The 56,506-nt window shown below is 63.8% G+C and carries 51 protein-coding genes, 2 pseudogenes and 1 riboswitch (1 of these 54 cut by a window edge); of the genes and pseudogenes, 27 read left to right on the top strand and 26 right to left on the bottom strand.

What is annotated here, in order from left to right:
• From LB553_RS26935 to oiaX, 3 genes and pseudogenes are all read right to left on the bottom strand, one after another.
• Positions 1-96: pseudogene (locus tag LB553_RS26935) on the bottom strand (triose-phosphate isomerase); the annotation flags it as partial.
• 55 nt (positions 97-151) lie between these two features.
• The gene (locus LB553_RS26940) at positions 152-1,480 is read right to left on the bottom strand and encodes a four-carbon acid sugar kinase family protein (RefSeq protein ID WP_224517813.1); all 1,329 of its coding nucleotides are present in this window, start codon (positions 1,478-1,480) and stop codon (positions 152-154) included.
• A gap of 2 nt (positions 1,481-1,482) precedes the next feature.
• Complete coding sequence (gene oiaX, locus LB553_RS26945) at positions 1,483-2,733, bottom strand: 3-oxo-isoapionate-4-phosphate decarboxylase OiaX (protein ID WP_224517815.1); 1,251 nt, start codon at positions 2,731-2,733, stop codon at positions 1,483-1,485.
• 177 nt (positions 2,734-2,910) lie between these two features.
• Here oiaX and LB553_RS26950 point away from each other — a divergent pair, with 177 nt between their 5' ends.
• On the top strand, positions 2,911-3,624 hold the full coding sequence (locus LB553_RS26950; protein WP_224517817.1) for a transcriptional regulator NanR: 714 nt from the start codon (positions 2,911-2,913) through the stop codon (positions 3,622-3,624).
• Between the two features lie 6 nt (positions 3,625-3,630).
• On the opposite strand, the gene LB553_RS26955 is transcribed toward LB553_RS26950, so the two are convergent.
• The 10 genes from LB553_RS26955 to LB553_RS27000 all read right to left on the bottom strand — a co-directional run bounded on the left by LB553_RS26955 (position 3,631) and on the right by LB553_RS27000 (position 16,663).
• A complete protein-coding gene (locus tag LB553_RS26955; protein ID WP_224517820.1) occupies positions 3,631-5,538 on the bottom strand; it encodes a hypothetical protein in 1,908 nt (635 codons plus the stop codon).
• Positions 5,535-6,569: a Gfo/Idh/MocA family protein gene (locus LB553_RS26960; protein ID WP_224517906.1), complete on the bottom strand. Its 1,035-nt coding sequence runs from the start codon at positions 6,567-6,569 to the stop codon at positions 5,535-5,537. Before LB553_RS26960 ends, LB553_RS26955 begins: the two co-directional genes overlap by 4 nt.
• The gene (locus tag LB553_RS26965) at positions 6,569-7,633 is read right to left on the bottom strand and encodes an ABC transporter permease (protein ID WP_224517822.1); all 1,065 of its coding nucleotides are present in this window, start codon (positions 7,631-7,633) and stop codon (positions 6,569-6,571) included. The genes LB553_RS26960 and LB553_RS26965 overlap by 1 nt, the downstream gene beginning before the upstream one ends.
• Entirely contained in the window at positions 7,626-9,182 is a 1,557-nt protein-coding gene (locus LB553_RS26970) for a sugar ABC transporter ATP-binding protein (RefSeq protein ID WP_224517824.1), read from the bottom strand. The genes LB553_RS26965 and LB553_RS26970 overlap by 8 nt, the downstream gene beginning before the upstream one ends.
• Positions 9,179-9,826, bottom strand: a complete 648-nt coding sequence (locus LB553_RS26975; RefSeq protein ID WP_224517826.1) for a DUF2291 family protein — start codon at positions 9,824-9,826, stop codon at positions 9,179-9,181. Before LB553_RS26975 ends, LB553_RS26970 begins: the two co-directional genes overlap by 4 nt.
• 80 nt (positions 9,827-9,906) lie before the next feature.
• Positions 9,907-10,848 (bottom strand): D-ribose ABC transporter substrate-binding protein, encoded by a 942-nt coding sequence (locus LB553_RS26980; protein ID WP_224517828.1) that lies wholly within the window; start codon positions 10,846-10,848, stop codon positions 9,907-9,909.
• 267 nt (positions 10,849-11,115) lie between these two features.
• On the bottom strand, positions 11,116-11,943 hold the full coding sequence (locus LB553_RS26985; protein ID WP_224517830.1) for a phosphogluconate dehydrogenase C-terminal domain-containing protein: 828 nt from the start codon (positions 11,941-11,943) through the stop codon (positions 11,116-11,118).
• Between the two features lie 108 nt (positions 11,944-12,051).
• Positions 12,052-13,089: an ABC transporter permease gene (locus LB553_RS26990; RefSeq protein WP_224517832.1), complete on the bottom strand. Its 1,038-nt coding sequence runs from the start codon at positions 13,087-13,089 to the stop codon at positions 12,052-12,054.
• A complete protein-coding gene (locus tag LB553_RS26995) occupies positions 13,086-15,566 on the bottom strand; it encodes an ATP-binding cassette domain-containing protein (protein WP_224517834.1) in 2,481 nt (826 codons plus the stop codon). The genes LB553_RS26990 and LB553_RS26995 overlap by 4 nt, the downstream gene beginning before the upstream one ends.
• Positions 15,567-15,640: 74 nt before the next feature.
• On the bottom strand, positions 15,641-16,663 hold the full coding sequence (locus LB553_RS27000) for an ABC transporter substrate-binding protein (RefSeq protein WP_224517837.1): 1,023 nt from the start codon (positions 16,661-16,663) through the stop codon (positions 15,641-15,643).
• Between the two features lie 750 nt (positions 16,664-17,413).
• Here LB553_RS27000 and LB553_RS27005 point away from each other — a divergent pair.
• The 9 genes from LB553_RS27005 (at position 17,414) to LB553_RS27045 (ending at position 24,921) form a co-directional block, all read left to right on the top strand.
• Entirely contained in the window at positions 17,414-17,779 is a 366-nt protein-coding gene (locus tag LB553_RS27005) for a VOC family protein (RefSeq protein WP_224517838.1), read from the top strand.
• 343 nt (positions 17,780-18,122) lie between these two features.
• Positions 18,123-18,389 (top strand): hypothetical protein, encoded by a 267-nt coding sequence (locus LB553_RS27010; RefSeq protein ID WP_224517840.1) that lies wholly within the window; start codon positions 18,123-18,125, stop codon positions 18,387-18,389.
• A gap of 294 nt (positions 18,390-18,683) precedes the next feature.
• Positions 18,684-19,886 (top strand): ABC transporter substrate-binding protein, encoded by a 1,203-nt coding sequence (locus LB553_RS27015; RefSeq protein ID WP_224517842.1) that lies wholly within the window; start codon positions 18,684-18,686, stop codon positions 19,884-19,886.
• Between the two features lie 78 nt (positions 19,887-19,964).
• A complete protein-coding gene (locus LB553_RS27020; RefSeq protein ID WP_224517843.1) occupies positions 19,965-20,831 on the top strand; it encodes a branched-chain amino acid ABC transporter permease in 867 nt (288 codons plus the stop codon).
• 7 nt (positions 20,832-20,838) lie between these two features.
• On the top strand, positions 20,839-21,819 hold the full coding sequence (locus LB553_RS27025) for a branched-chain amino acid ABC transporter permease (RefSeq protein ID WP_224517845.1): 981 nt from the start codon (positions 20,839-20,841) through the stop codon (positions 21,817-21,819).
• 3 nt (positions 21,820-21,822) lie between these two features.
• Positions 21,823-22,602, top strand: coding sequence for an ABC transporter ATP-binding protein (locus LB553_RS27030; RefSeq protein ID WP_224517847.1), 780 nt, complete (start codon positions 21,823-21,825; stop codon positions 22,600-22,602).
• Positions 22,599-23,321, top strand: a complete 723-nt coding sequence (locus tag LB553_RS27035; RefSeq protein ID WP_224517849.1) for an ABC transporter ATP-binding protein — start codon at positions 22,599-22,601, stop codon at positions 23,319-23,321. The genes LB553_RS27030 and LB553_RS27035 overlap by 4 nt, the downstream gene beginning before the upstream one ends.
• Positions 23,322-23,333: 12 nt before the next feature.
• The gene (locus tag LB553_RS27040) at positions 23,334-24,077 is read left to right on the top strand and encodes an aspartate/glutamate racemase family protein (protein ID WP_224517851.1); all 744 of its coding nucleotides are present in this window, start codon (positions 23,334-23,336) and stop codon (positions 24,075-24,077) included.
• A gap of 136 nt (positions 24,078-24,213) precedes the next feature.
• Positions 24,214-24,921: a GntR family transcriptional regulator gene (locus LB553_RS27045; RefSeq protein ID WP_224517853.1), complete on the top strand. Its 708-nt coding sequence runs from the start codon at positions 24,214-24,216 to the stop codon at positions 24,919-24,921.
• 46 nt (positions 24,922-24,967) lie between these two features.
• Here the strand turns inward: LB553_RS27045 and LB553_RS27050 are convergent, their stop codons facing one another.
• Positions 24,968-25,870 (bottom strand): SDR family oxidoreductase, encoded by a 903-nt coding sequence (locus tag LB553_RS27050; protein WP_224517855.1) that lies wholly within the window; start codon positions 25,868-25,870, stop codon positions 24,968-24,970.
• 99 nt (positions 25,871-25,969) lie between these two features.
• On the opposite strand from LB553_RS27050, the gene LB553_RS27055 reads away from it, so the two are divergent.
• Both LB553_RS27055 and LB553_RS27060 read left to right on the top strand, forming a co-directional pair.
• Positions 25,970-26,806, top strand: a complete 837-nt coding sequence (locus LB553_RS27055) for a helix-turn-helix transcriptional regulator (RefSeq protein WP_224517857.1) — start codon at positions 25,970-25,972, stop codon at positions 26,804-26,806.
• Between the two features lie 112 nt (positions 26,807-26,918).
• Positions 26,919-27,257, top strand: a complete 339-nt coding sequence (locus tag LB553_RS27060) for a hypothetical protein (RefSeq protein ID WP_224517859.1) — start codon at positions 26,919-26,921, stop codon at positions 27,255-27,257.
• A 76-nt stretch (positions 27,258-27,333) separates the two neighbouring features.
• Here the strand turns inward: LB553_RS27060 and LB553_RS27065 are convergent, their stop codons facing one another.
• Positions 27,334-28,314, bottom strand: coding sequence for a LysR family transcriptional regulator (locus tag LB553_RS27065; protein ID WP_224517861.1), 981 nt, complete (start codon positions 28,312-28,314; stop codon positions 27,334-27,336).
• Positions 28,315-28,398: 84 nt separating this feature from the next.
• Between LB553_RS27065 and LB553_RS27070 the strand changes: the two genes are divergently transcribed.
• Positions 28,399-29,226, top strand: coding sequence for a class I SAM-dependent methyltransferase (locus tag LB553_RS27070; RefSeq protein WP_224517862.1), 828 nt, complete (start codon positions 28,399-28,401; stop codon positions 29,224-29,226).
• 95 nt (positions 29,227-29,321) lie between these two features.
• Positions 29,322-29,825: a hypothetical protein gene (locus LB553_RS27075; RefSeq protein WP_224517864.1), complete on the top strand. Its 504-nt coding sequence runs from the start codon at positions 29,322-29,324 to the stop codon at positions 29,823-29,825.
• Here LB553_RS27075 and LB553_RS27080 read toward each other — a convergent pair.
• Positions 29,822-30,361: an Lrp/AsnC family transcriptional regulator gene (locus LB553_RS27080; RefSeq protein ID WP_224517865.1), complete on the bottom strand. Its 540-nt coding sequence runs from the start codon at positions 30,359-30,361 to the stop codon at positions 29,822-29,824. The genes LB553_RS27075 and LB553_RS27080 overlap by 4 nt on opposite strands.
• A gap of 48 nt (positions 30,362-30,409) precedes the next feature.
• Between LB553_RS27080 and LB553_RS27085 the strand changes: the two genes are divergently transcribed.
• Together LB553_RS27085 and LB553_RS27090 are read left to right on the top strand one after the other, a co-directional pair.
• Complete coding sequence (locus LB553_RS27085) at positions 30,410-31,594, top strand: MFS transporter (protein WP_224517868.1); 1,185 nt, start codon at positions 30,410-30,412, stop codon at positions 31,592-31,594.
• A gap of 94 nt (positions 31,595-31,688) precedes the next feature.
• On the top strand, positions 31,689-32,111 hold the full coding sequence (locus LB553_RS27090) for a GNAT family N-acetyltransferase (protein ID WP_224517870.1): 423 nt from the start codon (positions 31,689-31,691) through the stop codon (positions 32,109-32,111).
• Here LB553_RS27090 and LB553_RS27095 read toward each other — a convergent pair.
• On the bottom strand, positions 32,108-33,223 hold the full coding sequence (locus LB553_RS27095) for an anhydro-N-acetylmuramic acid kinase (protein WP_224517872.1): 1,116 nt from the start codon (positions 33,221-33,223) through the stop codon (positions 32,108-32,110). The two genes, LB553_RS27090 and LB553_RS27095, sit on opposite strands and share 4 nt — an antisense overlap.
• 189 nt (positions 33,224-33,412) lie before the next feature.
• Between LB553_RS27095 and LB553_RS27100 the strand changes: the two genes are divergently transcribed.
• The gene (locus tag LB553_RS27100; RefSeq protein ID WP_224517874.1) at positions 33,413-34,102 is read left to right on the top strand and encodes an SDR family NAD(P)-dependent oxidoreductase; all 690 of its coding nucleotides are present in this window, start codon (positions 33,413-33,415) and stop codon (positions 34,100-34,102) included.
• 109 nt (positions 34,103-34,211) lie between these two features.
• Here LB553_RS27100 and LB553_RS27105 read toward each other — a convergent pair whose 3' ends face one another.
• The gene (locus tag LB553_RS27105; protein WP_224517877.1) at positions 34,212-34,409 is read right to left on the bottom strand and encodes a hypothetical protein; all 198 of its coding nucleotides are present in this window, start codon (positions 34,407-34,409) and stop codon (positions 34,212-34,214) included.
• Positions 34,410-34,479: 70 nt separating this feature from the next.
• Between LB553_RS27105 and LB553_RS27110 the strand changes: the two genes are divergently transcribed.
• From LB553_RS27110 to LB553_RS27130, 5 genes are all read left to right on the top strand, one after another.
• Positions 34,480-35,322 carry a MetQ/NlpA family ABC transporter substrate-binding protein gene (locus LB553_RS27110; protein WP_224517878.1) on the top strand — a complete coding sequence of 281 codons (843 nt, stop codon included), beginning with the start codon at positions 34,480-34,482 and terminating at the stop codon, positions 35,320-35,322.
• Between the two features lie 83 nt (positions 35,323-35,405).
• The gene (locus tag LB553_RS27115) at positions 35,406-36,497 is read left to right on the top strand and encodes a methionine ABC transporter ATP-binding protein (RefSeq protein ID WP_224517879.1); all 1,092 of its coding nucleotides are present in this window, start codon (positions 35,406-35,408) and stop codon (positions 36,495-36,497) included.
• Positions 36,478-37,134 carry a methionine ABC transporter permease gene (locus LB553_RS27120; RefSeq protein ID WP_224517880.1) on the top strand — a complete coding sequence of 219 codons (657 nt, stop codon included), beginning with the start codon at positions 36,478-36,480 and terminating at the stop codon, positions 37,132-37,134. The genes LB553_RS27115 and LB553_RS27120 overlap by 20 nt, the downstream gene beginning before the upstream one ends.
• 286 nt (positions 37,135-37,420) lie before the next feature.
• Positions 37,421-38,440 carry an isopenicillin N synthase family dioxygenase gene (locus LB553_RS27125; RefSeq protein WP_224517881.1) on the top strand — a complete coding sequence of 340 codons (1,020 nt, stop codon included), beginning with the start codon at positions 37,421-37,423 and terminating at the stop codon, positions 38,438-38,440.
• Between the two features lie 446 nt (positions 38,441-38,886).
• Positions 38,887-39,240, top strand: a complete 354-nt coding sequence (locus LB553_RS27130) for a hypothetical protein (protein ID WP_224517882.1) — start codon at positions 38,887-38,889, stop codon at positions 39,238-39,240.
• A gap of 141 nt (positions 39,241-39,381) precedes the next feature.
• Here LB553_RS27130 and LB553_RS27135 read toward each other — a convergent pair whose 3' ends face one another.
• Positions 39,382-40,284: a LysR family transcriptional regulator gene (locus LB553_RS27135; protein WP_224517883.1), complete on the bottom strand. Its 903-nt coding sequence runs from the start codon at positions 40,282-40,284 to the stop codon at positions 39,382-39,384.
• A 102-nt stretch (positions 40,285-40,386) separates the two neighbouring features.
• Between LB553_RS27135 and LB553_RS27140 the strand changes: the two genes are divergently transcribed.
• A complete protein-coding gene (locus LB553_RS27140; protein ID WP_224517884.1) occupies positions 40,387-41,373 on the top strand; it encodes a zinc-dependent alcohol dehydrogenase family protein in 987 nt (328 codons plus the stop codon).
• A gap of 99 nt (positions 41,374-41,472) precedes the next feature.
• Positions 41,473-42,432, top strand: a complete 960-nt coding sequence (locus LB553_RS27145; protein WP_224517885.1) for a dihydrodipicolinate synthase family protein — start codon at positions 41,473-41,475, stop codon at positions 42,430-42,432.
• Between the two features lie 63 nt (positions 42,433-42,495).
• Here LB553_RS27145 and LB553_RS27150 read toward each other — a convergent pair whose 3' ends face one another.
• Positions 42,496-43,392 (bottom strand): AraC family transcriptional regulator, encoded by an 897-nt coding sequence (locus tag LB553_RS27150; protein WP_224517886.1) that lies wholly within the window; start codon positions 43,390-43,392, stop codon positions 42,496-42,498.
• A gap of 149 nt (positions 43,393-43,541) precedes the next feature.
• Here LB553_RS27150 and LB553_RS27155 point away from each other — a divergent pair.
• Positions 43,542-44,260: pseudogene (locus LB553_RS27155) on the top strand (SDR family oxidoreductase).
• A 213-nt stretch (positions 44,261-44,473) separates the two neighbouring features.
• Here the strand turns inward: LB553_RS27155 and LB553_RS27160 are convergent.
• The 6 genes from LB553_RS27160 to mtnK all read right to left on the bottom strand — a co-directional run bounded on the left by LB553_RS27160 (position 44,474) and on the right by mtnK (position 53,984).
• Positions 44,474-47,878 (bottom strand): acyl-[ACP]--phospholipid O-acyltransferase, encoded by a 3,405-nt coding sequence (locus tag LB553_RS27160; protein WP_224517887.1) that lies wholly within the window; start codon positions 47,876-47,878, stop codon positions 44,474-44,476.
• A gap of 632 nt (positions 47,879-48,510) precedes the next feature.
• A complete protein-coding gene (locus LB553_RS27165) occupies positions 48,511-49,212 on the bottom strand; it encodes an MgtC/SapB family protein (RefSeq protein ID WP_224517888.1) in 702 nt (233 codons plus the stop codon).
• A gap of 419 nt (positions 49,213-49,631) precedes the next feature.
• The gene (gene fba / locus LB553_RS27170; protein ID WP_224517889.1) at positions 49,632-50,696 is read right to left on the bottom strand and encodes a class II fructose-bisphosphate aldolase; all 1,065 of its coding nucleotides are present in this window, start codon (positions 50,694-50,696) and stop codon (positions 49,632-49,634) included.
• A 160-nt stretch (positions 50,697-50,856) separates the two neighbouring features.
• Positions 50,857-51,324 (bottom strand): 6,7-dimethyl-8-ribityllumazine synthase, encoded by a 468-nt coding sequence (locus tag LB553_RS27175; protein WP_224517890.1) that lies wholly within the window; start codon positions 51,322-51,324, stop codon positions 50,857-50,859.
• Between the two features lie 80 nt (positions 51,325-51,404).
• A riboswitch (FMN riboswitch) is annotated at positions 51,405-51,551 on the bottom strand.
• Positions 51,552-51,624: 73 nt separating this feature from the next.
• Complete coding sequence (mtnA, locus tag LB553_RS27180; protein ID WP_224517891.1) at positions 51,625-52,719, bottom strand: S-methyl-5-thioribose-1-phosphate isomerase; 1,095 nt, start codon at positions 52,717-52,719, stop codon at positions 51,625-51,627.
• Complete coding sequence (gene mtnK / locus LB553_RS27185; RefSeq protein ID WP_224517892.1) at positions 52,716-53,984, bottom strand: S-methyl-5-thioribose kinase; 1,269 nt, start codon at positions 53,982-53,984, stop codon at positions 52,716-52,718. The genes mtnA and mtnK overlap by 4 nt, the downstream gene beginning before the upstream one ends.
• A gap of 136 nt (positions 53,985-54,120) precedes the next feature.
• Here mtnK and LB553_RS27190 point away from each other — a divergent pair, with 136 nt between their 5' ends.
• Both LB553_RS27190 and LB553_RS27195 read left to right on the top strand, forming a co-directional pair.
• On the top strand, positions 54,121-55,632 hold the full coding sequence (locus LB553_RS27190) for a sugar ABC transporter ATP-binding protein (RefSeq protein WP_224517893.1): 1,512 nt from the start codon (positions 54,121-54,123) through the stop codon (positions 55,630-55,632).
• Positions 55,633-55,709: 77 nt separating this feature from the next.
• Positions 55,710-56,506, top strand: partial view of an ABC transporter permease gene (locus tag LB553_RS27195; RefSeq protein WP_224517907.1) — the 5' portion only. 199 nt of this gene lie beyond the right edge of the window; the window shows 797 of its 996 coding nt (coding positions 1-797); it begins with the start codon at positions 55,710-55,712; its stop codon lies beyond the right edge, outside the window.

Consider the following 56,506-nt stretch of genomic DNA (forward strand, 5'->3'; position numbering starts at 1 on the left):
ATCGGCAAGCAGCCCGCCGGCGAAGGCGCGCGCCTCCGCCAGCGTCTTGTTCATTTTCCAGCTGGTCCCGATCCAGAGCTGAGGCATCTGTGTCATTGGTCAGTTCCCTGGCGACAGCGAGCCGGAGGGGCGAGAGTGCGGCACGGTGCTGTCAATCGCCGAGGCCATCACGAATGGCTGAAAAATAACGATCGGCCCCGACCTGCCCGCCCTTCAGCGCGACCTCCAGCCCGTCGATCGCGGGTATGCTCGAATGGGCGACGCAAAGCGGCGAGCCGGGAGAGGACGGCAGCGGCATTCTCATTGTCAGCGCGTCAACGCCCATCTGTCCAAGCGCGTGGCTGGAGGTATCGCCTCCGGCGATGATCACGCGCTGCAACTTCTGCTCCACGGTCAACGCGCGCAGCAGTTCGCCCAGGCCGCGTCCAAGCTTGTGGCGGGCGCCTTCCTGGCGATCGATCTCGGCGCCGCGGTCAGCGGCGGGGCCAAGTGCGGTGTAGAGAATGACGCTGCGTCCGGCCTCAAGGCTGGCCTTGCCGGCTGCAGCCGCGCGCGCCATCGCCTTCTCGGAATGCTCCGAGACCAGCTCGACCGGGTCGACCTCAATGCCGTCGAACCCGTCGTTCATCGCATGGCGGATCTGTCGCTCCGTCGTCGGCGAGCAACTCCCCGACACCACCGCGATGCGGTCGGCCGCACCCGGGGGCGGGAATATTCCATCGCCCGGAACGGTATCGCCAGCCCATTGGCAAAGAAGCGCATATTCAATGCCGGAGGAACCGACGACGAAGTGTCTGCCTGGCGTACGGGTGCGCCATATTTCCCGGCCAGCAAGCGCTTGCGTTTCTAGGCTGTCGACATCGATAAGCACGATGTTGGTGTCCCGGAGGAGGCGGTCGAGAGCCTCCGATCGAGATGGCGATTGCAGCGTCGCCAGGTCGAGCAGCCCCGACGCAAGCTTTGTCTGCCGCGACAGATGCACCAGAAGGTCGGATTCGTCCATCGGCGTTGCCGGATGGCGGCTCATCACTGGGTGGCGGTCGATGCGGTAGTATTTGTCACGATAGGCCGCGAAGAGATGACCGAAGGCTGTGTAGCGCTTGAGCTGCGGCGCGCCGACCACCAGCGGCACGCAACCCTGTTCGAATACCGCGCGGCCGATCTCGATCGCGCGGCCGATGCTGCCGATCGTCGGGCTGGAATCGAAGGTGGAGCAGACCTTGTAGTGGCAGAGCTCGGCTTCAAGCGTTTTCAGCCAGGTGAAAGCCTCTTCCAGACGCGCATCCATCCAGGCCGGTGACTCGCTGCGGCTGGTGCCGGCGAGCCCGACGGCACGGCAATGCGCGAAGCGCGCCAGCAGTCCGGCAGCCGGCTTGCGCATGAACAGAACGGTCGGTACGCCGCCGAGCTCCAGCGCCTCCATGACGTCGGTCGAGCCGGTCAGGTCGTCGCCATAGTAGCTGAGAAGCAGCTTCCGCATGCTCACGCCGCCTTGCCGTCGGCGAATTTCTCGATCGAGTGCGCCAGTTCCGCATGGTCTTTGGCAAACTCTGTCAGCGGAATGCCCTCGACCGCTGCCTGCCATGCCTGGAGCACGGCGCGCACGCCGCCTGCTGGCCCGTCTGGATGGCTGACAATGCCGCCGCCGCATAGATAAAGCAGGTCGATCGTGCGCCCTGTACGTCGATAGGTCTCCGGTGCCTGGCCACCCCATTGGCCGGAGCAGGCCACGGGCAGCGCGCAATCCTCGGGCGAAAACATCGGCGTCGTCACCGCCTGGAATGAGCGGATGAACGAGTCGTCAGGTTCCCAGTATTTCGAGGCGATTCCATTGATCTGGAACTGGTCCACCCCGAGCAGGCGCCAGAATTGCTGCCAGACCTGGAAATCCATGCCGAGGCCCGGATGGCGGGTGAGGATGTCCCAGCCATTGCGGTGTGCGTGCAGCACCAGTCCGGAGCGTTTGCGCAGGAAAGCCATGCCGCCGAAGCCGATGGAGTTGATGTTGATGACGGCGCAATTACCGCCGGCTTCAAGCACCAGATCGTGGTTGCGCATCATTTCGTCCGGGTCGGCGTGCGATATGCCGAAAGCGTACATCACCTTCTTGCCGGTCTTCTGCTCATGATCCAGGATCAGCGGCATGATTGCCTTCACCCGCTCCGACAGCGGCGAATATGCCGGGCTCATCAGCTTCTCGTCGTCCTTGATGAAATCGACGCCGGCCTCGATCAGTTCGCCCACCGTCGCGGCCGTCTCGTGTGGTCTGAAGCCAAGCGCCGGCTTGACAATCGTGCCGATGATCGGGCGGCCTTCGACGCCGGTCAGCCTGCGGCTGCCGGAGACACCGAATCGCGGGCCGGGATGGGCGCCCCTGAATTCCTCCGGCAACTTCATGTCGACGACGCGGATGCCGGACAGTCCCCTGATCGAAAAGGTGCCGCCGATCGCAATTGTCATGAGCGCCGCCAGATCGGTGCCGATGGCGTCCAAAGGGAAGGCGATGTCGATATCGGCGCGCTTGAAGGGACCCCCGCCAGCCTCTGGTATTGAAGGTTGCGCCGCGTCCGGCAAATGCCGGATCGCAAGCACGCGCGCCGCAACCCGCGTCTTTAGCTCCTCGGTTTCGCCGGGCACAGCGACGAACGTGCCGGTCGACTGGTCGCTCGCGATCTTGGCCGCCAGCGCCTCGATGCTTCCCGAGGTTTCGATCCGGTAAGTGAGAGTGATCATGGCCGGCTACTCAGTCGAAAGGCAGGAAATGAATTCCCTGCGCGTCAAATCTGGTATAATGAGTACATAAGCATTGCAAGTATTATCATGCCCGCGCAGCGTGTGGGACCGACAGGCATTCCGGTTCTTGCGCGTGCAGTGCTAAACGGAACTGGGTCTAGGGAGTGATTCGCGCAGATGAACCGTTCGGAGCCGATCGTCCGGCGCAAGCTGTCCGATGAAGTCTTTGTCAGGTTGAAGCGCCTCATCACCAGCGGCGAGTTGCAACCGGGCGACGATATGCCGTCCGAGCGCGAGCTGATGGAGCGCTTCGAGGTCGGTCGTCCAGCAATCCGTGAGGCGATGCAGGCGCTGAGCAACATGGGCCTGGTCGCCATCTCGCATGGCGAGCGTGCCAAGGTACTGCAGCTCACCGCCAAATCGATCATCAAGCAGGTGGACGGCGCCGCGAAGATCATCCTGTCTTCGTCGAAGGACACGCTGGAGCATTTGAAGAGCGCACGCATCTTCTTCGAGCGCGGCATGGTCAAGGAAGCGGCGGAGAAGGCTACCGCCGAGGACGTGCAACAGCTCAAGGCAACGGTCGCCGAGCAACGTAGCGCGCGCGGCGATGCCGAGGCATTCATCTCCGCCGACATGAAGTTTCACACCCAAATCGCGGCGATCTCGGGCAATCCGATCTATGTCGCGGTCAGCGAGGCGATGCTCGGCTGGCTGAAGGAATACCACACGGAAATGCTGATCTGGACCGGCAAGGAAAAGTTCACGCTGACCGAGCACGAAGAGATCGTCAGCCGCATCGAGAAGGGCGACGCCGAAGGCGCCGAAAAGGCGATGATCAAGCACCTCGAACGCTCGCGCGCCCTCTACGCGATGAGCTCTGAGAAGTAACTTCGCTCAGCCCATTCTGGCTATGGCGTAAGCCGGCATGGTGATGCGCCCTGAACCCGCGCCGGGTTCAAGCGTGTGCTCACCTGCTGCGTCCCAGACGCTGACCGGGCCTGCCGCTTCGGCGAGGACGGACGAGGCGTCGACCGCGACATTGTGCGGCGTGAAATTTGCCAGCCAGGTTGTGATGGCACCAGTCGGCGAACGTCCTGCAAGCACTGCCACGCGATTCTCATCAGTTGAGCGCATCGCAATATGCGTGTGGCCAGCCAGCGCAGCGAGGCCCTGGATCGCGTGGAACATCGGACGCGGCGTTCCTTCCTGCGCGGGTTCGCCGGCGGCGGCCACCAGCCCGAACGACCCTGTGAAGCTGGAGAGCGTCAGCATCTCCAGCCCGGCCGACGCCACGCGCGCGGCATAGCCGATCGTCCAGGCGGCAGCGAACAGGCCGGCATGGCGCGGATCGCGGTTGGCCATGGCGATGCGCTGGCCGTCAAAATTGTCCTTGGTCGCGCCGCCATAGGGGTTCTGCCGCATGGCGATGGTCGAGGGCCCGATCCGATAGGGCTTCGCGCCGTAGATCGCCCGTGCCGACTGGGTGATGAATGGCAGCGCTTCCAGCGATTGCATGACGCTGAGATCGTCGGCCGCATGCACGATCGGGCAAGTGCAATGGCTGACGAAATCCAGCGCGCCGGCCGGAACCCGCTTGCGGTTGAGCTCGGTGAAATAGCTGAACATGCCGCCGCCGAGCCGGATGCCGGGGAAGGCGCGGCGGGCCGCGGCATAAACATCCTCGAGCGGCGGGCAGGCCGGCCAGGTGCTGCCGGGTGGCGTCGACTGCCGGTCGACCGAAGGCGAGACCGCGATGGCATCGAGCCGCAGGCCTGCCTTACGCACCATCTCGGCGACGCCGGAGAGTTCGACGTCGAGATCGCCGGCGCAGGCGACGACGCATTCGAGGGTCGTCTCGGCGGGGAATGCGGCTGCAAGGCCGGCATGAGCGTGCAAGGCCTCCAGGCCATGGCCACGCGTCGGATCGTAATGGAGGAGAAGCTGTTGGGGGCCTAGCTTGCTAAGCAGCGGCAGTTTGCCCAAAGCCGCCTCGACATCTTCCGGATAGATGACCACGCCGATATCGGGCAGCTTCGCTCCGGCCTCGCCAAGTTCGATGCATACCGGCTCGGCTGCGGTTGCCGCGCCAGCCATCTTGGAGCCGCCCGTTATGTGCAGGGTGATGGTCTGTCGATTTGTTTGTCCCGCCGGCAGCATATAAGGCCATGGCAGCGCCAGTGGCCGCACATAAGTCTTGTATGAGGCGTCCGACCAGTTGCGTTGGTCCTCCATCTCGAAAACGTCGCCTTCCATGCGGCATTCGGCACTGACCCCCGGCCGCACCTGATGGGTGATGGCGCGCATATCCTTGAACGGCTGCCATGGGTCGATCAGCAGCGGCAGCTCAGTGTGCACCGCGCTGCCGTCGGAGTGCTCGATCTTCACCGGGCTGCCGGCGAGGCCGGCAATCGGATGCAGGATGCAGAAGCCGCAGCGATTGGTCTCGAAATCCGTTTCGGAAAACGCGCTCACATCGAAAACGAGACGGCCATCGGCGTGTCCCTCGATTGTGGCGCGGAAATCGAGCCGGCTGCCGTCCGGTCCCTCGCAACCGGCCGAATAGCTTACCGAGAAACTGTCGTCGGCCTGCTCGACGAGCAGATCCGGCAGTGTCGGCTCATAGGTGCCCCAGTCGCGATCGCGCACAATATAGGCAATGGCGCGCAGCACCTCGATGCCGTCGTGACGGATCGTGCGTAGATTGCCGTTGACGAGATCGGCGCTGAGCGGGCCGGCGCTGAGCCGGACCGGTTCGGCTTCGACGGCGCGGGTGCCGTAGAGTAGGAATGGATCGTTGGTCATCTGAGCAGGTCGTTGATACGCACTGGTTCGCGGCTGGCGGCACCGGCATAAGCGGCCTCGACCAGAGCGAATGTCTTGAGATTGTCGGCGCCGGAGGTTGCCGGCTCCTTGCCGCTGGCCAGGCACGCGACCCAGTGCTTCTGGATGGCCAGGACGCTTTCCTGGATGTTGTGCCAGGGCCGGGACGCCCAGGGGAGCAGTTGCGGTGAGACATCGGTGACATGGGTGCCGCTCTTGCCGGTCACGGTGAGCTGATAGCCCAGCGATAGCCGGATCGTGCCTTCGCTGCCGTCAAGTTCGACCAGCGTCTCGGGGAACGGTTCGGTGGCAAGCTTCGTCGCATAGCTGCAATCAACCACGGAGGTTGCGCCGCTTTCATGGTCCATGAGTATCGTCGCGACGTCTTCGCCGGCGATGCTCGGATTGATCCGGGCGGTGCGGGCGGTGAGGCTCGACACGTCGCCCAGCAGGAAGCGGGCGATGTCGAGGATGTGGATGCCGAGATCCTCGATGATGAATCGTTTTCCTGCCGCAAGGTAGGGCTGGCCGGAAAAGACGTCATAGCCGGAGCGGAAGGAGATGCGGCCGAAGAACGGTTTGCCGATCTCGCCGCTGTCGAGTACGGCCCGCACGGCCTGGATCGGCGACTGCCAGCGGAAGTTCTCGTGCACCATCAGCGGCACGCCGGCGTCGGCGCAAACTCTGACCATAGCGATTGCATCGGCAAGCGTCGGTGCGAATGGCTTCTGGCAGATCACCGGGACGCGGTTGGCGGCCGCCAGTTCCACCAGCGGCCGGTGGCTGCCGACGGTGGTCGCGACGTCGACGAAGTCGAGCTTCTCGCCGGCAAACAGCGCGGCTGCATCAGTGTAGCGCCGTGCTACACCGAACTGATCGCCGACGATCCTGAGCCGCTCGGGATCGCGGTCGCAGATCGCGACGATCGAGGCGCCGGCGATGTCGCGCCAGCCATGCATCTGGTTGATAGCGAAAAAGCCACAGCCGATCAGCGCTCCGCGCAATGCCATGATTAGCCCGCCTTCGCCATCTGTATCAGCGTCACGCGGCTCTGCAGCCGGCGCTGCGCCTGATCGACGACGACTGCGACGATGATCACAAGACCCTTGATCACCATTTGCCAGAATGAGCTCACGCCCATCATCACCAGTCCGTCTGAGAGAATGCCGATAACGAAGGCGCCCACGATGGTGCCGCCGATCGTGCCGCGTCCGCCCGACATCGAGGTGCCTCCGAGCACGGCCGCCGCGATGGCGTTGAGCTCGAAGCTCTCGCCAGTGGCGGGGTGCGATGCCATCAGTTCCGACGAGATGATGAGGCCGACGATCGCTGCGCAAAAACCGGAGAACATGTAGACGAACATCTTCACCATATTGACGCGAACGCCTGAAATCCGCGCCGCGCGCTCGTTGCCGCCAACCGCGAAGATGTGGCGGCCGAGCGGCGTAAACCTTGCGAGATAGGCCGCACCCAGCGCGACCACGACCAGGATCCAGATCGAGACAGGGAGGCCGAGCAGCCTGCCGGCACCGAGATAGCCGAAGCCGGTGGTGCCGAGTTCCGGCTTGCCGACGAGGTTGGGGAAGGTGCGGCCATCCGATGCCAGCAACGCCAGGCCGCGCGCGACATAGAGCGTGCCGAGCGTGGCGATGAAGGGCGCGACGTTCAGCCTGGTGATCAGCAGGCCGTTGACGGCGCCGATCGCGATGCCGACCGCAAGTGTGATGAGCGCGATTTCCACGACGTTGAAATAGACCGTGTAGCCGATCTCAAGGTCTATGCCGTTGAGCACCAGATAGCCGGCGACCATGCCGCACAGGCCGACGATCGAGCCGACCGACAGGTCGATGCCACCGGTGATGATGACGAAAGTCATCCCCATGGCGAGGAAGGCGTTGAGTGCAACGTGCTTCGCCATCAGGATCAGATTGGCGGCCGAGAGAAAATTCGGCGCCGCGATCGAGAAGACCACCAGCACAGCGATCAGCGCGATGAAGGTCCGCAGCTTCATCAGCGTAAGCAGCAGCGAGCCGCTGGATGCGGAGGAGGCGGGCGCCTTGGCCGAAACGTCAGTCATGGGCGTTGTTCTCCATATTCGGGCTGGGTCCATGGCCAAGCGCCGATGCGGCGATGATCGCCGCTTCGGTCGCCTCGGCGCGATCGAACATGCCCGTCAGCTTTCCGTTACTCATCACCGCGATCCGATCCGACAGCGCCATCACCTCGTCGAGATCCGAGGTGGCGAAAAGGATGCCCAGCCCATCACGCGAAAGCTTGCGCATGGTGCGGAACACATCGGCCTTGGCGCCGACATCGATGCCGCGGCTGGGCTCGTCCATCAAAAGCACTTTCGGCCCGGTGAGCAGCGCCTTGCCAATCACCACCTTCTGCTGGTTGCCGCCCGACAGAGAGGACACTTCCTGCGCCGGATCGGCGACCTTGATCGCCAGCTCGCGCACCATCTGCGCCACCGCCTGTCGCTCGGCGCCGCCGCGGATGTGGAACAGGCTGACGAAGCGCGACAGGCTGGCCAAAGTCAGATTGCTGGCCACCGACAGGATTGACACCAGACCCTCGCGCTGCCGGTCTTCCGGGATCAGAGCCAGGCCGCGCTGGATGCGCCGTGTCGTATCGCGCTCCCGGACCTGCTTTCCGTTGATAAAGATTTTGCCGCTCGCCTGCCCGTGGCGTCCCATGATGCAGTCGAACAGCTCACTGCGTCCGGCGCCCATCAGCCCGTAGATGCCGAGGATCTCGCCGGCGCGCAAGGAGAGCGAGACGTGGTCGACGGCCAGTCCGCCGCTGACGCGCGGCAGGCAGATCTCCTCGGCGCGGAACACCTCCGCGCCGGGTTGATGGCCGCCGGCCTTTGCGAAATCCTTCGCGTCCGAGCCGATCATCTGCCGCACGATCCACTGTGTGTCGACGTTTCGCATCTCCTCCTGGCCGGTGATGCGTCCGTCGCGCAGCACGGTGATGAAGTCGCCGATGCGGATCAGCTCCTCCAGCCGGTGAGAGATATAGACGATGGCGACGCCGCGCGCCTTGAGATCGGCGATCACCTTGAACAGTATCTCCACTTCCGCCGCGCTCAGCGCCGAGGTCGGCTCGTCCATGATCAGGATGCGGGCATCGAGCGAAACCGCCTTGGCGATCTCGACCAGCTGCTGCTGACCGATACGCAAATCCTCAACCAGCATGTCCGGCCGGATCCCAGCTTCCAGCTGTTCGAGGAATTCGGCGGCGCGCCGTTCCTGCTCCTTATGGTCGATCTTGCGGAATGCGTTGGTGAGCTCGCGCGTGGCAAAAATATTTTCGGCGACCGTGAGGTTGCCGAAAAGGTTCAGTTCCTGGAACACCATGCCGATGCCGCGGCTCACGGCGTCTGCGGATGACGAGAAGGAAACCTCGTTTCCGTCGAACACGATGCGGCCTGCGGTTGGCCGCTCGACGCCGGCGATGATCTTCATCAGCGTCGACTTGCCCGCGCCGTTCTCGCCGACCAGCACGTTGACTGCGCCCTTGCGCACCCCGAAATTGGCATGCGTGACCGCCACGGTACCGGCATAGACCTTGGAGATATCCTCCAGCTTGAGGATGACGTCCTGACCCGGCGAGGAACTCACGGCTTGGGCCCGATCTCGGCCTCCGCCGGCGTCACCAGCGGCAGGTCCTGCCCGCCTTCGATCGTGTAAGCGCCGAGCACCTTGGCGGTGCGGCCCTCCAGCCCGTCGCGCGGCAACTTGGACAACACCGTCTTGTCCACATAGGCATTGAAAGCTTTGCCGAACTGGGCGAAGTCGATCTGGTTGGTGAAATCGTTGAACTGTACGAAGTCGAGGCTGTCGCGCAGGGCGGTGCCGCGCATGGCCGGCCCGATCTGCACCCGCGCATCTGCCTTGCCGTCGCCATCGACGTCGACGTCGATGGTTGCCGCGCGCGACTGTGTGTTGGCGGCGACGACCTTGCCTTCGAGGCGCACAGCGAAGGTCCACGGCGAATTCGCCTGTTTCTTCGGATTGCCGTAATTGGAACCGGCTGCGGCGGGATCGATTTTGGCGAGTGCATGGACCTGTGCGAATGGGCCTGCCTTCTGCTGCAGGTAGGGGATGACTTTCGAGGCCCAGTTATCTTCGACCATCTTGTCGGGATTGAAGGCAGAGCTGCTGGCGTTATCGCCGCCTTGCGCGGACGGCGTCGGCAGAATCTTACAGGCGCTGAGGCCGACGGCGGCTGTGAGCGCAATTAACAGCCAACTCTGCTTGGTCATGGCAATCAACAATACCCGACAGTGAAATGGAGGCGAGGGACGAACGTGCGTTCGTCCCTCGCAGCTTGCATCGCGCCAGCTCAGTTCTTGAGCGCGAAGGTCTCCAGCTTGGGAGCATTGTCGCCGTTGATCAGGACGCAGTCCATGAGCTGCTTTTCCTTCTCGGGAGACTTCTTGTTCTTGATGTAGTCATTGGCCTGCTCGACGGCCATCTGCGCCTGGGCGAAGGCCGGCTGGAGCACCGTCGCCTTGATGCCGCCTGAGGTAATGGAGTCGCGAACGTCGTTCGAACCGTCGAAGCCGACGACGATGACATCCTTGCGCCCGGCGGCTGCCAACGCCGCGTAGGCGCCCATTGCCATGGTGTCGTTGCCGGAGATCACCCCCTTGACGTTCGGGTTGGCCTGCAGGATCGATTCCATCTTGGAATAGGCCTCAGTCTGGCTCCAGTTGGCCGACTGCTGCGCCACCATCTTCAGATCTGGATAGTCGTCGATGACGTCGTGATAGCCCTTGGAGCGGATGCCGGCATTGGTGTCGGATTCCTTGCCGACCAGCTCGACATAATTACCCTTCTCGCCCATCAGCTTGACGAACTCCTGCGCCCCGAGCTGGGCGCCCTGATAGTTGTTGGAGACGATCTGTGCGACGGCAACGCCGGTGGCGTTGATCTCGCGGTCGATCAGGAAAGAGGGGACCCCCGCGTCCTTGGCCTTCTGCACGGCGGCAACGGTGGCGTCGGCGCCGGCATTGTCGAGGATGATCGCCTTGGCGCCGCGGCCGATCGCCGTGTCGATCAACTGCGATTGCTTGTTGGCGTCGTCGTCATGGACCAGCACCAGCGTCTCGTAGCCGAGTTCCTTGGCCTTCGCCTCGGCGCCGACGGCCTCCGCCTTGAAGAACGGATTGTCATGCGAAGGCGTGATGATCGCGATCAGGTCCGCCGCATAGGCGGGCATCGCCGTGCCGATAGCCAGCATGCCGGCAAAAGCCGCCAGCGTCATTCTGCGAGTGAGTTTCATGATGTCCTCCCGTGAAAAACCCTGCCTCGAAACGGTCCGAGGCGGTTGTCTGCGTTTGAATTCGTCAGGCGGGTGCAGGCTGCACCGTTCAGATTGACGACGTTCGCCGGCTTTTATCCGAACCAATCCGCGCTGCCGGCACCCCGATATTCCTCCGCTCGTCCCGCTGCGGATTCCCAGCGACCCCAAGCAGGATCAGCTAATGCCAACTGGTATGATGAGTCAACCACAAATTCAGGTGACATGTACCTGATAGAGCTGGCGATCTCAGGTGATGCGCTGAATGCTTGCGGCGATCTCCTGCGGCTCAAAAACGCGCTTCCAGTCGTCGCGCATCAGCGCCGGCTTGCCGAACTCGATCGCCTTGTTGCAGGCGTCGGAGAACACGCCCTTGGTTTCGCCGAAGATGACGGCGCCGAGCACGTTCATATGGCCAAGCAGGAAATCCAGCGCCGCCTGCCGGTCGACGCCGCGCGCCACAACCTCGTCGAGGGCCTCCTTCATGACGACGAGCAGCGAAGCGCACACCGTTTCGGAGAGCCCCGGCTCAAGCAACGCCATCTGCTCAACGGTCACGCGGTGCGAGCGCATCACCGGGGCCCAAATGATCCGGGCGATCCTTTCGCCCTTGGCGTAGTCCTCTTCCGGTCCCTGCATCAGGGCGCTCACGAAATGCTGCTTGGCCTTTACGCCACCGAAGAAGTCCTTCTTGGCCGCCATGTCGGTCTCGTCGTTGAAGATTGGCGGATGGCAGGGATGTGTGACGAAGTAGGTGAGGTCGGGACGGTTGGGCAGGTGGCCGGCGAAAGGTGCGGCTGCGTCGAGAACTATCACCATTGTGCCAGGCGAAAGCTTGCTTTCGATGCCGGCGGCAACCTTGCCGATATGTGTATCAGGAACTGCCAGGATGACGGCGTCGGCGCCGTTTAGCGCCTGGTCGACGCCCACCGTGTCGATGCCAAGGCCCGATTTCAGCCGCTCCTGACCCGTCTCGCTGATTTCGACATGGCGGATTTCATAAGGGGAACCACGAAAATTGGTGGCCAATCGATAGCCCATTTTCCCGCCCGCACCAAAAAGCGCAATCGTTGTCATCGAACCCTGCTCCTGATGTTCAGACGATCGACCGCGGCCGATTCATCATCTTCATACTGGTATGATCACTCTACCACATTTGGCAAGAGGAATCGTGTATCGCTGCCGTTATTCGGGTCGGGTCGGCGCGGCCCCAGCCGCTGCCTTCGCCGAGGTCTGCTCGCTCTCAGCGGAATCGACGGACGCGCGCCGCGCCAATGCCTGCCGACCCGCCAGGGCCAGCACGAAGATGACAACGATGCCCTGCACGATGTCCTGAACGCCAGGTGGCAGGCCGATGATCTGCATGGTGGTGACGATCAGGATGAGCAGGATGCTGGCAAAGAGCGTGCCGAGCGCGGTCGCCGCGCCCCCGAAGATCAATGTTCCGCCGAGCACAACTGCTGCGATCGATTGCAACAGATAGGGCTGGCCCATCTCGAGGAAGGCTCCGCCAATATAAGCGCCGAGCAGCAGGCCATCGAGTGAAGCCAGCACCGAGGAGATCACGAAGGCTGACGCGATCACCGGTCCGTTGCGGATTCCGGCAAGCCGCGCTGCGGCTCGGTTCTGGCCGACTGCCGAGAGGAGCTGTCCGAACACGGTGTAGCGCAGCACGAACGACGTTGTGGCTACGCCCAGGATGGCGACGATAGCCATGATCGGCACATCGCCGATGCGTCCCGTCGCAACATCCTTGAGAGCAGGGCTCACCGCAAAGCCCGGTATCGCTTTGTTCGACAGCAGCGTCGCGGTCGCAAGCACATAGCCGGTCGCGAGCGTTGCGATGATTGCTGGGATGCCAAGCACGACGACGAGCAGTGAATTGAGCGCTCCGACCGCAAGCCCAAGCACGATGGCGATGACAACGCCAATGGCGAGGTTCGCATCCTGGCCTTTGACGGTGAGCAGCGCGACGAACGCGCTGAGCGTGATCACCGACGCCACGGACAGGTCGATGTTGCCGCGCCCGGTGGTCACCACGAACATCTGGCCGATGCCGACAACCGTTAGGAACGATGCGGACAGCATGACGCCCGACAGGCTGGACAGGCTGAAGCGGCTGGTGACGAAGGAAAGCAGCAGCCACAAAAAAAGCACTCCGACCGCCGACCACACCCAGCGGTTCCGCTGCGCCCAGATGCTGAAGCCGGCTAGTGCGTTCATTGCTCGCTCCTGCGATCGGCGGTCAGGCTGCGCAGCGTCAGCAACGCGATCAGGATCAGGCCTTGCGTGGCGGCGTTGTAGTCACTGCTGACGCTCAGCGTGCCGAGCAACGCACCGATCAGCGACAGCGTCACCGCGCCGGCGACGGCGCCGACCGGCGAGATGATCCCCCCGAGAAGCGAGCAGCCGCCCATCACGACCGCGGCGACGCTGAGAAGCATGTATGAATTGCCCGAATTGATGTCGCTTGCAGTGTTGATGGCCGTCAGCGATAGGCCGGCGGCGGCAGCGAACAATCCGGCGATGAGATAGCGCACCAGCGCATAGCGCGTCGGCGACCATCCCGACCGTATCATCGCCGCGGGATTGTTGCCGAACCCGCGCAACACCACGCCAAGCGGCAACCGGTCGATGGTCAGTATGATCAGCGCCACAGCCGCGATGAGGATGATCGAAGTTGGCACGAAGCCGACCGACCAGTTGAAAAGGCTCGACAGCCAATCCGGACTCGTGCCGCCCGGCGTAGGTTGCAGGGCATAGCCTATTCCTACCCAGATGAAGGACGCGCCGAGCGTGACCACGATCGCGGGGATCTTGCGCGCTTGAATAAGCCCGCCAAGCCCGGCATAGGCAGCAACGGCCGCCGCCAACGTCAGCGCGCCAAGCCATGGCTGATCGTAGAGCAGGGTGGCGCTGAGCACACTAACCAGTCCGGCGAAGGCGCCGACGCCGAGATCGATCTCGCTGCCGCCGACGATGAGCATCTGCGCAGCGGTTACCAACACCAGCGACAATGCTGGCATCAGCAACAGATCGACCCCGAAAGTCGAGGCGACCGCCGGATTGATGGCGATCATGATGGCGAGCACTGCGGCAAGCCCAATGAATGGCGCAGCGTTGACCAGCTTGCGACCGAGCCCGGCCATTGCGGTCTGGCTTCGCGCGATGCTTGCCCGTTTATCCGTCTCCTGTACGAAGGAGGCCCCGACGATCGCCGACTCGGTGATTGCGTCGCCTCGCAATTCCTTCACGATCCGGCCGCCGGAGAACACCAACACGCGGTCGCAGGCCAGCAATTCGGCGTCTTCGGTCGTGTGCCAGACCAGCACGCGGCCGCCGCGCGCGACCTCATTGCAGAGGCGATAGAAGTCCTGCTTGGTGGCGATGTCGACGCCCCGCGTCGGATCGTCGAGCAGAACGATCGGCGTGTCGGCCACCAGAGCCCGCGCCACCAGCGCCTTCTGCTGGTTGCCGCCGCTGAGCTCGGTGATGTTGGACTGGAAGCGCCTGTCGTCGAGCCGCAGGCGGCTGGCGGCGCCCGAGCCCTTGGCGTGGTTGGCTTTGTCGGAAACGACGCCAAGCGCCGAACGACGGACAACCGCGCCGATGCTGATGTTTCCAAGCACGCTCCACAGCGGGAACACGCCTTCCTTCTGTCGATCGCCGGCGATGAAAGCCGCGTCCGCATGCCTGGTGACGGGCGCGTGTTGCTTCCGGTCGGGTTTGAAGATCGCGTGCAGCAATTCCTTCTGCCCGGAGCCTTCGAGACCTGCGAGTCCCACGATCTCGCCGCGCACGATTTCGACGTCATGGCCGAGCCCGGACGTCAGCGGCCCGGAGAGCCGCACCAGCACATCCTGCGAGGATGCGGTGGACACTGTGTGCTGGTGGACCGGATCGGTGTCGCCGCCCATCAGTTGCACAAGCCGTCCTGTCGAGGCGTCCGCGGCATGGCCCTGCCAGGCGGTGCGACCGTTGCGCAACACCATCACCTGCGTGGCGATGTCGATGATCTCCTGCAGCTTATGGCTGATGAAGATAAAGGACAGTCCGGCTTTTGCTTTTTCGCGAACAAAGGCCCTCAACTGCTTCGAGCGATCGAGATCGAGTGACGACGTCGGCTCGTCCAGCACGATGAGTTTGACGCCGGGGGTCGCCGCAGCGCGCGCTATCTCCACCATCTGTCGTTCGGCGATGGTGAGGTGTCCGACCTCGGCGTCGGCACTGATGCCGTTGCCGGGGAAGACGGCATCGAGCGCCGCGCGGGCGCGGGTGCGGTAGAGCGCACGCCAGCCCGGGCGGCTTGCCGAGTCGCCTGGGCTTTCCAGGAAAAAATTCTCGGCGACGGACAGGTTGGCGCACAGCGATAGCTCCTGGTGCACCATGCGGATGCCGCGCCGCTGCGCTTCGCCGGTGTCGTAGCCGGCGAAAGCCACCTCTGTCCCGGCAAAGGAAATCGAGCCGAGCGTCGGCCACATCGCGCCACACAGGATGCGCATCAGCGTCGATTTTCCGGCCCCGTTGCCACCGACCAGCCCGATCACGTCGCCTGCGCAGACGGTAAGATCAATTCCTGCATTGGCGAGTGTCGGTCCAAAACTCTTGGTGATCCCGCTAAGCGAAACCACACTTGGCCTGGCAAAAGCCGCATGCGTCGCTGATGCGGCGTCCTGACCGGCAAGGGCAGGGTGGGACATTCGTCCTCCGCTTTCTTCAAGGCTAGATCGGGCGCGGCCTTTCGCTGACGCCCGATCGAAGTCGCCTGACAGCCTTATTTGCTGAGCAGGTTCTGCTTGACCCAGTCCAGCGAATAACTCGGGCTGATGATCTGGCCGCCCGGCAGCTTCGAATAGTCCTTGAGGTTGCTGGCATTGACCGTTGCCACCGGCATGATCATCAGCTTGGGCGCCTTGGCACCTTTCAGCAGCGACAGGCCAAGCCAGAATGCGGCGCCGCCAATGCCCGGCGTGGTGTTCATCGACACCGTCTGGTAACCGTTCTTGGCATTCTCCTCAGCCCACCACTTGACGAAATCGGTGCCGCCGCCGCCTTCGATGATCGGCATCTTGTTCTTGTACTCGCCGCCATACTGGATGAAGGCCTGTGTGATGCCGACATCGTCGCTGCCGCCCTGGCCAAGCACCGCGTCGACATGGGGCAGGGATGGCAGGACATTGGCGATGGCCGACTGCGCCACAGAGGCCGTTGCCTGGCCGTAGACCGTGGCCACCACCTTGATGTTGGGATATTTGGCCAGCACCGACTGCTGTGCGTTGAACATGTCGTTGTCGGGCGCCGAGCCCTTCACGCCGCGTACCTGAATGACGTTGCCCTTGCCGCCGAGCATCTTGAAGACGGCCTCAGCCTGGGCTGCTTTGTAGCCCTTGAAGTCGAAATTGAGCTGGTAGTTGCATGGCGCCGAAGCAACCGAGTCGAAGGAGATGACGATTATGCCGGCCTTGCAGGCCTTCTCGATGACACCGTTGACTGCGGTCTCGGAAGCAGCATCGACGGCGAGCACATCCACCCTCTTCAGGATCAGTTCGGCAATCTGGCTGTTCTGCTGTGCCACCGACCCATCGCCGTTCATGATGATGTAATCGGCGATCTGCCCTTTGGCTTTGGCCTCCTTGGCCGAAGCCTCAAATGCTTCCACCATCTGATGGCGCCACGTATTACCATAATAGGCGTTGGCCAGCGCGATAACCGGCGCGTCGGGCGACGCCATGGCCGGCGCAACCGAAACGCTGGCAAACGCGGCGCCGGCGAGCGCCGCAACAACTGCAGACTTCATGATACTTCCTCCCAATTACACCGCCACACGGTCGGCCTTCTTACATTTCCCTACGGCGCCTCTCCCGAAGACACCATACCATCTACATGTTATACCAGCATACCTCCAAGAAGCAAGCCGGGCTGGTATCCTCGGTCGATCTGAGATGACGGCCCCGCTCAGGAGTGACGAGAGCGGCAGGCTTACTTCCGGGAACTCATCTTCCCTGTCACCGACTCAGGGATTGGTTTGTGGCCGAGTTGGCCGAGCGCCGGCAACCAGATGGGCGAAGGCGGAGGGAATGAAGCAGATTGACTTCTTCTATTCGGGAGCGGCTATGCCTATCTGTCGGTGATGCGCAGCCCAACTCGCGACGGTGGGCAAGCAAGATTGACCAATTGATGCCGATAGTTGCTGAAACCAAGCAGCTTTCGACTGGCGAAATTCTTTTGGAAATCACGATCGAAAATCTCTGACGGATCGCGGAGACGGTTCTCCTTCACGTGCAAAAGATTTCGCGCTTGGAACTCAATTCGTTACCATCCCTTAGAACATCGAGTTGAATGACAGCGAGGACCGTGGAGTAGCATGGGGTAGCAGAGTAAGCGAATTGGAGGCCAGCGATAAATCAGCGACGCGGCTCCGCAGGCCGTAGAAAGCTAGGTCGTGTTCTCATCAGTCGGCCGGCCGACTGTTGGCCGTGATCCCCAATGCCAAGGAACCACATTCCCATTGGCCGGTTCACTTTCTACGGTGAAAGGAGCACGGGCCATGGCATCCATCCGATACATTGTGACAGACGTTGACAGTTCGGTCGCTTTCTATCGCGATAAACTCGAGTTCAAGGTTGACATGCACAACCCTGGCAAGTTCGCAGCGCTCATTCGCGATGATCTCACGCTTTACCTTAGCGCTCCGGGGGCAGGCAGTGGAGGAACTGCTGGCGGTAAACCAGAGCCCGGCGGATGGAACCGGTTCATGATCGTCACGAAAGACATAGACGCCCTCATCGGCCGGCTGAACGATGCAGGCGCCAAATTCAAAGGAGAAATCAGCGAGGCGGGAGCTGGTCGCGCCAGACTTCTGGAAGATCCGTCGGGCAATCTGGTTGAACTGTTTGAGTTCAAGAAGAAATGAGAGGGCGCGCAGATCGTCGACAACGACGTTGATGTTCATGCGCTCCGCAAAGTCCGACCGAATACAGCTGTGCCGGCCCGTCAGGGGGAATATTTTGCGCTCATAAATCAACGCGTTACAATGCATAGAGAGAATCGAGTTAAGGCGAGTACGGTGAAGTAGTATCGGATAGCAGAGGACGCTCCAGCGAATCCAGGCCATCGATAGAAGTCGACAGATTCTAGGCGACCTGCAGATCTGCCGCTCTGTCGGGCATTAGCGGTGCTGAAAGCAGCTATGGGAACTTTTGCTCCGCTGGCGATTTTGGATATGCTGCAAATCAAATTGCCAGAAGGTCGTTGCTATGACGAAACATTTTGCAATCGCGCTCATGCTTGTCACAGCGACCATGATGGCGGGCCCGGCTGGCGCCGGCGAACATCGCTACCGCGTCGTCAAACAGGAGCGTTATGTTCCGGCCAGCGACGACATCATCGAGACGCTGTTCAGCGGTCCGCGCTATTACGATCAGCAGATGACCACCACGGCGGCGGGCGCCTGCGCGTATCACCGCGTCGGACCGGACGCGAATGCGGTGAACGACATCAACGATAACTATTGCGGGAAGTAGGATTCCCCGGGGCAGCGTTCCTCGGAACCAGTGTTCGATAAGCCTCGACCCTCTTTGCATTATGGTCCCTGCGAACATAACGGAGTCGCCGGGGTGGCTATAGTTGGCCGGGCGTGGCCTTCTTTGAATGCCAATCCTCTCGCGGGTCTGCGGGTCATCGCACACAGTCGATACAGATATTGTATACAATACCGAAGAAAAATGTTGACAATCGACATCAGCCGGTTTCCCTTACGCTATACGCGCAGCCTACGAGCAAAACACAAAGCGCGATAACCAAGGGGAACTGAAGCTATGATCAACCGTCGCTCGACTCTGAAATCAATGGCGCTCGGCGCCGTCTCGACCCTGGCGCTTGCCGCTCTCGGCATTTCGTCCGCGCAGGCTGAAAACAAGGAACTGAAGATCGGCTTCGTCGGCGTTACCAGCGGCCCCGCTGCCGCCTGGGGCACGTCGAACGTGCGCTCGATGCAGACCCGCGCCGCCTGGATCAACGAAACCGGTGGCGTCAAGATCGGCAACGACACCTACAACATCAACATCGTCACCTTCGACGACCAGAAGGATCCCAAGCGCGCCATCGCCGGCATGGAGAAGATGGCGCAGGAAGGCGTCCACTATGTCGTCGGCCCGAATGTCGATGACGGCGCCGCCGCGGTGCGCCCCGTCGCTGAGGCCAATGGGATCATCTATTTTCCCTACGCCTTCCCCAAGGCGCTCTACCAGAAGCCGGCCTCGAATGCGGTGCTCGGCATGATCGCCAACTACCAGTCCGGTCCGGCGATCTACAAATATCTCAAGGAAAACAAAGGGGTTAAGAAGATCGCCTTTGTCGCCGCGAACGAATCCGACCCGCTCAGCCAGCGCGACAGCGGCGTCGAAGCGGCGAAGGCACTTGGACTGGAAGTCGTCGCCCAGAACGACACCTACCAGAACGATACCCGCGACTTCACGCCGGTGCTGACGCCGATCGTCGCCTTGAAGCCCGACCTGCTCGTCCTGTCCGGCGTGGCGCCGGCCAACGCGCCGCTGCTCATCCGCGCCGCCCGCGAGCTTGGCTATGAAGGCCTGATCTCGACGGAAACCGCGCAGGACGCCAAGGTCCTGGAAGAGGGCGCCGGCGAATACGCCAATGGATTCATTTCCGTCGGCGGCGCCTCCACGCCGGAGATCGCCTCGGACGCGATGAAGGAATTCGTCGCCCGCTACACCAAGATGTTCGGCGAATACAACGACGAGTCCAACACCAAGGTCTATGCGCTCGAATACATCATCGAGACCTTGAAGGCCAATCCGGCGGCCATCAACGACGTCGCTGAATTCAAGAAGACCATGGACACTTTCTCGGCGCCCAATCCCTTCCTGAAGGGCGACGCGAAACTCAGCTATGTCGGCATGACGTCCTTCGGCCAGAAGCGCCAGCTTTCGGTGCCGATGGTGGTCAACGAATATAAGGATGGCGCTTTCCAGACCTTGTTCGTCGGCTCCGTCGACTAGCGCTACCTTCGAGCGTCATTTCCTCAAGCTTGCCGCGGGGTCCGACAGGCCGGACCCCGCGGAAGATCGAAGGTATCCATGGAACAGGTCATCGCCAACGGATTGTATCTCGGTGCCCAATACGCGCTGATCGCGCTGGGCTTGACCCTGATCTTCGCCCTGATGAACGTGCTCAATTTCGCCCACGGGCAGATGTATGTGCTGGGCGGGTTCATCACCTACACCGTCTACGGCCAGCTCGGCCTGCCTTTCGTAATGGCGCTGCTCGCCTCCGGTGTCACGCTCGCCGTCATCGGCGCGCTGATGGAGAAATTCCTCTTCCGCACCGTCATCAGGCGCAGCCATCGCGAGGAGAGCACCATGCTGCTCGCCGCCGCGACGGCCTTTTTCTTCGACGCCGTCATCCTGCTTCTGTTCGGCGAAAAGCAGCGCGGCGTTCCCAAGATCGTCAAGGGCGTCTTCAACAACGCCGGTATCATCATGCCTTACGATCGTATGGTCGTCGGCGTGCTGGCGATCGTCTTCATCGCCGCCTTCGTGCTCTACATGCAGTACAGCCGGGTCGGGCGCGCCATGCGCGCGCTTGCCCAGGATCGCGTTGCGGCCCAGCTGATGGGCGTCCGTGTCGACCGCTATTCGATGATCGGTTTCGCCATGGGCGCCATGCTCGCGGGCGTCGTCGGCGGACTGCTGGTCACCATCACCGGCGTCAATTCAGGCATCGGCGGGCCGATCTCCATCAAGGCCTTCCTGATGGTGATGATCGGCGGCGCCGGCGTCGTCGGCGGCGCGATCGCCGGCGGCTTCATTCTCGGCATGATGGAGTCGGTCGGCCTCACCGTGCTGCGCGAATATGGCGACGTCACCTACCTCGTCATCTTCGCCGCCCTGATGGTGTTCCTGTCGATCCGCCCCAACGGGCTGATGGGCAAGCCGTGGGGTTGATGGCGTCATGACCCGCAATCGCAACATGAAAATCGCATCGGTCGCGGCCTTCCTGGCGATCGTCTTCATCGCCGTGCCGGCCGCGATCTCGGCAAGCGGCCGCTTCGACCTTTATTACACGCTTACTTCGGTGGCGTTGCTGAGCATCGCCAGCGCCGGTGTCTGGCTCACCTTCTACATCGGCCGCATCAACATCGGCCAGGGCGCCTACGCGCTGATGGGCGGCTATGTCTCGGCCATACTGGTGATGAACTATGGCTGGTCGTTCTGGTTGACCTTGCCGGTGGCCGGACTTTTTTGCGCCGCTGCGAGCGTGCTCATCGGCCTGCCGATCCTGCGGCTGCGTGGCGTTTACTTCGCCATGGTCACGCTGGTGCTGACCGAGGTGGCGCGGCTGCTCGCGCTGGCGCTGCCGATCACCAACGGCGCCAAGGGCATCGTCAGCATCCCGCTGCCCGGCGCGCTGTCGGTCTTCGGCCTGATCATCATTCCGGATTTCGCCACGCTGCAGAATTCTCGGCTCGCCTTCTATCTTCTGGCGGTCACGCTGATGGTGGTCTGCTTCGGGGTCATGTACCGGCTGGTCAATTCGCGCATTGGCAAGCTGTGCCAGTCGCTGCAGCAGAATGAGGAACTGGCCTCCTCGATCGGCGTTAACATCGCTTATCTGCGCATCATCGCCTACGCCGTGTCGTCTTTCTTCGGCGGCGTGGCCGGCGCCATCTTCGCCGCCATCTCGCAATCGATCTATCCGTCGAGCTTCACGGTCACCGATTCCGTCAACTTCATGCTGAACTGTTTCCTTGGCGGCCTCGGCTACGTGTTCGGGCCGATGCTCGGCACGCTGGTGCTCTATTTCGGCTGGGACCTCTTGTTCCAGACCGGCCAGTTCCAACTGCTCATCTATTCCGGTCTGATGATCGTCCTGATGCTGGTGCTGCCCAACGGCCTGCTCAGCCTCGCGGCTTCGATCCGGAAGAAGGCTTGAGCCATGGCCGAAATGCTCGAAGTCTCGCGTCTCAGCAAGCGCTTCGGCGGTCTTGTCGCGGTCAACAACATCTCCTTCTCGGTGCGCGAGAAAGAGATCCTGTCGGTGATCGGCCCGAACGGCGCCGGCAAATCGACTTTGTTCAAGCTGATCTCGTCTTTCCTGCGGCCGACCACGGGCGAGGTGCGCCTGAAGGGCGAACGCATCTCAGGCATGGCGCCGCATATCGCCGCCCGCAAGGGTGTCGTGCGCACCTTCCAGGAGACCACCATCTTCAAGAACATGAGCGTGCGCGACAACGTCGTCATCGCGCATCACCTGCGCTCGAAAGCGAGCCTTCTCGGCTTCTTTCTCGGCACCGGCGCGGCGAAGGCCGACGAGGTGGCCTTCGGCGCCTCCGCCGACGAAATCCTGGCGCTGCTCGGCCTCTCCTCGCTTGCCAATGAGACCGCCCGCAACCTGCCGCACGGCCATTTACGAGCGCTGGGCATCGCCATCGGCCTTGCCACCGATCCTTCGATCCTGCTGCTCGACGAGCCCTTCGCCGGCATGAACCACGACGAAACGATGCGCATGGTGGCGATGGTGCGGCGCCTGCGCGATCTTGGCCTCACCATCCTGCTCGTCGAGCACGACATGCCGGCCGTGATGAAGATCTCGGACCGCATCGTGGTCCTCAATTTCGGGCAGAAGATCGCCGAGGGGACGCCGTCGGAAATCCAGGCGAACGAGAAGGTGATCGAAGCCTATCTGGGCAGCGAAGACGAGGCGATCGGCCTATGAACCAGATCCTGAACTTCGCCAATGTCGAGCTCTATTACGATCACGTCTATGCGCTGAAAGGCGTCTCGCTCGAGGTCAACGAGGGCGAGACCGTCGCGCTGATCGGCGCCAACGGCGCCGGCAAGTCGTCGATCCTTCGCGCCATCACCGGCTTGCGCAAGATCAGGTCCGGCGAGATCCACTACAGTGGCAAGCGCATCGACGGCGCTGCCCCCGACGAGATCGTCAAGATGGGCATCGCCATGGTGCCGGAAGGGCGCCGCGTCTTCCCCTTCATGTCGGTCAGGGACAACCTCCTGATGGGCGCTTTCACCCGCACCAGCAAATCCGAGATCGCCGCGTCGATGGAGATGGTTCTGGGGCGCTTTCCGCGGCTGAAGGAGCGCTTCTCGCAGGCCGCCGGCACGATGAGTGGCGGCGAACAGCAGATGCTGGTCATCGGCCGTGCGCTGATGGCGAAGCCGAAGCTTTTGCTGCTCGACGAGCCGTCGCTCGGCGTCGCGCCAAAACTCGTCCAGGACATCGCCCGCTCGATCGTCGCCATCAACCGCGACGAGAAGGTCAGCGTGCTCCTGGTCGAGCAGAATTCGCGCATGGCGCTGCGCATCTCGCAGCGCGCCTATGCGCTCACCACCGGCAGTGTCGCATTGAGCGGCAACTCCGCCGAATTGCTGACCGACGACCGGGTCAAGCGACTTTATCTCGGCGGCGAGATCTGAGGCTGATTTTCAATGCGCATACTCGTCATCAACCCCAACACGACCGCCTCGATGACCGCCAAGATCGGCGAGGCGGCGCAAAGCGTCGCCTCCGCGGGAACCGAAATCATGGCGGTCAATCCGGCCGATGGTCCACCAAGCATCGAGGGCTACTTCGATGAGGTCTTCGCCGTGCCGGGTATCATCGCCGAGATGGGTAAGGCGCCGGCAGCCGATGCCTATGTGATTGCCTGTTTCGACGACACCGGGCTCGACGCCGCTCGCTGTGCCAGCGGAGCTCCCGTCATCGGCATCGGCGAGGCCGCCTTCCATATGGCGAGCCTAATCGCAGGCAAGTTCAGCGTCGTCACCACGCTTGCCCGCTCGGTGCCGGCGATCGAGCACAATCTGGCGAAATACGGTCTCGCCTCGCGCTGCGCCAAGGTACGCTCGTCGGAGGTCGCCGTGCTCGAGCTCGAGCGTCCGGGCTCGAATGCAAGGCACAGGATATCGCAGGAGATCGCCCGCGCCATAAGCGAGGATCACGCCGAAGCCATCGTGCTCGGCTGCGCCGGCATGGCCGACCTTGCCAAGAGCCTGTCGGAAGAACATGGGGTTCCCGTGCTCGATGGCGTCGTCTGCGCCGTCACGCTGGCCGAGAGCCTGTGCAAGGTGGGCTTGAGGACATCGAAGATCGGCGGCTATGCCGCGCCGCGCGGCAAACAGTTCGCCGGCACGTTCGCACCGCTGTCGCCCACGGAAGTCGAGATCGTCTAGGCGGCTTCATGCGGCCGGCCGACCGGCCGGCGCCCGGACAGGTGGGATTGACCGCCGCGTGAGCGATACTAGATTGGACGGGCTGCCGGCGATTTGGGGGGCAGATCGGGCCATTTCGGGCCCGCGCATTGAAAGCATGTTGACGGTACTCAAGGAAGAAGACCGAGACGACAAGCCGGCTGCGCGCTGGTCGCCGATCTATTATGGGCTGAGGGACGCCATCGTCAGCCATCGTCTCGCGCCGGGCACCAAATTGCCGGAGGACGAGCTCGCCTCGATCTATTCGGTGAGCCGCACGGTGGTCCGGTCCGCGCTGCAGGCCCTTGCCCATGACCGGCTGGCGCGGCTGGAGCCCAATCGCGGAGCCTTCGTCGCGCAGCCGTCGAAGATCGAGGCCCGCGAGGTGTTCGAGGCGAGGGCGCTGATCGAACCCAAGGTGGCCGCGCTCGCCGCCAGGACGGCGGTGCCGTCCGATATCGCGCAATTGCGGTCACACCTGGAGAAGGAGCACGAGGCGCTGCATGCCGGCCGCGATAGCGACGCCATCATGCTGTCGGCGCGCTTCCACGTCGGCATCGCCGAGATCGCCGCGCATTCGGTGTTCACAAATTTCGTGCGCGACCTCGTCTCGCACTCCTCGCTGATCATCGCGCTCTATTGGAAGCGCCGTGACGCCACCTGCGAGAAGCACGCCCACCACGCGCTGGTCGACGCCATCGAGGCCGGCGACAGCGCCGACGCCGCCGCCCTGATGAACAGTCATCTGGTCGACCTGCTGTCGGGGCTGGATCTCACCGACAAGGTGGAAAAGTCCGACAGCCTGGCGGATCTGCTTCGAGCTTAGAGCGAACAGCGGTTCAGCCGGATCGCTGAACCGTTGGAGGATCAGGTTAGGCCGCGGCGGCTTGCGAATAATCCATCCGCTCGAGGTCGGCGATGAGGCCGGGTCCGGTCGGCTGCCAGCCGAGATGCGCGCGCGTCCATTCGCTCGACGCCGGCAAATCGAGGCCGGCGAACATGGCAAGCCATCCGAAATGGTCCGCTGCCTCTTCCTGAGAGAGCGAGACCGCCGGCACGTTGAGCCCGGCGCCGATCACTTCCGCGATCTTGCGCACCGGGATGCCTTCCTCGGCGACGGCGTTGTAGCGCACGCCAGCTTCCTGCTTGTCCAGCGCCAGGCGGTAGAGCTTCGCGACATCCAGCACATGCGCCGCCGACCACCGGTTGCGGCCCTCGCCAAGATAGGCCGACACGCCCTTGGCGCGCGTCTGCGCGATCAGCGGCGTGATCAGGCCCTGCTTCACCGTGTCATGCACCTGCGGCAACCGCACCACCGACACCTTGACGCCCTTCTCGGCCATCGCCGCGCCGGTGAGTTCCGAGAGGATACGTGGATTGGGATGGTCGGTGTTGAACACGTCTTCTCTCGCCGGCTGTCCGTGTTCGGCGGAGCCCATGCCCACACCCGACGTGATGATGAGCAGCCGGTCCGAGCCGGCGAGCGCGCCGCCCAGCGCTTCGATGACGCGTTTGTCCTTCTCGCAATTCGCCACGAAGTTCGAGAAATTGTGGTCGAAGGCGGTGTGGATCACCGCATCCGATTTCGCCGCGCCATCTCGCAGGCTGTCGAGGTCTTCGAGGCCGCCGCGATGGGGCTCGGCACCGGCGGCGACAAGCGACCGCGCGCCGGCTTCAGAGCGGGTCAGGCCAAGCACCTGATGGCCGGCGGCAAGAAGTTCGGGCACGATCCTGGAACCGATGAAGCCGGTCGCGCCGGTAAGGAATACACGCATGGGAGGGTCTCCTGTGGTTGTTCGGAGGCCTTATTTGCGCTATAGATCATTCTGTTAAAGTAGTGACTTTATCATGGTATAATAGCCAACAGGATCGCGATGGCGCTCGAAACGGCCAACAAGCTTGGCACCTTTTTGCGAGATCGCCGCATGCGCCTTGATCCCGCCGCCTTCGGCTTCGCCACCGGGCGCCGGCGCACACAAGGGCTGCGCCGCGAGGAGGTGGCGCAGCGCGCCAATATCAGCCCGACCTGGTATACCTGGCTGGAGCAGGGGCGGGGCGGCGCGCCGTCCGCCGACGTGCTGAACCGCATCGCGACCGGGCTGATGCTGACCGAGCCCGAACGCGAGCATTTGTTCATGCTGGGTCTCGGGCGGCTTCCGGAAGTTCGCTACAAAAGCGTGGACAGCGTAACGCCGCGCCTCCAGCGCGTCCTCGATGCCTTGGACCCCAGTCCGGCGATCATCAAGACCGCGACATGGGATGTGGTGGCCTGGAACCGTGCCGCGGCGGCAATGCTGACCGACTATTCCAAGCTGCCGCGCGAGCAGCGCAACATCCTGCGCCTGATGTTCGGCAATCCGCGCGTGCGCCATGCGCAGGACGACTGGCAGAGTGTCGCGCGTTTCGTGGTCGGATCCTTCAGGGCCGACGCCGTCCGCGCCGGCGCCGGCGCCGAGGTCACGGAACTGGTAGAGGAGCTTTCCAGGACCAGTCCCGAGTTCGCGGCACTCTGGCGCGACAATGACGTCGTTGCGGCGCATGGCGAAGGCGTGAAGCGTCTGCGGCATCCCGAAATCGGGCTGATCGAGCTGGAGTTCTCCGTCTTCGCGGTCGACGGCCGCCCGGAACTCGGCATGATCGTCTACAATCCGGTCACGCAGTCGGATGTGGAACGTATTCGATCGTTGATCGCGGCTCATCCCGCAGAATGATGGCGCTATGTGCGGTGTTCCGCCAAGGTGCGGCGGCGAAGCGGAAAACAGGTCACAAAAGCGACCCTGTTAGGATAATATCCACCGCCCGATTCCTTCGTGGAAGATGTCTATGACCTTGAATGAGCTTAGTTGGTCGCCCTCCGAAAAGAAAGTTGCCCGCGCCGCATATGACAAGGCTCTTGAGAGGGCACTGGCCAGCATCATGGCCGAATTCAAAAGACGGGCGAACGCCGCGACCACGCCCTCCGAGATGTGGGAGGTCGAGGACTATCTGAAGGAGCAACGTCGCGATTTGGATCGGACGTTCGACTATCGCTATTCGCAGCTTATCCTCGTTTTCGCCACTCTCATACGGGAAGGGTACTTGGAAGAGACCATGCTTGCCGGTTTGTCCGAGGACAAGCGGAAGGAGATACGCAGATTCCTTGCCTGGCACGCCCGGCAGTAGGTGGTGTTCGTGTCGCCGCGCAGCATCGCCGAAGCCGCTCCGCTCCTCGCTGCGGTCGAGCGGCTTTTTGCCTGGCTCAACTGCCTTCACGGGCCTTCGAAGTGTCAGCTTTGCCGCTGCCTGTCGATCGCTTCGGGGGAGCGTCGGCGCCGCCCGGCTGCCTGATGTGGTCGATGAAAGCGCGCAGCTTGGGCAGCACCTGGTGTCTTTCCGGATAATAGAGGAAAACGCCCGGCGTGGTCACCGCGAAGCGGCCGAGCAGCGCCTGCAGTCGCCCGTCGGCGATTGGCGCTTCGGCGATCGGGCTCGGCACCTGGGCCAGCCCGATACCCTGGATCGCCGCGCCGAGCAGCGACGGATAGTCGTGCGCGATGAGCGGTCCCGACACGATTGCCTCGACGGCCTTGTTGCCGTCGACAAAGGACCAGGGCGCGACCGAACCATTCGAGCGGCGCAGGCGCAGGCAGGCATGGTCGCGCAGGTCCTCGATGCGCTCGGGCGCGACGCGCCGGCGCAAGTAATCGGGACTGCCGACGACCACCATCGGAAAGGAGGGCGTCAGCCGGACCGCGATCATGTCGGGCGCGATCAGGTCGCCCATGCGGATGCCGGCGTCGAATCCTTCGGCGGCGAGATCGGCAAGTTCGCCGCTGGCGACGATCTCCAGCTCGATCTCGGGATAGGCCTGGGCAAAGGAGGCGACCATCGGCTCCAGCAGCATCGGCACCACGGCTGGCGGTACCGAAAGGCGCAACAGCCCCGCCGGCCGCTGGCCCATCCCGCGCGCGATCTCGCTTGCGGCGATCAGTTCCTCGAAGGCCGGCCGGGCGCGGGCGAAAAAGCGCTCGCCGGCTTCCGTCAGGCCGACGCTGCGCGTCGTGCGGATGAACAGCGCGGTGCCGATGCGCGCCTCGAGCGTGCGTATCGCCTGGCTGATTGCTGACGGGGTGACGGCAAGCTCGGCCGCTGCCTTGCGGAAATTGCGATGCTTGGCCACGCTCAAAAACGCTTCGACCCCATCGAGCGCGCCGTGCCTGACTGTGAAGTTCTGCTTCATGACCTATCGACATTATCGCGGATAGGCGCTCGCAGAAAGCGGTCGTATCTCTTGCGTGACCTGGAAGCTTGAAAGGAAACGGCAATGACCGATGAACTCGATCGCGTGCGCGATCACTATCGCGCGACCGGCTTGACCGATCGATTGAAGACCGCTCTGGCGGTGTTTGGGCCTGAGCAACAGCGGCTGAAGCCCGAACAGCTGGCGACCCTCGACCAATTCCATACCCGCGGGCTGGCCGCGACGGCGGAGCTCGCCAACCTGGCCGCCATCAATGCCGGCATGTCCGTGCTCGACGTCGGATCGGGCGTCGGCGGGCCTGCCCGGTTTCTTGCCGAGACCTATAGCTGCGAGGTGGTGGGCGTCGATCTCAGCGAACCTTTCGTCGAAGCCGCGCGTTACCTGACCACGCGCACCGGCCAAGACGCCAAAGTGTCGTTCGAAGCCGGCAGCGCTCTGGCGCTGCCTTTCAAAGACAGCCGTTTCGATGCCGCGCTGTTGCAGCATGTGGCGATGAACATCGCCGACCGGCCGCTGCTCTACCGCGAGATCAGGCGCGTTTTGAAGCCGGGCGGAAAATTCGCGACCTTCGACGTCGTGCTGAACGGTGGCGATCCGCTCTATCCGGTGCCCTGGGCGAAGACGCCGGGCGAGAGCTTCCTGCTGACGGCCGAGGCGACCTGCGAGGCGATCGAAGCCGCCGGCTTCGGCACGCTTATCCGCCGTGACGACACGGCTGCCGCCAAGGCCTGGTTCGCCGAGCTCCGTGCCTCAGGTCCTCCGCCTTCGCTCAATCTCGGGGTCGTCATGGGCCAGGGTTTCGCCGAATTCGCCACCAATCTCGGGCGCAATCTCATGGAGGGGCGGCTGGGCATTCTGACGGCTGTGTTTGAAGCCGTTCCGGTCAATTGAGCAATTCCAGGAAAAGCGTTCGGCGGTTAGGCGCGGCGGCTTCGCCGTAGCCTTCCGTCCGGAATTACGAAAAACCAACACTGAAGGAGGCGAAGATGTCACCAGCGATGATCTTCAACATCCACCTCGCGCTCGGCTATGTGCCGTGGCTGCTTTGTTTTGCCGCCTATATCTGGCCAAGGCTGAGATCGATGGAGCCGATAGAGGCGCAGCGCGCGATAGCAACGCTGCACAGCTTCCGCTTCTTCGGCCTCGTCTTCCTCGTCCCGGGCGTGGTCGGCCCCGACCTTGCACCTGGCTTCGCAAGCTTCGCCGCCTATGGCGATTTCGCCACCGGCCTGCTCGCCATGCTGGCGCTGGTCGCGGTGGCGAGGCCTGCGATCTTCTGGCCGTTGGTCGTTGCCTTCAACCTCGCGGGCGTGGTGGACCTTGTCGGCGACTACTATCTCGGCACCGTGCTCGATCTTCCTGGCCATGCCGGGCAGTTGGGCGCGACCTACGCGATCCCGATCCTCTACGTGCCGCTGCTTATGATCACGCATGTCGCGGCGTTCTATCTGCTGGCGCGTTCCAGGCGCCACCAGACCGCGGCGACCTAATAAACCGGTGTCGCCATATGCCTGGGCGCCGGCCATTCGCTCGTGATCTCGGGCTGCACCGGCCGCTCGAGATAGGTCGAGAGCACGACATAGCTGCGCGTCGAGGTAACGCCGGGCGTGTCGTAGAGACGGGCCAGCAGGCCCTCCAGCGCGCGCGTGTCCTCGGTGCGCACCTTGAGCAGCATGCAAGTGTCGCCGGCGACCGTGTGGATCTCCTCGACCTCCGGATATTTGGAGACCGCCATCAGCTCCGGCGTCTTGCCCCAGCCCCTTGTGTCGATGTGCACGAAGGCAAGCAGCGGCTTCTTCACCGCCCTCGGATCGATGATCGCCGATGTGGCGCGGATGGCGCCGCTGCGCTTCAGCCGCTTGACCCGCTCATGCGCCGCCGGCGGCGATAGCCCGACGCGTTCGCCGAGCTCGGCATAGCTGATGGTCGCGTCCTCGACGAGGACGCCTAATATCTTTCGGTCGATGGGGTCGACCTCCCGGGCCGGATGCTTGTTCCGCTGAATGTCATCTGTTTCTGCGTCCATATGGAAATTCTCCGTTGCTGCGGAATTTAATTCGGCCATTATGATGATATGTCGAACAGCAATCAATCAGCAATTATGACTGGGGCGCCGCGCGCGCCGATCCCCGCAGCCGCCTATCTGCTGACCGGCTGCATCGCCGTCATCGGCTCCAATTCCCTGGTTCTGGGACCGATCGCGCCCGCCGTCGCGGCATCGTTCGGGGCCAGCGTGCCGGCGGTGATGACGGCCGCCGCTGCCTTCGGCCTCGGCACGTCGGCCAGCGCGCTCTTCCTTGCCCGCTACATCGACCGGATCGGCGCGCGCCGCATGCTGCAGGGCGCATTGCTGCTGCTGGCCGTCGCGCTGGTCGCCAGCGCCCTGGCGCCGACGGTGGCGATGCTGGTGGCAGCCCAGCTCGTTGCCGGCATCGCCGCCGGCATCGCCATGCCGGCGATCTATGCCAGCTCGGCCGCGATTGCGCCGCCCGGCCGCGAGAGCGGCACCATCGGGGTGGTGCTGACCGGCTGGACGCTTTCCATGGTCGCTGGCGTCTCGCTGTCGGCCGTGATTGCCGATCTCATCCATTGGCGCGCAGTCTTCGCGGCCGTTGCGCTGCTCGCAGGAGCGGCCGTTGCCGGCCTGGCGATGAGTTCACTGCACGACACCGGGAAAAGCGGCCCCGCGCCGTCGCCGCTTGGCGCGCTCGCCGTTCCCGGCATCCTGCCGCTGCTCATTGCCTGCGGCGCCTTCATGACCGCCTTCTATGGCGTCTACGGCTATCTCGGCGATCATCTCCACCAAGCCCTTGGAGAGCCGGTCAGCGCCAACGGCCTGGCGGCGGTCGCCTACGGCCTCGGCTTCGGCGCGGCCGCTCTGCTCGACCGCGTCATCGATCGCCTCGGCGCCCGCCGCGTCATGCCTTTCGCTTATCTGCTGGTCGCCGCCGTCTATGTCGCGATCGCGTTGGCGAGCGGCGGCTTCGGCCTGCTGATCGCGACGATCGCGGCCTGGGGCCTTGCCAACCATTTCGGGCTGAACGTGCTGGTCATGCGTCTCACCGCGCTCGACCCGTCGCGGCGCGGCACCATAATGGGCCTGAACAGCGCGGTCACCTATCTCGCCGTCACCGTCGGCACGGCAGGCTTCGGCCCGCTCTACACGAGCCTCGGTTTCGCCAACTGCGCCTTGATCGCCGTGGCACTGATGCTGGTGGCGGCGGGCGCCGCGGCTTGGCGGTCAGTCGGTCACCGGTAACAGGCCTGCCTTGCTCTTCGCGTGCGGCCGGAAACCGTTTCGCACTTTCCCTGGAATTGCTCTAAGGCTGGCTCGCGAACCGGAGTCGCAGCCGATGAAGACGACGCTCGAGATCACCGCCGAGCCCTCGCCGCAGGACCTCGCTTTCCTGAGCGGAAGCCTTACCGCTTTCAACGACGCCGATGTCGGAGCGTCAGGCCGAAAGTCCCTCGCGGTTTTCGTGCGCGGGGAAACCGGCGCCCTCGTTGCCGGTATTTCCGGCTACACCGCCTGGGGCTGGCTCTACGTGCAGTGGCTGTGGGTCGACGAAAAACTGCGCGGAAAAGGCATTGCCGCGGGCATGCTCGACGCCGCCGAACGGGAGGCGATCGCGCGCGGTTGCCACGGCGCCTGGATCGACACCTTCAATCCGATCGCCGAAAAGGTCTATCGGCGCCAGGGCTACAAGCCGTTCGGCGAGCTGCCGGATTTCCCGGCCGGCCGCAGCCGCATCTTCTTGCAGAAGAAGTTGCCTTAACCCGCGAGCTTTCCGCCGCGCATCGGCGCGGGCGCGCCGGTGGTGCTCGGAAAGCTGATCGGCAGGCCGCGCTGCACGCGCACGGCGAGGAAAGCAAAACACTCTGCTTCGACCGCGTCGCCCTTCCATCCGAGCGTCTCGGCCTGCACCACTTCGACGCCGGCGCGGCTCTCGAGCATTGCCATCATCGTCGGATTGTGGCGGCCGCCGCCGCTGACCGCGAGCCGCTTCGGGCGACGCGGCAACAGATCGAGCGCCTTGCCGACGGCCGACACGGTGAAGGCCGTCAGCGTCGCCGCGCCATCCTCCGCGCCAAGCCCCTCGGCCATCGCCGCGGTAAAGTCGAAGCGGTCGAGCGATTTCGGATAGGGCTTCGTCAGGTATGGATGCTGCAGGAGCCTGGCGAGCCGTTCCTCGTCGACCTTGCCTGCGGCAGCCAGCCTGCCGTCGCGGTCCATCTCGCCGAGGCCCTTGGCCTTGATGAAATCGTTCACCGGCGCGTTCGCCGGACCCGTGTCGAAGGCGACGATTACGTCCTTGCCGTCCCACCAGGTGATGTTGCCGACGCCGCCGAGATTGAGCACGGCGGTGTCGCCGCTCGGATCGGCTTCCTTCAACAGCGCTGCGTGGTAGGCGGCAGCCAAGGGGGCGCCTTGCCCTCCGGCCGCGACATCGGCCGAGCGGAAATCATAGGCGACCTTGGCGCCGAGCAGCGAGGCCATCAGCTCGCCATCGCCCAGCTGGCGCGTGCGGCCGATGCGTCCCGGCTGCGGAGCGCGATGCAGCACCGTCTGGCCGTGGAAGCCGACGATGCCGATATCGGCCATGCTCATCCCCTGGCTCTCGACCAGATCCTTGACCGCCGCCGACTGCGCGCGCGTCAGCGCCTCCTCGGCCTCGCGGAAGATCTTAGGCTCCGGTCCCTCGAAATTCCAGGCGCGCGCCTGGCGCAGCGTTTCCTCGAGCAGGGCGCGGATCGATTGCGGGTAGGGGGCCAGCGTGTATGTGCCGGTGTCGGCGATGCGCTCGCCGTCCGTCTTGATCAGCGCCACGTCGATATTGCCGTCGAGCACCGTGCCGGTCATCAGGCCGACGGCCCAGATTGGTTCCATGGTCTTGTCCCCGAATCGCGTCCAACCACGTGTCGGACGGATCGGCCCGGCAGGCAAGTCTTTCACCGTGCCCTTTGCTGGCCGCCTTTTGCGCCAAATGGCGAAAATCGAGCAACCACGTTCTTGCCTCTTGTCGCCGGAGGCGCGAGCCTGTGGGTCGACATAGAGGTACCTCAAGGAGGAAACGCCATGGCAGCCAATGTTGCGATGATCGCCGGTGCCGGCCCCGGACTAAGCGCCTCGCTGGCGCGGCTTCTCGCCAAGGAGGGTTTGCGCGTCGTCCTTGCCGCGCGCAATGTCGGCAAACTGGCCGCGCTGGTCAAGGAAACCGGCGCGCAGGCCGTGGAAACAGACGTATCGGACGCAGCCTCCGTCGAGCGGCTCTTCGAGGCGGCCGACGAGGCCGGCCCCCTCGAAATTGCCGTCTTCAACGCCAGCGGCCGCACGCGCGGGCCGATCGCCGAGCTCGATCCCGAGGCGGTCAAGCAAGCCGTGCTTGTCGGCGCTTATGGCGGCTTCCTGGTCGGCCAGCAGGCGGCGCGCCGGCTCCTGGTGCGCGGTGCCGGCTCGATCCTGTTCACCGGCGCCACGGCAAGTCTCAAGGGCTTTTCCGGCTCGGCCGGTTTCGCCATGCCGAAATTCGGTCTGCGCGGGCTGGCGCAATCGATGGCGCGCGAGCTCGCGCCGAAGAACATCCATGTCGCGCATTTCATCATCGACGGCCAGATCGAGCCGGCCGGACAGCCGCCCGACCCCGACCGGCCGGATCGTCGCCTCTCGCCAGACGCGATCGCCGAGACGTATCTCGCCGTCCATCGCCAGCATCGCAGCGCCTGGAGCTTCGAGGTCGAGCTGAGGCCCTGGGTCGAGACGTTCTAGTTGTGTTACTGGGCGAGTCGGAACAGTAACCGCTGGCGCCGCTGACGGCCGCGGTCTCGACGCTCAACGCGCTCGGCGTTGCCTGCATCGCCATGCCCTGCAACACCGCTCACCATTGGTGCGAAAAGCCGGCGGCGAACTCTCGCGCCGAGATCGTCCTTATCCGGCGCGCTTCATAGGCGCTGCCCGCGTTTGCCATATCGAACGTCCGCTCGCCGGGTGTGCTCCAAGTCATCAAATCTTTGAGAGAATATTTCCCGCGCTCCGCTTCAGAGGAAATGCGCTTCTTTGCCCGATGAGGCAGCATTGATGATCCTGAGAACAGGGCTTCGCATTCCGCCGGGCCGAACTGATTTCAGGATTGCAAGGAACGCATCATGTCCGACGCTTCAAAGTCTCTCGTTACGTCAATCACCAGGCGCGCCGGACTTGGCGTGCTTCTCGCCACGACATTGGCCGTCATCGGCCTTGGTATGCCGTCGCCATCCTTCGCCGAGGACAAGAAGTCGATCAAAGTCGGCATCATCAGCGGCGAGGATGAGGATGTCTGGCGTGTCGTCACCGCCGAGGCGGCGAAGAAAGGGTTGACCATCGAGACCGTCGTCTTCAACGATTACACCCAGCCCAACGAGGCGCTGGAGCGCGGCGAGATCGACGCCAACGCTTTCCAGCACAAGCCCTATCTCGACAACCAGATCAAGACGCAAGGCTACCACATCGTACCGGTCGGCTATACCGGCGTCTGGCCGATCGGGCTTTATTCGAAGAAGCACGCCAAGGTCGCCGACCTCCCGGAAGGCGCGGTGATCGGCCTGCCGAACGACCCGTCCAACGAAGGGCGCGCGCTGCATGTCCTGGAACATGAAGGCCTGATCGAGCTCAAGGACGGCACCGGCATCCTGGCGACGACCGCCGACATTGCCGACAACCCGAAGAAGCTCGAGATCAAGGAACTCGACGCCGGCATCGTCGGCCGCTCGGTGGACGATCTCGACGCCGCCGTGGTCAACACCGACTGGGCGCTGAAGAGCGGCCTCGGCCCTGAAAACCGCATCGCGCAGGAGCCGGTGGCCGACAATCTCTATCGCAACTTCATCGCTGTCAAAGCGGGCAGCGAGAACGAGCCGTGGGTGAAGACGCTGGTCGCCTCCTATCAGAACGAGACCGTCAAGGCCGAGTTCGACAAGGTCTACAAGGGCACCGGGATCAGCGCCTATTGATCGGGGCCTGGCTGGCACAAATAGGCGGCCCACTGCTGAGCGGGCCGCCGTCGCGTTTGCACGGCACAGAAACGGACATAGAAATGAACCAGCATGTCACGGCCCAACGCGCCGACCCGGTCCACATCCAGCCGACCGGGCGGGAAGACGTTATCCGCCTCGCCGGCCTGAAGCGCCGCTTCGGCGCGACGCCGGCGCTCGACGGCGTCTCGCTGACTGTTCAGAAGGGCGAAATCCTCGGCATCATCGGCCGCAGCGGCGCCGGTAAGTCGACGCTGATCCGCTGCCTGAACGGGTTGGAGCGGGCCGATTCCGGCGAGGTCTTCATCGAGGGTCGCGAGATCGGCCGTCTGAGCGAGCGCGAGCTGCAGCCGCTGCGCCGCCGCATCGGCATGGTGTTCCAGCACTTCAACCTGCTGTCGGCCAAGACAGTCGAGGAGAATGTCGCGCTGCCGCTCAAGATCGAAGGCCGCCCGCGCGCCGAGCGCTTGGCGCGCGCGGCGGAACTGCTGCAGCTCGTCGGTCTGTCGGAGAAAGCCAAGGCCTATCCGGCCTCGCTGTCGGGCGGACAAAAGCAGCGTGTCGGCATCGCCAGGGCGCTTGCCGCCCGACCGGCGCTGCTCCTGTCGGACGAGGCGACCTCGGCGCTCGATCCGGAGACGACGCGCTCGATCCTGGCGCTGCTCAAGGACATCAATTCCAGGCTGGGTCTCACAATCCTGCTCATCACCCACGAGATGGAGGTGATCCGTTCGATCGCCGACCGCGTGGCGGTGATCGATGCCGGCCGCATCGTCGAGGAGGGCGCCGTCTGGCAGGTCTTCGCCAATCCGAAATCCGAGATCACCCGCAGCCTGCTCAGTAGCATCCGGCCGCAATTGCCGCCCGAGATCGCGACCCGGCTGGTTCCGGGCGAAGGTGCGGAAACGATTCTCCGGATCGATGTCGCCGGTGAGACGGCGCGCGGTGCTTTGCTTTCCGATCTTGCCGCGGCGGTGCCAGGCCAGTTCCGCCTGGTGCAAGGCGGCGTCGATCATGTCCAAGGCCAGCCCGTCGGCACGCTGTTCCTGGCCGTTGCCGGCGCTGAAGCCACGCATCTTGCGCGGGTGACGACATTCCTGAACGACCGCGGCGCGCGGGTGGAGGTGCTTGGCCATGTCGCCGGTCTTGTTTGAACTCCTGCTTCGCTCGATCTGGGAGACGGTGCTGATGACCGGCGCGTCGGCTCTCATCTCGCTGGTCTTCGGCCTGCCGCTCGGCCTTGCCTTGGTCGCCACCGACCGCGGCGGCATCGCCGAAAGCCTTTGGGTCAACCGCAGTCTCGGCGCCATCATCAACGGCTTCCGGTCGGTTCCTTTCATCATTTTGCTGGTGGCGCTGATCCCGGTGACGCGGCTGATCGTCGGCACCTCGATCGGCACATGGGCGGCAATCGTGCCATTGTCGATCGCCGCCACACCCTACTACGCCCGCATCGCCGAAGTGTCGCTGCGCGAGGTCGATCACGGCCTGATCGAGGCGGCGCGCGCCATGGGCGGCAACCGCTGGACGATCATTCGCGAGGTGCTGGTGCCGGAAGCGCTGCCGGGCATTGTGGCGGGCTTCACGGTGACGCTGGTGACGCTGGTCGGCGCTTCGGCCATGGCCGGCGCCATCGGCGCCGGCGGTCTCGGCGACCTCGCCATCCGCTATGGCTATCAGCGTTTCGAGACCAGCGTGATGGTCGCTGTGGTCGTCGTGCTCATTGTGCTCGTCTGCGGCATCCAGTGGATTGGCGACCGCCTTGTCGCTCGGCTGGACCATCGCGGATAGAGCGCGGACACGGGACGGCGGCGCGAACGGAATTTGCCGCAAAAGCCGGGAATTGAGCGCCGACTTGCTTCGTTCGCAGCGAGATTGGGTGGTGCGTTTCTTCACCCGCAATGGCGCGCATGTCATCGTGCGACGGGGTCGCTAGAGCAATTCCAGGAAAAGTGCGTAGCGGTTTTCCGTTCGGAATTGCGCCAAAACTAAAGAGAGCAATTCCGAGAAAGTGCGCAGCGGTTTTCCGTCCGGAATCGCAAAAAAACAAAGAGTTGCCGCCCAGAGGAGCCTGTCCATGGCAAGGATAATTCCGGTGCTCGATCTCGACCGCCTTGAGCAGGGCGCATCGGAACTGCGGACATTCTTGTTCGATCTGCGCACCGCCGCCCGCGATGTCGGTTTCTTCTATCTGAGCGGCCACGGCATCACCCAGCGGGAGATCGACGCAGTGCTGGGCGCCGCCCGCCGCTTCTTCGCCTTGCCGGAGGCCGACAAGCTCGACATCGAAATGGTGAAGTCGCCGCAGTTTCGCGGCTATACGCGCGCCGGCGGCGAGCTGACCAGGGGCAAGGCCGACTGGCGCGAGCAGCTCGACGTCGGCGTCGAACGCGCGACCATTCCGCAAGGGCCAGGCGTGCCGGCCTGGACGCGGCTGCAGGGCCCGAACCAGTGGCCGGCCGCGCTCCCCGATCTCAAGCCCGCGCTGCTTGCCTGGCAGGCCAAGGCGACCGATGTGGCGATCCGGCTGCTAAAGGCCTTCGCGCTGTCGCTCGACCAGCCGGAGCACGCTTTCGATCCGATCTATCGCGGCGAACCGAACCATCGCATGAAGATCGTTCGCTATCCCGGCCGCGATGCCACCGGCGACGACCAGGGCGTCGGCGCGCATAAGGATGGCGGCTTCCTCACGCTTCTGCTGCAGGACGAGAACAAGGGCCTGCAGGTCGAATATGACGGCAGCTGGGTCGATGTCGACCCGATCCCGCGAACCCTCGTCGTCAACATCGGCGAGCTGCTTGAACTCGCCTCGAACGGCTATCTCAGAGCCACCGTGCATCGCGTCGTCACGCCGCCGGCCGGCGTCGAACGGATTTCGGTGCCGTTCTTCTTCAGCGCCCGGCTTGACGCCACCGTCCCGCTGCTCGATCTGCCCGAGGAACTGGCGGCCGAAGCGCGCGGCCCGGCCAGCGACCCCGACAATCCGCTTTTCCGCAATGTCGGGACCAACGCACTGAAAAGCCGGCTGAGGTCGCATCCCGACGTGGCGCGGCGTCACTATGCCGATCTTCTGGAAAAAGCATCGGTCGCCGACTGACGATTCCTGATGATTGAGCGAGATTTTTTCGCGATTTCGCTCTTTTTTGGAATTCCGTTCGTGGAAAATACGCCGTTCAGGCCCCAAATAAAGGGCATCGCTCGGTGTTTTCCTCCCATTGCGTCGGGCGATGTTCCCCTCTGAAGGTTATGACCTTCATACTTTGGCCGGGCCGCTTTCGCGCCCGGCCTTTTTCTTATCTGCCGTCGGAATCCGCCGATCAGACCGGCGATGCGCTCCGGCCTGCATATGGATGTCGATCCCTTCACCCGCTCCGGCCCGGTCGGCGGCCGTCTGCTCGCTCGAACTTCAATTTCGTCGCCATCCATCCTGACATGAATGCGCGAACCGTTGTGCTACGGTGCTGATGATGTTCACGGCATCCGCTCGGGCCTGCCGTGAGATGAAGAGGAGAGTTCACCACGTCCAGGATCAGCCGTCGCGCCTTGCTCTTTCATTCCGGCTGCGCTGTCGTCGCCTCGACCGTCGCAGCAAACGGTCACGGCACAAAGGCGCTGAGGCGCAACCGGCAACCGTCCAGGGACCTGGTCGCCCTGATTGAGGCGCACAAGGCAACTTACGCAGCGTTCGGCAAGGTCGTCCACAAAACGGGCAGCCACAGCCGTGACCACATCGAGGCCGGCCTAGCGGAGGAGAGGGCGCTGCTGGCCATCTGCGCCTATCGGGCGGTCAAGCAAGGCGACCACTTGGCCAAGGCCCGATATCTTCTGGAGATCGAGGCGCGCGGCGAGCTCGATCTGCCAGAACACATGCAGGCTCTTCTGCGCTCTACAGTGTGAAAGGCATGAGACTTCCAGCCGCATAGACGGTCAAACCCGCCGCAATGCTGAAGGGTTTCGGGTCGATCATGCTGGCGATACTGTTCCTACCGAAGGGGCTGACGCCTTCGGTGTGATGCAGTGACTGAAATCGGCGTAGAACTAGTTCATCATCTTTGGCAATCCCGCCGCCAGCGTGTCGACGGCCAGCCGCACTTTCAGCGGCAGGTGCGGCGTCTGCAGCCAGAGCGCATGGCAGTCATAGAGGTAGTCGCGTTGCTCAGGCAGCAGGCGGACCAGTGTGCCGCCCTCGATGCGTTCACGCACCAGCCAGTATGGCAACCAGGCCAGTCCCATGCCGTCGGTTGCCGCGTCGGCGATGGCGTCGAGGTCGTCGAGCCGCAGCCGGCCGGCCGGGGCGATCTCGTCGACCGAACCCTCGTCGCGCGTAAACAGCCATGGCTGCAGCACATGGCCGAGCCGCCGGTAGACGATCGCCTGATGGCTGGCGATGTCTTCGGGCTGAAGCGGTCGGCCGAAGCTTTCGATATAGAACGGCGACGCGCAGACGATCATGCGCTGCCGCGCGACGCAGCGCGCGATGATGCCGGCCCTGTCATCCAGCGTGCCGGTGCGGATCGCCAGGTCGAAACCGTCCTCAATGAGATCGGCGAAGCGATCGCTGAGCGACAAGTCCAATTCCAGCGTCGGATAACGCCGTGCCAGCTCGATTAGGATCGGCGTGACGCAGTGGCGACCGAAATGCGCCGGCATCGTCACGCGCAGTGCGCCGCGCGGCTCGGACAACCGATCGGCTGCCAATGCATCGGCCGCTTGCGCTTCGGCCAGCACGATGCGGCAGCGCTCGTAATAGGCGCGCCCGAAATCGGTTAGGCTCTGTCGGCGCGTGGTGCGGTTGATAAGCCGCATACCGAGCCGCTCTTCGAGGAAGCGGACATGCTTGCCGACCATCGGCCCCGACAGGTCGAGCGCCGCCGCGGCGGCCGCGAACGAGCCGAGATCGACAGCCTTGACGAAGACCTCCATGCTTTCGAGGCGATCCATATTCAAAACCAATCGTTTCGACTGTTCTGCCTGTGTGCCGATTTACCGGTTCTCGATACCGCTGCATAGTCCATTCCATCGGTAGGGTTTGGAGTTTCAGGCATGGCAAGGGTTGTTCGCTTTCACAGTCACGGCGGTCCCGAGGTGCTTCGCATCGAGGATATGGATGTTCCGTCGCCGGGACCCGGCGAGGTGCGGATCCGCGTCAGGGCGCTGGGCTTGAACCGCGCCGAAACCTTGATGCGCAACGGCTCTTACATCGAGACGCCGACGCTGCCGTCGGGCCTCGGCCTCGAAGCGGCGGGGATCCTCGAGGCGGTGGGAGCCGGCGTGGAGGTCTTCGCATTGGGCGATGCGGTCAGCATCATCCCGCCGCGCTCGATGGCGCGCTGGCCGGCCTATGGCGAGCTCGTGAATTTCCCGGCCGAGCTTGTGGTGAAACATCCGCCATCGCTCTCGTTCGAAGCCGCCGCTGCGACATGGATGCAATATCTCACCGCCTATGGCGCACTGGCCGATACCGCGCGTCTCGGCCCTGACGAGCCTGTCGTCATCACCGCCGCGTCGAGCAGCGTCGGACTGGCCGCCATCCAGATCGCCAACAGAATTGGCGCGGTGCCGATCGCCGTCACCCGAACGTCGGCCAAAAAGATGGCGCTGCTCGATGCCGGCGCGGCGCATGTGGTGGCCTTGGCCGAGGAGGATATCGAAGCGAGGTTGAGGAAGATCGCACCGCAAGGCGTTCGCGTCGTCCTCGACGCGGTCGGCGGCCCGATCTTCACGCCGCTGACGGCGGCGATGGCGCGCGGCGGCATTCTCATCGAATATGGCGGCCTTAGCCCCGAGCCGACGCCGTTCCCGCTGTTCGATGTCCTGACGAAAACGTTGACGCTGCGCGGCTACCTCGTCCACGAGATCACCGGCGATCCCGCCCGGCTTGAAGCCGCCAAGGCCTTCATCCTCGACGGCCTCGCCGCAGGCGCGCTGAAGCCGGTCATCGCCGGGACGTTTCCGTTCGAGAAGATCGCCGAGGCGCACCGTTTTCTGGAAGCAGGCGAACAGTTCGGCAAGATCGTGGTGACCGTTTGAGGCTCTCTTCAGCCGGAAAAGCGACTATCCGCTTGGCAAGCGGTGCTGCGCCGGGCCAAACTGGTCGTTCCGCATGCCTGCCTCAAGGAGACTTCGAAGATGACCGCCAATGTTTTTTCCGGCTGCATGCCGGCGCTGATGACGCCTTGCACCGATGACCGACTTCCCGACTTCGACGCGCTGGTGCGCAAGGGGCGCGAGCTGATCGCCGCCGGCATGTCGGCCGTCGTCTATTGCGGCTCCATGGGCGACTGGCCGCTGCTGACCGACGCGCAGCGCATGGAAGGCGTCGAGCGCCTGGTGAAGGCCGGCGTTCCGGTGATTGTCGGCACAGGCGCGGTCAACACCGCCAGCGCCGTGGCGCACGCCGCCCACGCGCAAAAGGTCGGCGCGCGGGGCCTGATGGTCATACCGCGCGTGCTCTCGCGCGGGCCGTCGGTGACGGCGCAGCGCCATCATTTCAAGGCGATCCTTGCCGTCGCGCCCGACCTGCCGGCCGTCATCTACAACAGTCCCTATTACGGCTTTGCCACCCGCGCGGACCTCTTCTTCGCGCTGCGCGCCGAGCATCCGAACCTGGTCGGCTTCAAGGAGTTCGGCGGCCCGGCGGATTTGCGCTATGCGGCGGAAAACATCACCAGCCGCGACGATGAGGTCGCGCTGATGATCGGCGTCGACACCGCCGTCTTCCACGGCTTCGTCAATTGCGGAGCATCCGGCGCCATCACCGGCATCGGCAATGTCCTGCCCAAGGAAGTGCTGCATCTCGTGGGCCTCAGCCAGGCAGCGGCCAAGGGCGATGCCGAAGCGCGCCGGCTGGCGCAGGAATTGGACGCGGCGTTGGCCGTGCTGTCCTCTTTCGATGAGGGTCCGGACCTCGTGCTTTATTTCAAGCACATGATGGTGCTGAAGGGTAACCCCGAATACAGGCTGCACTTCAATGAGACGGATGCGCTGAGCGACAGCCAGCGTGGCTATGCCGAGCAGCAGCTCAAGCTGTTCGACACCTGGTATGCGCAGTGGTCGAGGCAGCCCGTCATGGCAAGATACGCGGCCTGAGCCGGCGATCGCGCTGACGAAATCTTCGGCGGTGCAAGCTGCACCGCCGCTCAGCCAAAGTGCCTAATAGGCCGCGGCGGAGTCCGGCATAGCCTGGAGCCGCTCGATGTCCTGACGGGGCGGGGCACCGAACAGGCGCCGATATTCGCGGCTGAACTGCGACGGGCTGTCATAGCCGACCGCGAAACCGGCCGTGCCAGCGTTGGCGCCGTCGGCCAGCATCAGCCTTCGCGCTTCCTGCAGGCGTAGCTGCTTTTGATATTCCAGTGGAGTCATGCGCGTGATCGCCTTGAAGTGAGCATGAAGCGACGACGCGCTCATGCCTGACGCCGCGGCAATCTCGTCGATCCGCAATTGCGCCTGGAAGCCGTTCCGAATCTTAGCGATCGCACGGCTCACCTGGTTCAGGTGGCTATCCACGGTTCCCATTTGACGAAGCGTTGCGCCATGCGGACCGATAAGCAGACGGTAGAGGATTTCGCGCTCTATCAGCGGGGCCAGAACATCGATGGTTTCGGGGCGATCGAGTAGCTTCACCAATCGGCTCGCGGCATCGATCAGGTCCGGGTCGCTTGGATAGACCGCAAGCACAGGCAAGTCCTTCTCGTAAGAAGCCCGCCGCTCCGTCACCAGCAGGTCGGCAAGTGCCGCGAGGTCGAAGTCGATCTTGCAGCATAGATATGGTGCGGCTGGACTGGCCTCGAGAACATGGCCGACCAGAGGCAGGTCGACCGAAACAAGAAGATAGCTCGATGCATCATAGACCACGCTCTGGTCTGCCAGCGAGACGCGCTTCGACCCTTGGGCGATTATGCAAAGCGAAGCTTCATAGACCGCCGGCACCGGCGCGCTGGACCGGTCGGCACGAATGAGCGTCAGCCGGGGGATCGCGCTGCTTGAAATGCCGGGATCCCTGGCATGCCGGGCAATCAGCCCGGCCAGTTCGGTGATTTTTTCCATGCCGCATAAATCTGCATGACGCGGAATGTTGCAAGGCTTGTCCGCCTCGTTTGGAGGATTGTGCAAACTCTTTGGACGATCACACTACCGGTCTTCGCCTGTGCGGCGCCATTTTCCATCCGGTCACCGCAAGCCAAAAAGGAACGATCATGACGGGACTGAAAGACAAAATTGTACTCATCACCGGCGCATCGAGCGGCATCGGCGAAGCGACGGTGCGAGAGCTTGCCGCGGCCGGCGCCAGACTGTTCATCGGAGCCCGGCGCGCCGAGCGTCTGAAAGCGCTGGCCGGGGAAATCGGTGAACGCGTCGCCTGGCGCGAGCTCGACGTAACGGATGCCGAGAGCTTCGAAGCTTTCGCCGACGCCGCTCATGCCCAATTCGGGCAGATCGATGCGCTGGTCAACAATGCCGGCGTCATGCCGCTGTCGCCGCTTGCCGCGCTGAAGCGCGATGAGTGGGCGCGCATGATAAACGTCAACATCTTTGGCGTGCTGAACGGGATCGCTTCGGTGCTGCCGCGCTTCATCGCGCAGAAAAACGGGCACATCGTCAATGTGGCGTCCGTCGGCGCGCATCTCGTGCTGCCCACCGCGGCGGTCTACTGTGGCATGCGGTGTGGGCGATCACCGAAGGCCTGCGGCAGGAGCACGACGACATCCGCGCCACGATCATCTCCCCCGGCGTGACCGCGACCGAGTTGGGCGACGACATCAGCGACCCGCAGGTCGCAGCGGCCTTGAAAGAGTGGCGGCAAAAGTCGCTGACGCCGGACGCCATCGCCCGCGCTATCCGCTTCGCGCTCGACCAACCCGACGGCGTCGACGTCAACGAAGTGATCGTGCGCCCGACCGCGGCCAACATGTAGAGGCTTATCCTGCTGGTCGGCTTGCGGGCGAGGAGCTCCCTGTGCCACGCAGGAGCGCGTGCAAGCTGTCGGTAGGGATCAGTTCGCCCTCAGTGCACCACCATGCGCGCCCGCTCCCGCAGTTCCCTGGGCGCGATGTCATAGTTGCTTTTGAACGGCAGCGATTGGCAATGAACAGGCCGGAGCTTGTTGCCGGCCTGTTCGCGCCCACGGTCAGGCGGCCTTGACCTTCAGTTCTTCGTCGCCGCGCACCATCCTGCTCACGCCGGCGAAGTCGAGCTTGCCGGAACCGAGCACCGGCACTTTCGCCACGACACGCACTTCGGCCGGCACCATCAGGTCCATGGCGCCGTTCGCCTTGGCGAAGGCCAGGAAGTCGGCGCGGGTGGCGTTGGGCGCTTCCGTGATCAGGATCAGCTTCTCGCCCTTGCGCGCGTCCGGCACCGCAGCGACGGCCGACAACCAGCCTTTCCAGAGTTCGCCGGCCAGCGCCTCGACCGCCGCAAGAGAGACCATCTCGCCGCCGATCTTGGCGAAGCGCTTGGCGCGGCCGCGGATCGAGATGAAGCCCGCGTCGTCCACGGTCACGACGTCGCCGGTGTCGTGCCAGCCATTGGCGAGCGGCTCGATCACGCCCGGATTCTCGGTGCGCAGATAGCCGGCCATGACGTTCGGGCCGCGCACGAAGAGCCGGCCGCCCTCGTCGACGCCGGGCACCGGCTCGAGGCGGTACTCCATGCCGGGCATGATTTTACCGACGCTCCCCGACTTGTTGTACATCGGCGTGTTGATGGCGATCACCGGCGCGGTCTCGGTCACGCCATAGCCCTCCAGGATGCGCAGGCCGAACTTCTCCATATAGGTCGTGCGCGTGGCGGCCTTGACCGGTTCCGCGCCGGCGAAGCAGTAGCGCACCGAACGGAAGTCGTACGGATGCGCCGTGCGGGCGTAGCCCGAAAGGAACGTATCGGTGCCGAAGATTATCGTGGCGTTCGAGGCATAGATCAGTTCCGGCACGATGCGGTAGTGCAATGGCGAGGGGTAGAAATAGACCGGCACGCCGGAGATCAGCGGCAGCACCGTGCCCGCCGTCATGCCGAAGGAGTGGAAGATCGGCAGCACGTTGAACACCTTGTCGCCCGAATGGAAGTCGATGCGCGAGGCGGCCTGGGCGGCATTGGCCAGGATGTTGCGATGGGTGAGCACCACGCCCTTGGGCGTGCCTTCCGAGCCCGAGGTGAACAGGATCGCTGCCGGATCGTCCGCCTTGCGCGCCACCCGCGGTGTCGTCTTGCGCAACAGGCCGAGCAGCTTGTCCTTGAGGCCGATCGTGGCCCGCAGATCGTCGAGCCACACGATGTCGACCGAGCGGCCGATCTCCTCCACCACCGGCCCGAGCTTTGCCTGTTCGACAAAGGTGCGGGAGGTGAGCACGGTCCGCACCTCGGCCGCCTTGCAGGCCGACAGGATGTTCGCTGCACCTGCGGTGAAGTTGATCATCGCCGGGACCTTGCCGGCCGACATCACGCCGAGAAGTGCCGCGCAGGCACCATTGGCATTGGGCAGCATGACGCCCAGCGTCTGCTGGCCGGCATAGAGATGCTCGAACTTCTCGCCGAGCACCGCGGCGGCCGTCAGCAGCTTGCCGTAGCTCAGCGAACCAGTGACCGGATCCTGAACGGCGAGCTCCTTCATGCCACGCTCGTTAGCCGTCTCGATGATTTTCTCCAGCACCGTCTTATCGATGTCCTGGGTGCGGAAGACGAGGTCCGACATCACCTGGTAGAGCGCGGAGCCCGCCGCGGCGCGACGCTGGCGGCCCTTCAGTTCCTCCGCGACTTCGAGCTTCACCGGTTCCAGGATGGTCACCTTGACCTTCGGGAACAGGCGATGGCGTACATGCTGCGAGGTCAGCCGCGAGAAATAGCTCTTCTCCAGCCCCTCGATGCGCACCGGCACCACCATAGAGCCCGTCTTGTCGGCAACCATGGCGGCGCCGTCATAAACCTTCATCAGGCCGCCGGTGACGGTGATGCGTCCCTCCGGGAAGATCACCAGCGGATCGCCGCCCTGCACGACCTTGATCAGCGTGCGGGTCGACATCGGCTTCGCCGGATTGAGCGGCAGCGCCCGGGCGAGCTTCATGAACGGCTTCATCCACCAGGCCTGGGCGATGGTGTAGTCGATGGCGAAGACCGGCTCCTCATCGGTCAGCGTCAGCGCCAGCGGGCCATCGAGGAAGCTGACATGGTTGAGCGCCAGGATCGGCGCCTTGCCGGCCGCCTTGAGGTTTTCGACGCCCTCGACCTCCAGCCGCAGGAAGGCGCGGAAGAGGATGGAGACGAAGTCGCGGAAGGGGTTGGTCGGCAGGTATTTCAGCATCAGCCAGGCGGCGATGGCGTTGGCCGCGACAAGGCCGAACAGAATGCCCGCAATCGAGACGCCCGCAGCCTGGATCGCGGCGACGAGGATGCCGCCGACGGTCATGAAGCCGGCATTGACGATGCTGACCGCGGCAACGACCCGGGCGCGGCGCGCTTCCGGCGACCAGGCCTGCACGGCGGCGAAGGTCGGCACCACCAGGAAGGCGGCGGCAATGGCCATGCCGGCGAGGTCGATGGCGACACGGATGGTGTTCGGGCCGGCGAAGAAGGCGGCAAGCGTCACGGCCTCCGGCGAAGGCTGCATGCTGCCGACGGTCCAGGCCAGATGCAGGCCGAACAGCGCAAGCAGCGCGGTGCCGACCGGCGCCGGCAGCAGCACCATGCGCCCTTTCGACATCCAGGCGGCGATGGCCGAGCCGATCGCAATCGAGACGGCGAACACCGCAAGATAGGCGGTGACGGCGATCTCGTTGCCGCCGAGCGAATCCTTGATCATCGCCGGCAGGATCGACAGCACGATCGCGCCGACCAGCCAGAACCACGAGGTCATCAGGCCGGCGCGCCAGATGCGCGTGTCGGTGCGCAGTTCGGCGACCTGGCGCCAGGTCGAGCGGAGGATGTTCTTGTCGATGGCGAGGTTGGGCGCGGCCGAACCGGTGGCGGGGATGTAGCGGCTGACGAACCAGCAGCCGACCGCCAGCGCCATCATGATCGGCCCGAACACCGCGACGCCGACGCCGTCGGCGGAGACAACGCCGCCGGCAATGGTGCCGCCGAGGATCGCGGCGAAGGTCGCCGACTCGATCCAGGCGTTGGCCTTGGGCAGTTCGTTGCGCTCGAGATGATCCGGCAGGATGCCGTACTTGATTGGCCCGAACAGCGCCGAGATGATGCCGAACATCAAGAGCGCCGTCATCAGCACCGGGATCGACGACAGCGCGATGCCGAGGACGGCGACGGCGGCCGCGGCGATCTCGGTGAATTTCAAGCGGCGCGCGATCAGCGCCTTGTCGAAGCGGTCTGCGATCTCGCCGCCAAGCGCCGAAAGCAGCAGGAAGGGCGTCATGAAGACAGCGCCGGCCAGCGTCACCAGCGACGCGGCCTGATCCTTCGCCAGCGTGAAGAGAATGAGGAACACCAGGGTGTTCTTCAGGAAATTGTCGTTGAAGGCCGAGAGGAATTGCGTCCAGAAGAGAGGCGCGAAGCGCCGCGACATCATCAGATGGGTGTTCATGGCAACTTCCATTGGGCAAGTCCGGCTGGCAATCCGATTGGACTGGCGGACACTTGCGCGGTTTGAAACTTGTTTATCGGAAAGCCGTTAAGCTTCGTTACTGCGATTCAATCCAATCCATTTATTTCTTCTTCTTGGTGCCTGGAATCTGTCGCCCATGATCGGCTTCCGGGCCTTCCAGGCACTCGACTGTTTGCGGACTTGATTGTCGGCGAGCATCGATATGATCCTTTCGTTTCAGGGTGAGTGTGGCTCGGCACAGGCTTGTTTCAGGTTGGATACATTTCCTTGAACATCGTTCAAGGATGCACCATAGCACATCGTGAACGCCGTTCAAGAAAAAAATGAACGGCGTTCACGTTGCCCCGAAGCGTGGTTAATAAGCGAAGAGGCAGGTATGGAAGGCAGGGCTTGTCTTCCGGCGTTCTGGGACAATCGGTTGGGGCGTTCCCCTTTCCGTCTCGGATTCGCCGGGGGGAACCTCCCTCATCTCATGGGGCGGGGAACCGCCGAGGACATCGCATCCTGCTGTCTGTCCTTGCCTCCGACAAGGGTCGTTCGTCACCGGGGCGGTGCTGGTCGGGGATCGTGGCCGCCGCGCACCGGTGTGGAAACAGGGCAGTGTGAACCCCTCAGAACGACCTCTCGCCGGTCATATCGAACCGCTCGACCGTGCAATGCTCGCCGACCACGCCCAGCACGTCGGTCGAGGGCTGGTCCGCTTCCGGCTGCTTCCATCGGATTTGGAAGGAAAACACGAAACGGTTGCCGCTGGGGTCGTGCTCCATGCTGACAAGGCGAGCCTCGTAGCCGAGCGTCCGTATCATGCCCTGGAGGTCGGGTGGGGAGTTTTTCGGCCATGAGACCGACAGGATCGCCTTGTGGTCGCGTGAAATCTTGAGGTCGACCCACTTCAAGCCCTGAAGCGTCACCAGTGTCAGCACCGTCGCGATCGCGCCGAGGCCGAACTGACCGCCGCCGAAGGCCAGCCCGATCATGGTCATGATCCACATCGTGGCGGCGGTGGTGACTCCGGTGACGAGATCGCCGCGCCGCAGGATGGCGCCGCCGCCGATGAAGCCGACACCGGTGAGCACGCCGAGCGCGAAACGCATCACGTCCATGCGCACGAAAGAGTCCGGCCCTTTGCCGGAGACATCGAGCAGCATGTTGGCCTGGATCATGGCCACACATGCCGCGAGGCCGACCAGGATTGTCGTGCGCAATCCGGCGGAGTGGCCGCGCGCTTCGCGGTTCAAGCCGATGAGAAAACCTGCGACCAGTGTCGCCAACAACCGCGCGACGAGGTCCGGCCAGGTTGGATGAAGCGGCATGTCGCAGCAAAGCGGCTCGAACATCGTCGATCAGGGCGGCCTAAGCCCCTCCGTTGCGTCCTGGAACGTTCAACTAGGCTTGGCCGCCGATGGTTCCGTGGCCGGGGGGGTTCGATCCCGGGGCGCGAACGGTCCTTCACCGGACGGCGATGCTTAGCACCGGTGCCAGCACGACGATGCCGACAAGCCCGGCGATAAAAATGATGCGGCGTGCGCGCGTGCGCAGGATGGTCTCACCCTGTCGAGCATCTTGCCCGGAATGACCCGGCCTTCCTTGTCGCGATCCTTGCTCATGAAGCGCCCCTTGCCTGGGCATGGGCGTGTCAGGGCAGGAACCGATCTGCCGGGATGCGGTTCCGCGAACCGCCCGGCTGAAAGTGTTCCCGCGACCGGATTTGGTCGGCCGCGGGAAATTTGGCTCAGCCGAATTTCGGGTCGAGGCTGCCCGACTTGTAGCGCTTGGCCATGTCGGCTAGCGGGATCGGCTTGATGTTCGGCGCGTTGCCGGCTGTGCCGAACTGCTCGAAGCGCTCCTTGCAGAGCTTCTTCATCGCCGCCATCGCCGGCGTCAGATATTTGCGCGGATCGAACTCCGACGGGTTCTCGGTCAGCACCTTGCGGATCGCGCCGGTCAGCGCCATGCGGTTGTCGGTGTCGATGTTGATCTTGCGCACGCCATGCTTGATGCCGCGCTGGATCTCTTCTACCGGCACGCCCCAGGTCGGCTTCATCTGGCCGCCATATTTGTTGATGATCTCCTGCAACTCCTCGGGTACCGAGGACGAGCCGTGCATGACCAGATGCATGTTGGGCAGGCGGCGGTGGATCTCCTCGATCACGTTCATCGCCAGCACCGCGCCATCCGGCTTGCGCGAGAATTTATAGGCGCCGTGGCTGGTGCCCATGGCGACGGCCAGCGCGTCGACATGGGTGTCGCGCACGAACTGCTCGGCCTGCACCGGATCAGTCAAAAGCTGGTCGTGGCTGATCGCGCCCTCGACGCCGTGGCCGTCTTCCTGCTCGCCGCCGCCGCTCTCCAGGGAGCCGAGCACACCGATCTCGCCTTCCACCGAAACGCCGCCCCAATGCGCCATATCGACGACACGGCGCGTGATGCCGGAATTATAGGCGTAGTCGGCCGGCGACTTGCCGTCCTCCTTCAGCGAGCCGTCCATCATCACCGAAGTGAAGCCGTACTGGATGGCGGTGACGCAGGTCGCTTCGTTGTTGCCATGGTCGAGATGCATGCAGACCGGGATGTCGGGATGGATCTCGACCAGCGCGTCGATCAGCTTGGCCAGCACCACGTCATTGGCGTAGGCGCGCGCGCCGCGGCTGGCCTGCAGGATGACCGGCGACTTGGTCTCCTCGGCCGCCTCCATGATGGCGAGCCCCTGTTCCATATTGTTCATGTTGAAGGCAGGCACGCCATAGCCATGTTCGGCGGCATGGTCGAGCAATTGTCTCAGTGTGATGCGAGCCAACGAATAGTCTCCCGTATCTGGTTCGAGCCCGTGTTTGAAAAGGCAGCCCGGGCGTCGGGCGGCCTCGTTGCTTCTGGCGGGATTTCGCATCTACCGCAACCTTTCGCAGCCTTTTCGGCCGCAATTCTTGTTGCAGTGCTGAAATCAGGCGCTTTCGGACTTAGGCGGCGATCTTTTCGCGCGCGGCGAGGATCTCGACGCAGGCTTTCGCCGCTTCCTTGCCCTTCACGGCGAAATGCTCATGGAAGAAGCGGTGATGCTCGGGGCTGTCATGGTAGTTGTGAGGCGTCAGCACGGCCGACAGCACCGGCACGCCGGTCGCGAGCTGCACATTCATCATCCCGTCGATGACCGCGCGCGCCACAAAGTCGTGGCGATAGATGCCGCCATTGACGACGAAGGCGGTGCCGAGGATCGCGGCGTAGCGACCGGTCTCTGCAAGCGTCTTGGCATGCAGCGGGATTTCGTAGGCGCCCGGCACGTCGAAGACCTCGACGGCGAAGCCGCCGAGCGCGGCAAGCTCCGCCTCGAAGGCCTGCACGCATTGGTCGACGATATCGGCATGCCAGCGCGCTCGGATGACGGCGACATGACGGACAGTAGGGTCTTTGGGGAAATGCTGATTCATGGGTCCTTCCTTCCGTTTCGAACCAGAATCAGGACGCACGACGCAAAAAACACCGCCCGCGCGAGCGGACCGTCTCCTGCGATCGTTCTCTTCCATCCGGACTGTAACCGTCGGCTCCGGAATCGCACCGGATCTGCTGACCCTTCCGATAGGCCGGAAGGCGCTCGCGGGCTTGAGCCGAGGCTCTTACCGCCGGTGGGGACTTTCACCCCGCCCTGAGAACTTTGACGCGGGTTTTATGGGAGAGCAGGGTGGTGCTGTCAATTGGCGACTAGCTAATCTGCCCCATGAGAGGGGAGATTAGCTGCGCTCGGGAAACATCGCCTTCAGCCCTTCGCGCGAGGCCTTGGCCACGCCGCGCTCGGTGATCAGCCCGGTCACCAGTCTTGCCGGCGTCACGTCGAAGGCCGGGTTGGCCGCTGGCGTCGCATCCGGCGAGACGCGCACCTGCGCGACCTTTCCGTCGGCCATCTTGCCCCATACCAGCGAAACCTCGTCGCCGGAGCGCTCCTCGATCGGGATTTCCTTCAGCCCGTCGGCCACGGTCCAGTCGATGGTGGGCGAGGGCAGCGCGACATAGAAGGGCACGTCGTTGTCGGCGGCGGCCAGCGCCTTCAGATAGGTGCCGATCTTGTTGCAGACATCGCCATTGGCGGTCGTGCGATCGGTGCCGACGATCACCATGTCGATGTCGCCATGCTGCATCAGATGGCCGCCGGCATTGTCGACGATCAGTGTGTGCGGCACGCCGTGCCCGGCCATCTCCCAGGCGGTCAGCTGGGCGCCCTGGTTGCGGGGCCTGGTCTCGTCGACATAGACATGCACTGGAATGCCGGCTTCTGTCGCCAGGTAGATCGGCGCGGTGGCGGTGCCGTAGTCGACCGTCGCCAGCCAGCCCGCATTGCAATGGGTGAGGATGTTGACGCTCTCGCCCGGCTTCTTCTTCGCCGCGATCTGCCTGATGATCGCAAGCCCGTTTTCGCCGATGGCGCGGTTCAGCCCGACATCCTCATCGGCGATCTCCGCGGCCCGCCTGTAGGCCGCTTCAGCGCGTTCCTCCGGCGCGAGCGGCTTCAGGTACCGGCGCATCTCGTCCAGTGCCCAGCGCAGATTGATAGCCGTCGGCCGTGTCTTGTGCAGCGTCTCCCATACCGTGTCGAGCGCTTCGTCCGACGGATCGTCCATCATCTGGACGGCGACGCCATAGGCTGCGGTGACGCCGATCAGCGGCGCGCCGCGCACCCACATGTCGCGGATCGCGGTGGCGATGCCGGCGACGCTTCCGATCTTTTCGATGCGGAACTCATGCGGCAGCCAGCGCTGGTCGATGATCTCGACCGAGCGCTTGTCGTCGCTGAGCCAGATGGTGCGGTAGTGGCGTTCGCCGACGTTCAAAGGCTCTTCTCCTGTTCGATCCGCGCGGCCAGATTGTTGACCTCGTCGATGCTGTGGATCTGGCGTCGGTTGACGGCGATATGGCGTCCGAAGCGCAAAGCCTTGGCCTCACATCTGGCGCGCAAATCGGCATTGGCAATGGTCTCGAAATCGGCATTGTGGGCCAGCCCAAGGATGCGCCGGTGTATCTCGATGCCGGCAAAGCCGAGCAGGTCGGTCCAGATCGAATGCAGCATGTGGTCGAGCGCCTGTTCGGAGCCGAGCAGGTCGCCCTGATCCTCGAACAGGCTACTCTGGTAGAGAATGCCGCTGCGCTCGGTCCGCCACAGATGCGAGAACTCGGCGCGGAAGGTCGCCCAGGTCTCGGCCGTGACGCCGAGCAGATAGGCGCGCATCGAGGAGCGGCTGCCCTTCTCCTCGTGGCCGCGCTGCGAGAAGAACGCCATCCAGAAATTGGCAAGAAGCATCCCGACGTCGAAGGCGATCGGGCCGTAGAAAGCGAATTCCGGATCGATCATCCGGGTCTCGCTGTCGGTCACCATGATCGAGCCGGAATGCAGATCGCCATGCAGCAGCGTCTCGGCATTGGCGGCGAAGAGATGCTTCAGCCGCTGCGCCTCGACCTTGAGATCGCGGTCGGCGCGCAGTTCGGCGACCAGTCCGTCGAGCTGCGGCGAGGTATGCCGGTTCATCTTGGCGTCGAAATAAGGGTCGGAGAACACCAGGTTCTCGGTGATGTCGCAGAGCTCGACATTGTCGGCGAACAGCGCCAGGTCGGCCTTGCGCTCCCTCGTTACCATCGACAGATCCGAGCCGCGGAACAGCGTGCGGGCCATGAACAGGCCGATGTCGCGCGCGATATTCGGCAATTCGCGGCCGTCGATCAGCGCCCGCCGCAAGATGACGTGCGGCGGCGCCAGATACTCCATCACGATCAACGCCTGGGTCTCGTCGAAATGGTAGATCGCCGGTACCGAGCCGGGCGCACGGCGCTCCTGCCTGGTCAGCGCATGATATTCAAAGAAGGAGCGTTTGAGCGGCAGCGGCCAGCTGTCGCCGACCAGCCGCACATAGGGCAGCGCCTGCTTGACCACCGCGGCACCCTTGTCGCCTTCGACGATGAAGACGAGGTTGAGATTGCCATCGCCGACCTCCTGTACCTTCCAGCGGCTGGTGTCCTTGCCGATGCGCTCCGTCAGGGCCGCGGTGTCGCCAAGGCGCTTCGGCAGCGTTTCCACCGATAATGCTTCGAACTTCCCGGTCATGCTCTCCCTCCTGCACGTGGTTTCCGACGATAGCGGAGCCACGGCGGCGGGGCCAAGCTAGGAAGCACGCTGGCAAATGTCAATCGTGTTGACAATTGCCGAATGAGCCCATAGCGTCATGATCCGGGAGGAACGGATGGGCGCAGATGCCGTGTTCCATGTGGACGGCCTGAGGAAATCCTTCGGCCAGAACGAGGTGCTTGGCGGCATCTCGCTCGACCTGTTTGCGGGCGAGGTGACCGTGCTCATGGGCGCCAACGGCGCCGGCAAATCCACCCTGGTCAAGATCGTCAGCGGCGTCTATGCGCGCGCTGCCGGCACGATGCGGCTCGCCGGCAAGGCCTTCGACCCGCAAACCCCCGCCGAAGCCATTCGCGCCGGCGTTGTCACCGTGCACCAGAACATCAATGACGGCGTCGTCGCCGACCTCGACGTCGCCACCAATCTGACGCTCGACCGGCTGAGCGGCAAAGGCGCGTCGTTGCTTTTCAAGCCTGCCAATGTCCGAGCCGAAGCCAGGGCTGTCGCCGACCGCATGGGGCTCGTCATCGACCTCAAGGCGCGCGTCAGCGACTTGTCGTTGGCGGATCGGCAGATGGTGGCCATCGCCCGCGCCATGGCGCATCGGCCCAAGGTCCTGATCCTCGACGAGCCGACCTCTTCGCTGTCGAGCGCCGAGGCCGACCGGCTGTTCTCGCTCATCGACCGGCTGCGCGGGCAGGGCGTTGCCATCCTTTATATCTCGCACCGCATGTCCGACATCAGGCGGCTGGCCGACCGCATCGTGTCGATGCGCGACGGCATCGTCTCCGGCGTCTTCGACCGGAAGCCGCTCGACTATGAGGGCGCGGTCAACGCCATGCTCGGCCGCAAGATCCATCTCGACAAGGTGGTTGCAAGAAGCTCGGCCCGAGCCGTCTTCACCGCCGAAGGCCTGCGGCTGGCGCAAGGTTCGCGGCCGATCTCGATGACGCTCGGCGCCGGGGAGGTGGTGGCGATCACCGGCCTGGTCGGCGTCGGCAAGACGGCTTTGGCGGAAACGCTGTTCGGCGTGCGCAGGCCGCTTGCCGGCACCATGCACATGGACGGCAAGCCCTACGCGCCGGGCTCGGCGCGCGAGGCGATCGCCGCCGGCGTCTTCCTGGTCGCCAAGGACCGCGCCGCGAGCGGCATCGTTGGCGGCTTCAACATCGAACGCAACATCAGCCTGCCGTTCCTCAAGCGCATGTCGGGCTTCGGCGTCATGAGGAAGCGCGCCGAGCGCATCGCCGCCCGCCGCCAGATCGACGAGCTCGGCATCGTCTGCCGCTCGGAGAAGGACGAACTCTCCGCGCTGTCCGGCGGCAACCAGCAGAAGGTGATGGTGGCGCGCTGGATGTCGCAGGCCTCGCGCCTCTTCATCCTCGACGAGCCTTTCCAGGGTGTCGACATTTCGGCGCGTCGCGACATCGCCGCCAAGCTGAGGGCAAGCGCCGACGGCCGCGCGACGCTGATCTTTGTTACCGAGCTCGACGAGGCGCTGGAGACCGCCGACCGCATCCTGGTGATGTCGGAACACACGATCGTCGGCGAGCACCGCAACGATGACATCGATCTCGACCGGCTGCTGGCGGAAGTGGCTGGCGGACCGCTTCACAGCGCGGCGTGAGATCGCAGGATGACGAGACCCGGAGTGCAGGCATGAGTTCCAGTTTGGCGGGCAAGGCAACGGCGCGGGAGCGTTCGATGACACTGCGCGACTACGCCATCCGCTACGGCTTCATCGTCCTGCTGGTCGGGCTGATTGCCTATTTCGCAGTTGCCGCCGATGGTTTTGCGTCGCCTCAGAGCGCCGTCTTCATCTTCCAGTCGGTGGCCATCACCGGCGTGCTGGCGCTCGGCGTCACCGCGACGCTCGTCGTCGGCGGCTTCGACCTGTCGATCGGCTCGGTCGCCACCAGCGCCATGATGGCGGCATCCTATGCCATGGTCGTGCTGGAGCAGAACGCGATCGTCGCCGTCATCGCTTGCCTTGTCATCGGCGTCATCGTCGGCCTGATCAATGGCTGGCTGATCGTCTATATGCGCGTGCCCGACCTGCTGGCCACGCTCGGGATGATGTTCCTGCTACTCGGCCTGCAGCGCATTCCGACGGAAGGCCGCTCGATCGCCACCGGCATGACCATGCCCGACGGCTCGGTCGCCAACGGCAAGTTTTCGGAAGCCTTCCTGGCGCTTGGCCGCCACCGCATCGACTTCTTCATTCCGAACCTGATCCCGGTCTCGGTCGTCGTGCTCGTCGTGCTCGCGGCGCTGATCTGGTTTTTCCTCGAATACACCCGTTTCGGCCGCATGATGTATGCCGTGGGCAGCAACGAGAGGGCGGCCGAACTCGCCGGCGCGCCTGTCAAGGCATACAAAATCTGGGCTTATGTCATTTCGGGAGTTTTTGCCTCGATCGGCGGGATTTTGCTCGCCGCCCGGCTTGGACGCGGCGACATCGCCTCGGGTAATAATCTGTTGCTCGACGCTGTCGCCGCCGC

The sequence above is a fragment of the Mesorhizobium sp. CA8 genome (assembly GCF_020164955.1).
GTDB lineage: Bacteria > Pseudomonadota > Alphaproteobacteria > Rhizobiales > Rhizobiaceae > Mesorhizobium.

What these genes read in the sequence shown, in the direction of transcription:
- LB553_RS27000 (WP_224517837.1), bottom strand. Translation starts at nt 16,663, where the DNA reads ATGAAGTCTGCAGTTGTTGCGGCGCTCGCCGGCGCCGCGTTTGCCAGC.
- mtnK (WP_224517892.1), bottom strand. Translation starts at nt 53,984, where the DNA reads ATGACCGGGAAGTTCGAAGCATTATCGGTGGAAACGCTGCCGAAGCGC.
- LB553_RS27050 (WP_224517855.1), bottom strand. Translation starts at nt 25,870, where the DNA reads ATGCGTGTATTCCTTACCGGCGCGACCGGCTTCATCGGTTCCAGGATC.
- LB553_RS27060 (WP_224517859.1), top strand. Translation starts at nt 26,919, where the DNA reads ATGACCTTGAATGAGCTTAGTTGGTCGCCCTCCGAAAAGAAAGTTGCC.
- LB553_RS26975 (WP_224517826.1), bottom strand. Translation starts at nt 9,826, where the DNA reads ATGACCAAGCAGAGTTGGCTGTTAATTGCGCTCACAGCCGCCGTCGGC.
- LB553_RS26995 (WP_224517834.1), bottom strand. Translation starts at nt 15,566, where the DNA reads ATGTCCCACCCTGCCCTTGCCGGTCAGGACGCCGCATCAGCGACGCAT.
- LB553_RS27005 (WP_224517838.1), top strand. Translation starts at nt 17,414, where the DNA reads ATGGCATCCATCCGATACATTGTGACAGACGTTGACAGTTCGGTCGCT.
- LB553_RS26965 (WP_224517822.1), bottom strand. Translation starts at nt 7,633, where the DNA reads ATGACTGACGTTTCGGCCAAGGCGCCCGCCTCCTCCGCATCCAGCGGC.
- LB553_RS27150 (WP_224517886.1), bottom strand. Translation starts at nt 43,392, where the DNA reads ATGGAAAAAATCACCGAACTGGCCGGGCTGATTGCCCGGCATGCCAGG.
- LB553_RS27055 (WP_224517857.1), top strand. Translation starts at nt 25,970, where the DNA reads ATGGCGCTCGAAACGGCCAACAAGCTTGGCACCTTTTTGCGAGATCGC.
- LB553_RS27015 (WP_224517842.1), top strand. Translation starts at nt 18,684, where the DNA reads ATGATCAACCGTCGCTCGACTCTGAAATCAATGGCGCTCGGCGCCGTC.
- LB553_RS27065 (WP_224517861.1), bottom strand. Translation starts at nt 28,314, where the DNA reads ATGAAGCAGAACTTCACAGTCAGGCACGGCGCGCTCGATGGGGTCGAA.
- LB553_RS27175 (WP_224517890.1), bottom strand. Translation starts at nt 51,324, where the DNA reads ATGAATCAGCATTTCCCCAAAGACCCTACTGTCCGTCATGTCGCCGTC.
- LB553_RS27115 (WP_224517879.1), top strand. Translation starts at nt 35,406, where the DNA reads ATGAACCAGCATGTCACGGCCCAACGCGCCGACCCGGTCCACATCCAG.
- LB553_RS26990 (WP_224517832.1), bottom strand. Translation starts at nt 13,089, where the DNA reads ATGAACGCACTAGCCGGCTTCAGCATCTGGGCGCAGCGGAACCGCTGG.
- LB553_RS27045 (WP_224517853.1), top strand. Translation starts at nt 24,214, where the DNA reads ATGTTGACGGTACTCAAGGAAGAAGACCGAGACGACAAGCCGGCTGCG.
- LB553_RS27095 (WP_224517872.1), bottom strand. Translation starts at nt 33,223, where the DNA reads ATGGAACCAATCTGGGCCGTCGGCCTGATGACCGGCACGGTGCTCGAC.
- LB553_RS27140 (WP_224517884.1), top strand. Translation starts at nt 40,387, where the DNA reads ATGGCAAGGGTTGTTCGCTTTCACAGTCACGGCGGTCCCGAGGTGCTT.
- LB553_RS27105 (WP_224517877.1), bottom strand. Translation starts at nt 34,409, where the DNA reads ATGCTGCCTCATCGGGCAAAGAAGCGCATTTCCTCTGAAGCGGAGCGC.
- LB553_RS27020 (WP_224517843.1), top strand. Translation starts at nt 19,965, where the DNA reads ATGGAACAGGTCATCGCCAACGGATTGTATCTCGGTGCCCAATACGCG.
- LB553_RS27165 (WP_224517888.1), bottom strand. Translation starts at nt 49,212, where the DNA reads ATGCCGCTTCATCCAACCTGGCCGGACCTCGTCGCGCGGTTGTTGGCG.
- LB553_RS26950 (WP_224517817.1), top strand. Translation starts at nt 2,911, where the DNA reads ATGAACCGTTCGGAGCCGATCGTCCGGCGCAAGCTGTCCGATGAAGTC.
- LB553_RS27145 (WP_224517885.1), top strand. Translation starts at nt 41,473, where the DNA reads ATGACCGCCAATGTTTTTTCCGGCTGCATGCCGGCGCTGATGACGCCT.
- LB553_RS27100 (WP_224517874.1), top strand. Translation starts at nt 33,413, where the DNA reads ATGGCAGCCAATGTTGCGATGATCGCCGGTGCCGGCCCCGGACTAAGC.
- LB553_RS27120 (WP_224517880.1), top strand. Translation starts at nt 36,478, where the DNA reads ATGTCGCCGGTCTTGTTTGAACTCCTGCTTCGCTCGATCTGGGAGACG.
- LB553_RS27080 (WP_224517865.1), bottom strand. Translation starts at nt 30,361, where the DNA reads ATGGACGCAGAAACAGATGACATTCAGCGGAACAAGCATCCGGCCCGG.
- LB553_RS27030 (WP_224517847.1), top strand. Translation starts at nt 21,823, where the DNA reads ATGGCCGAAATGCTCGAAGTCTCGCGTCTCAGCAAGCGCTTCGGCGGT.
- LB553_RS27085 (WP_224517868.1), top strand. Translation starts at nt 30,410, where the DNA reads ATGTCGAACAGCAATCAATCAGCAATTATGACTGGGGCGCCGCGCGCG.
- LB553_RS27190 (WP_224517893.1), top strand. Translation starts at nt 54,121, where the DNA reads ATGGGCGCAGATGCCGTGTTCCATGTGGACGGCCTGAGGAAATCCTTC.
- LB553_RS27070 (WP_224517862.1), top strand. Translation starts at nt 28,399, where the DNA reads ATGACCGATGAACTCGATCGCGTGCGCGATCACTATCGCGCGACCGGC.
- LB553_RS27075 (WP_224517864.1), top strand. Translation starts at nt 29,322, where the DNA reads ATGTCACCAGCGATGATCTTCAACATCCACCTCGCGCTCGGCTATGTG.
- LB553_RS27110 (WP_224517878.1), top strand. Translation starts at nt 34,480, where the DNA reads ATGTCCGACGCTTCAAAGTCTCTCGTTACGTCAATCACCAGGCGCGCC.
- LB553_RS27010 (WP_224517840.1), top strand. Translation starts at nt 18,123, where the DNA reads ATGACGAAACATTTTGCAATCGCGCTCATGCTTGTCACAGCGACCATG.
- LB553_RS27160 (WP_224517887.1), bottom strand. Translation starts at nt 47,878, where the DNA reads ATGAACACCCATCTGATGATGTCGCGGCGCTTCGCGCCTCTCTTCTGG.
- oiaX (WP_224517815.1), bottom strand. Translation starts at nt 2,733, where the DNA reads ATGATCACTCTCACTTACCGGATCGAAACCTCGGGAAGCATCGAGGCG.
- LB553_RS27035 (WP_224517849.1), top strand. Translation starts at nt 22,599, where the DNA reads ATGAACCAGATCCTGAACTTCGCCAATGTCGAGCTCTATTACGATCAC.
- LB553_RS27125 (WP_224517881.1), top strand. Translation starts at nt 37,421, where the DNA reads ATGGCAAGGATAATTCCGGTGCTCGATCTCGACCGCCTTGAGCAGGGC.
- LB553_RS26955 (WP_224517820.1), bottom strand. Translation starts at nt 5,538, where the DNA reads ATGACCAACGATCCATTCCTACTCTACGGCACCCGCGCCGTCGAAGCC.
- LB553_RS27135 (WP_224517883.1), bottom strand. Translation starts at nt 40,284, where the DNA reads ATGGATCGCCTCGAAAGCATGGAGGTCTTCGTCAAGGCTGTCGATCTC.
- LB553_RS27040 (WP_224517851.1), top strand. Translation starts at nt 23,334, where the DNA reads ATGCGCATACTCGTCATCAACCCCAACACGACCGCCTCGATGACCGCC.
- LB553_RS26985 (WP_224517830.1), bottom strand. Translation starts at nt 11,943, where the DNA reads ATGACAACGATTGCGCTTTTTGGTGCGGGCGGGAAAATGGGCTATCGA.
- LB553_RS27025 (WP_224517845.1), top strand. Translation starts at nt 20,839, where the DNA reads ATGACCCGCAATCGCAACATGAAAATCGCATCGGTCGCGGCCTTCCTG.
- LB553_RS26940 (WP_224517813.1), bottom strand. Translation starts at nt 1,480, where the DNA reads ATGCGGAAGCTGCTTCTCAGCTACTATGGCGACGACCTGACCGGCTCG.
- LB553_RS26980 (WP_224517828.1), bottom strand. Translation starts at nt 10,848, where the DNA reads ATGAAACTCACTCGCAGAATGACGCTGGCGGCTTTTGCCGGCATGCTG.
- LB553_RS27090 (WP_224517870.1), top strand. Translation starts at nt 31,689, where the DNA reads ATGAAGACGACGCTCGAGATCACCGCCGAGCCCTCGCCGCAGGACCTC.